Origin of the sequence: Staphylococcus sp. GDX8P54P, assembly GCF_017893165.1 — a bacterium.
Classification (GTDB): Bacteria; Bacillota; Bacilli; order Staphylococcales; family Staphylococcaceae; genus Staphylococcus; species Staphylococcus borealis.
Genome location: NZ_JAESMM010000014.1, coordinates 1 through 50,025 on the forward strand (window position 1 = coordinate 1; position 50,025 = coordinate 50,025).

The 50,025-nt window shown below is 33.6% G+C and carries 50 protein-coding genes, 1 pseudogene and 1 CRISPR repeat array; of the genes and pseudogenes, 14 read left to right on the forward strand and 37 right to left on the reverse strand.

The window, feature by feature from the left end:
• The 6 genes and pseudogenes from KA909_RS07400 to KA909_RS07425 all read right to left on the reverse strand — a co-directional run.
• Nucleotides 1-324 (reverse strand): annotated as a pseudogene (locus tag KA909_RS07400) (transposase); the annotation flags it as partial.
• A 159-nt stretch (nt 325-483) separates the two neighbouring features.
• Nucleotides 484-1,728, reverse strand: coding sequence for a Glu/Leu/Phe/Val family dehydrogenase (locus tag KA909_RS07405; RefSeq protein ID WP_053029774.1), 1,245 nt, complete (start codon nt 1,726-1,728; stop codon nt 484-486).
• A 107-nt stretch (nt 1,729-1,835) separates the two neighbouring features.
• Entirely contained in the window at nt 1,836-3,026 is a 1,191-nt protein-coding gene (locus KA909_RS07410) for an ornithine--oxo-acid transaminase (RefSeq protein WP_075108690.1), read from the reverse strand.
• Between the two features lie 406 nt (nt 3,027-3,432).
• Complete coding sequence (locus tag KA909_RS07415) at nt 3,433-4,560, reverse strand: NADH-dependent flavin oxidoreductase (protein ID WP_193839578.1); 1,128 nt, start codon at nt 4,558-4,560, stop codon at nt 3,433-3,435.
• Between the two features lie 200 nt (nt 4,561-4,760).
• Nucleotides 4,761-5,141, reverse strand: coding sequence for a S1 domain-containing post-transcriptional regulator Ygs (ygs, locus tag KA909_RS07420; protein ID WP_210130079.1), 381 nt, complete (start codon nt 5,139-5,141; stop codon nt 4,761-4,763).
• Nucleotides 5,142-5,416: 275 nt separating this feature from the next.
• Nucleotides 5,417-6,013 carry a peptidylprolyl isomerase gene (locus KA909_RS07425; RefSeq protein ID WP_053029781.1) on the reverse strand — a complete coding sequence of 199 codons (597 nt, stop codon included), beginning with the start codon at nt 6,011-6,013 and terminating at the stop codon, nt 5,417-5,419.
• A gap of 68 nt (nt 6,014-6,081) precedes the next feature.
• Here KA909_RS07425 and KA909_RS07430 point away from each other — a divergent pair, with 68 nt between their 5' ends.
• From KA909_RS07430 to KA909_RS07470, 9 genes are all read left to right on the forward strand, one after another.
• Nucleotides 6,082-6,462: a kinase-associated lipoprotein B gene (locus tag KA909_RS07430; protein ID WP_075108687.1), complete on the forward strand. Its 381-nt coding sequence runs from the start codon at nt 6,082-6,084 to the stop codon at nt 6,460-6,462.
• 133 nt (nt 6,463-6,595) lie between these two features.
• Nucleotides 6,596-9,007 carry a Na+/H+ antiporter subunit A gene (locus tag KA909_RS07435; protein WP_075108686.1) on the forward strand — a complete coding sequence of 804 codons (2,412 nt, stop codon included), beginning with the start codon at nt 6,596-6,598 and terminating at the stop codon, nt 9,005-9,007.
• Nucleotides 8,988-9,416 (forward strand): Na(+)/H(+) antiporter subunit B, encoded by a 429-nt coding sequence (locus tag KA909_RS07440; RefSeq protein ID WP_053029785.1) that lies wholly within the window; start codon nt 8,988-8,990, stop codon nt 9,414-9,416. Before KA909_RS07435 ends, KA909_RS07440 begins: the two co-directional genes overlap by 20 nt.
• Nucleotides 9,416-9,757 (forward strand): Na+/H+ antiporter Mnh1 subunit C, encoded by a 342-nt coding sequence (mnhC1, locus tag KA909_RS07445; RefSeq protein WP_053029787.1) that lies wholly within the window; start codon nt 9,416-9,418, stop codon nt 9,755-9,757. The genes KA909_RS07440 and mnhC1 overlap by 1 nt, the downstream gene beginning before the upstream one ends.
• Entirely contained in the window at nt 9,750-11,249 is a 1,500-nt protein-coding gene (locus KA909_RS07450) for a Na+/H+ antiporter subunit D (protein ID WP_193839579.1), read from the forward strand. Before mnhC1 ends, KA909_RS07450 begins: the two co-directional genes overlap by 8 nt.
• Nucleotides 11,249-11,728 (forward strand): Na+/H+ antiporter subunit E, encoded by a 480-nt coding sequence (locus tag KA909_RS07455; RefSeq protein WP_075108684.1) that lies wholly within the window; start codon nt 11,249-11,251, stop codon nt 11,726-11,728. Before KA909_RS07450 ends, KA909_RS07455 begins: the two co-directional genes overlap by 1 nt.
• Nucleotides 11,728-12,018: a Na(+)/H(+) antiporter subunit F1 gene (locus KA909_RS07460; RefSeq protein ID WP_070855116.1), complete on the forward strand. Its 291-nt coding sequence runs from the start codon at nt 11,728-11,730 to the stop codon at nt 12,016-12,018. Before KA909_RS07455 ends, KA909_RS07460 begins: the two co-directional genes overlap by 1 nt.
• Complete coding sequence (locus KA909_RS07465; RefSeq protein WP_070855117.1) at nt 11,996-12,352, forward strand: Na+/H+ antiporter subunit G1; 357 nt, start codon at nt 11,996-11,998, stop codon at nt 12,350-12,352. Before KA909_RS07460 ends, KA909_RS07465 begins: the two co-directional genes overlap by 23 nt.
• A 169-nt stretch (nt 12,353-12,521) precedes the next feature.
• Nucleotides 12,522-13,688 (forward strand): NAD(P)-binding domain-containing protein, encoded by a 1,167-nt coding sequence (locus tag KA909_RS07470; protein ID WP_210130080.1) that lies wholly within the window; start codon nt 12,522-12,524, stop codon nt 13,686-13,688.
• Nucleotides 13,689-13,897: 209 nt separating this feature from the next.
• Here the strand turns inward: KA909_RS07470 and KA909_RS07475 are convergent, their stop codons facing one another.
• The 6 genes from KA909_RS07475 to KA909_RS07500 all read right to left on the reverse strand — a co-directional run bounded on the left by KA909_RS07475 (nt 13,898) and on the right by KA909_RS07500 (nt 19,582).
• Nucleotides 13,898-14,275, reverse strand: coding sequence for a PaaI family thioesterase (locus tag KA909_RS07475; RefSeq protein ID WP_075108682.1), 378 nt, complete (start codon nt 14,273-14,275; stop codon nt 13,898-13,900).
• A gap of 24 nt (nt 14,276-14,299) precedes the next feature.
• Complete coding sequence (locus KA909_RS07480; RefSeq protein ID WP_075108681.1) at nt 14,300-15,619, reverse strand: Na+/H+ antiporter family protein; 1,320 nt, start codon at nt 15,617-15,619, stop codon at nt 14,300-14,302.
• 191 nt (nt 15,620-15,810) lie between these two features.
• Nucleotides 15,811-17,283, reverse strand: coding sequence for a leucyl aminopeptidase family protein (locus KA909_RS07485; RefSeq protein ID WP_210130081.1), 1,473 nt, complete (start codon nt 17,281-17,283; stop codon nt 15,811-15,813).
• Nucleotides 17,284-17,390: 107 nt separating this feature from the next.
• A complete protein-coding gene (locus KA909_RS07490; protein WP_075108679.1) occupies nt 17,391-18,599 on the reverse strand; it encodes an NAD(P)/FAD-dependent oxidoreductase in 1,209 nt (402 codons plus the stop codon).
• A gap of 365 nt (nt 18,600-18,964) precedes the next feature.
• Complete coding sequence (locus KA909_RS07495) at nt 18,965-19,324, reverse strand: HesB/IscA family protein (RefSeq protein WP_053029805.1); 360 nt, start codon at nt 19,322-19,324, stop codon at nt 18,965-18,967.
• 12 nt (nt 19,325-19,336) lie between these two features.
• Complete coding sequence (locus tag KA909_RS07500; RefSeq protein ID WP_053029806.1) at nt 19,337-19,582, reverse strand: YuzB family protein; 246 nt, start codon at nt 19,580-19,582, stop codon at nt 19,337-19,339.
• Between the two features lie 358 nt (nt 19,583-19,940).
• Here KA909_RS07500 and KA909_RS07505 point away from each other — a divergent pair, with 358 nt between their 5' ends.
• Nucleotides 19,941-21,005: an NAD(P)/FAD-dependent oxidoreductase gene (locus KA909_RS07505; RefSeq protein WP_070855123.1), complete on the forward strand. Its 1,065-nt coding sequence runs from the start codon at nt 19,941-19,943 to the stop codon at nt 21,003-21,005.
• Between the two features lie 75 nt (nt 21,006-21,080).
• On the opposite strand, the gene KA909_RS07510 is transcribed toward KA909_RS07505, so the two are convergent.
• Nucleotides 21,081-21,401 (reverse strand): YuzD family protein, encoded by a 321-nt coding sequence (locus KA909_RS07510; RefSeq protein ID WP_053029810.1) that lies wholly within the window; start codon nt 21,399-21,401, stop codon nt 21,081-21,083.
• A gap of 103 nt (nt 21,402-21,504) precedes the next feature.
• On the opposite strand from KA909_RS07510, the gene KA909_RS07515 reads away from it, so the two are divergent.
• Nucleotides 21,505-21,747 (forward strand): NifU family protein, encoded by a 243-nt coding sequence (locus KA909_RS07515; protein WP_002433501.1) that lies wholly within the window; start codon nt 21,505-21,507, stop codon nt 21,745-21,747.
• 81 nt (nt 21,748-21,828) lie between these two features.
• Here the strand turns inward: KA909_RS07515 and dltD are convergent, their stop codons facing one another.
• The 8 genes from dltD to KA909_RS07555 form a co-directional block, all read right to left on the reverse strand.
• Nucleotides 21,829-23,007 carry a D-alanyl-lipoteichoic acid biosynthesis protein DltD gene (gene dltD, locus KA909_RS07520; RefSeq protein WP_210130082.1) on the reverse strand — a complete coding sequence of 393 codons (1,179 nt, stop codon included), beginning with the start codon at nt 23,005-23,007 and terminating at the stop codon, nt 21,829-21,831.
• The gene (gene dltC / locus KA909_RS07525) at nt 23,004-23,240 is read right to left on the reverse strand and encodes a D-alanine--poly(phosphoribitol) ligase subunit 2 (RefSeq protein WP_011276285.1); all 237 of its coding nucleotides are present in this window, start codon (nt 23,238-23,240) and stop codon (nt 23,004-23,006) included. The genes dltD and dltC overlap by 4 nt, the downstream gene beginning before the upstream one ends.
• Nucleotides 23,241-23,255: 15 nt before the next feature.
• On the reverse strand, nt 23,256-24,470 hold the full coding sequence (gene dltB / locus KA909_RS07530; RefSeq protein WP_193839585.1) for a D-alanyl-lipoteichoic acid biosynthesis protein DltB: 1,215 nt from the start codon (nt 24,468-24,470) through the stop codon (nt 23,256-23,258).
• Nucleotides 24,467-25,924, reverse strand: a complete 1,458-nt coding sequence (gene dltA, locus KA909_RS07535) for a D-alanine--poly(phosphoribitol) ligase subunit DltA (RefSeq protein WP_193839586.1) — start codon at nt 25,922-25,924, stop codon at nt 24,467-24,469. The genes dltB and dltA overlap by 4 nt, the downstream gene beginning before the upstream one ends.
• 14 nt (nt 25,925-25,938) lie before the next feature.
• A complete protein-coding gene (locus KA909_RS07540) occupies nt 25,939-26,064 on the reverse strand; it encodes a teichoic acid D-Ala incorporation-associated protein DltX (RefSeq protein WP_107630223.1) in 126 nt (41 codons plus the stop codon).
• A gap of 439 nt (nt 26,065-26,503) precedes the next feature.
• Nucleotides 26,504-27,469 carry a 2-hydroxyacid dehydrogenase gene (locus KA909_RS07545; RefSeq protein WP_193839587.1) on the reverse strand — a complete coding sequence of 322 codons (966 nt, stop codon included), beginning with the start codon at nt 27,467-27,469 and terminating at the stop codon, nt 26,504-26,506.
• A 19-nt stretch (nt 27,470-27,488) separates the two neighbouring features.
• Complete coding sequence (locus KA909_RS07550) at nt 27,489-28,280, reverse strand: TIGR01457 family HAD-type hydrolase (RefSeq protein ID WP_210130083.1); 792 nt, start codon at nt 28,278-28,280, stop codon at nt 27,489-27,491.
• Nucleotides 28,280-28,714, reverse strand: a complete 435-nt coding sequence (locus KA909_RS07555; RefSeq protein WP_193839588.1) for a DUF86 domain-containing protein — start codon at nt 28,712-28,714, stop codon at nt 28,280-28,282. The genes KA909_RS07550 and KA909_RS07555 overlap by 1 nt, the downstream gene beginning before the upstream one ends.
• Nucleotides 28,715-28,816: 102 nt before the next feature.
• Here KA909_RS07555 and KA909_RS07560 point away from each other — a divergent pair, with 102 nt between their 5' ends.
• On the forward strand, nt 28,817-29,083 hold the full coding sequence (locus KA909_RS07560; RefSeq protein ID WP_037548938.1) for a DUF3055 domain-containing protein: 267 nt from the start codon (nt 28,817-28,819) through the stop codon (nt 29,081-29,083).
• Nucleotides 29,084-29,149: 66 nt separating this feature from the next.
• On the opposite strand, the gene KA909_RS07565 is transcribed toward KA909_RS07560, so the two are convergent.
• The 11 genes from KA909_RS07565 to sufC all read right to left on the reverse strand — a co-directional run bounded on the left by KA909_RS07565 (nt 29,150) and on the right by sufC (nt 40,798).
• Nucleotides 29,150-29,548: a YutD family protein gene (locus KA909_RS07565; RefSeq protein WP_193839589.1), complete on the reverse strand. Its 399-nt coding sequence runs from the start codon at nt 29,546-29,548 to the stop codon at nt 29,150-29,152.
• A gap of 108 nt (nt 29,549-29,656) precedes the next feature.
• The gene (gene lipA, locus KA909_RS07570) at nt 29,657-30,577 is read right to left on the reverse strand and encodes a lipoyl synthase (RefSeq protein ID WP_029376689.1); all 921 of its coding nucleotides are present in this window, start codon (nt 30,575-30,577) and stop codon (nt 29,657-29,659) included.
• A gap of 137 nt (nt 30,578-30,714) precedes the next feature.
• A complete protein-coding gene (locus tag KA909_RS07575) occupies nt 30,715-32,034 on the reverse strand; it encodes a bifunctional metallophosphatase/5'-nucleotidase (RefSeq protein WP_210130084.1) in 1,320 nt (439 codons plus the stop codon).
• Between the two features lie 21 nt (nt 32,035-32,055).
• Nucleotides 32,056-32,883 carry a sulfite exporter TauE/SafE family protein gene (locus tag KA909_RS07580; RefSeq protein WP_075108671.1) on the reverse strand — a complete coding sequence of 276 codons (828 nt, stop codon included), beginning with the start codon at nt 32,881-32,883 and terminating at the stop codon, nt 32,056-32,058.
• Between the two features lie 13 nt (nt 32,884-32,896).
• Entirely contained in the window at nt 32,897-33,745 is an 849-nt protein-coding gene (locus KA909_RS07585) for a DUF72 domain-containing protein (protein ID WP_210130085.1), read from the reverse strand.
• 129 nt (nt 33,746-33,874) lie between these two features.
• Nucleotides 33,875-34,948 (reverse strand): NAD(P)H-dependent flavin oxidoreductase, encoded by a 1,074-nt coding sequence (locus tag KA909_RS07590; RefSeq protein WP_210130087.1) that lies wholly within the window; start codon nt 34,946-34,948, stop codon nt 33,875-33,877.
• Between the two features lie 295 nt (nt 34,949-35,243).
• Nucleotides 35,244-36,641: a Fe-S cluster assembly protein SufB gene (sufB, locus tag KA909_RS07595; RefSeq protein ID WP_053029835.1), complete on the reverse strand. Its 1,398-nt coding sequence runs from the start codon at nt 36,639-36,641 to the stop codon at nt 35,244-35,246.
• A gap of 166 nt (nt 36,642-36,807) precedes the next feature.
• Nucleotides 36,808-37,269, reverse strand: coding sequence for a Fe-S cluster assembly sulfur transfer protein SufU (gene sufU / locus KA909_RS07600; RefSeq protein WP_053029837.1), 462 nt, complete (start codon nt 37,267-37,269; stop codon nt 36,808-36,810).
• Nucleotides 37,259-38,500, reverse strand: a complete 1,242-nt coding sequence (locus KA909_RS07605) for a cysteine desulfurase (RefSeq protein ID WP_193839592.1) — start codon at nt 38,498-38,500, stop codon at nt 37,259-37,261. The genes sufU and KA909_RS07605 overlap by 11 nt, the downstream gene beginning before the upstream one ends.
• Before the next feature lie 50 nt (nt 38,501-38,550).
• The gene (sufD, locus tag KA909_RS07610; RefSeq protein WP_070855137.1) at nt 38,551-39,858 is read right to left on the reverse strand and encodes a Fe-S cluster assembly protein SufD; all 1,308 of its coding nucleotides are present in this window, start codon (nt 39,856-39,858) and stop codon (nt 38,551-38,553) included.
• Between the two features lie 178 nt (nt 39,859-40,036).
• Nucleotides 40,037-40,798, reverse strand: a complete 762-nt coding sequence (gene sufC, locus KA909_RS07615) for a Fe-S cluster assembly ATPase SufC (protein WP_011276304.1) — start codon at nt 40,796-40,798, stop codon at nt 40,037-40,039.
• Nucleotides 40,799-41,157: 359 nt separating this feature from the next.
• Between sufC and popT the strand changes: the two genes are divergently transcribed.
• Nucleotides 41,158-42,009, forward strand: a complete 852-nt coding sequence (gene popT, locus KA909_RS07620) for a polyprenyl-phosphate transporter PopT (RefSeq protein WP_053029843.1) — start codon at nt 41,158-41,160, stop codon at nt 42,007-42,009.
• Between the two features lie 431 nt (nt 42,010-42,440).
• Nucleotides 42,441-43,530: a CRISPR direct-repeat array (repeat unit 36 nt; unit sequence GTTTCACTTATACCTAAAATTACAGAGTACTAAAAC).
• A 119-nt stretch (nt 43,531-43,649) separates the two neighbouring features.
• On the opposite strand, the gene KA909_RS07625 is transcribed toward popT, so the two are convergent.
• From KA909_RS07625 to KA909_RS07645, 5 genes are all read right to left on the reverse strand, one after another.
• Nucleotides 43,650-44,654, reverse strand: coding sequence for a hypothetical protein (locus tag KA909_RS07625; protein WP_193839593.1), 1,005 nt, complete (start codon nt 44,652-44,654; stop codon nt 43,650-43,652).
• 11 nt (nt 44,655-44,665) lie between these two features.
• Entirely contained in the window at nt 44,666-44,974 is a 309-nt protein-coding gene (cas2, locus tag KA909_RS07630; RefSeq protein WP_193839594.1) for a CRISPR-associated endonuclease Cas2, read from the reverse strand.
• A 4-nt stretch (nt 44,975-44,978) separates the two neighbouring features.
• A complete protein-coding gene (gene cas1 / locus KA909_RS07635) occupies nt 44,979-45,881 on the reverse strand; it encodes a type II CRISPR-associated endonuclease Cas1 (RefSeq protein WP_193839595.1) in 903 nt (300 codons plus the stop codon).
• 3 nt (nt 45,882-45,884) lie between these two features.
• Complete coding sequence (cas9, locus tag KA909_RS07640) at nt 45,885-49,052, reverse strand: type II CRISPR RNA-guided endonuclease Cas9 (RefSeq protein WP_210130086.1); 3,168 nt, start codon at nt 49,050-49,052, stop codon at nt 45,885-45,887.
• Between the two features lie 287 nt (nt 49,053-49,339).
• Nucleotides 49,340-49,534 (reverse strand): CsbD family protein, encoded by a 195-nt coding sequence (locus tag KA909_RS07645; RefSeq protein ID WP_053029845.1) that lies wholly within the window; start codon nt 49,532-49,534, stop codon nt 49,340-49,342.
• A gap of 157 nt (nt 49,535-49,691) precedes the next feature.
• Here KA909_RS07645 and KA909_RS07650 point away from each other — a divergent pair, with 157 nt between their 5' ends.
• Complete coding sequence (locus tag KA909_RS07650; protein WP_193839597.1) at nt 49,692-49,856, forward strand: hypothetical protein; 165 nt, start codon at nt 49,692-49,694, stop codon at nt 49,854-49,856.
• Nucleotides 49,857-50,025 lie beyond the last annotated feature (169 nt).

Here is a 50,025-nt window from a genome sequence, read left to right on the forward strand (position 1 = left end):
ATGAAAACGATCAATAATAATCTTCGCGTTAGGAAATAATTGTTTGATTAGTGACATATATGGTTCATACATATCAATCGTTACTGTTTTGACTTTTTGTCTTAGTTTCAAAGAATAGCGATAAAAATGATCTTTTAGTGATTTTAACTTACGATCCGCTACTACATCTACGATGCGGTGCGATACAGCATTTGCATAAATAGTGTAGGTTGATAAGTGAGCTTGGCATAGTAAAACAAGCTCATTCGTCCTTTATGTTTTTTCTCAGTCACTTCATCTGAAAAATATAGGTTTTTATCTTTAATTTTTTAATGTATTTAAAATAGACTTATAGACGCATTTCCTTTCTTTTTTATTTTGTTTGGTAGCTAATAATTATAGAGGTAATTGCGCCATTTTTGTATTCAAAACATAAAAATTGGACTGATGACTAAATTCATCAGTCCAATTTATTATGGCGCCTAATTAAATTGATATTATGGCTTAAGCCCAACCACGATAGCGTGCTGCTTCAGCAGTACGTTTAATACCGACAATATAAGCCGCAAGTCTCATATCGATTTTTCTATTCTGAGCTAATTCATAAATCGTATCAAAAGCATCTACTAATTTCTCACGTAATTTATCGTTTACTTCTTCTTCAGACCAATAATAACCTTGGTTATTTTGTACCCATTCGAAGTAAGATACTGTTACACCACCAGCACTTGCTAATACGTCTGGTACTAATAACACACCGCGTTCAGTTAAAATGCGCGTTGCTTCAGGTGTCGTAGGTCCATTTGCAGCTTCAACAACAATATCCGCTTTAATATCATGCGCGTTATCTTCAGTAATTTGGTTAGAAATAGCAGCTGGTACTAAGATGTCACAGTCTAATTCGAATAATTCTTTATTAGAAATAGTATTATCGAATAAGTTTGTAACTGTACCGAAGCTATCACGACGGTCTAATAAATAGTCGATATCTAAACCTTCAGGATCATGTAATGCACCATAAGCATCAGAGATACCTACAACTTTCGCACCCATGTCATATAAGAATTTAGCTAAGAAACTACCTGCGTTACCAAATCCTTGAATAACTACGCGAGAACCTTTAATTTCTTTACCACGACGTTTAGCTGCTTGTTCAATTGCGATAACTACACCTAATGCAGTAGAACGGTCGCGTCCTTGTGAACCACCTAAGACAATAGGTTTACCTGTGATGAAACCTGGTGAGTTAAATTTATCTAATGCACTGTATTCATCCATCATCCAAGCCATTATTTGAGAGTTCGTAAATACGTCTGGTGCTGGAATATCTTTAGTAGGACCAACGAATTGAGAAATTGCACGTACATATCCACGTGATAAACGTTCAACTTCATGAATACTCATTTGACGTGGGTCACATACGATACCACCTTTACCACCACCATATGGTAGGTTGACGATACCGCATTTTAAAGTCATCCACATAGATAATGCTTTAACTTCTTCTTCATCAACTTCAGGGTGGAAACGTACCCCACCTTTAGTTGGACCGACAGCATCGTTGTGTTGTGCACGATAACCTGTAAATGTCTTAACCGTACCGTCATCCATGCGTACTGGGATACGAACTTGTAAGAATCTCAATGGTTCTTTGATTAAATCATACATACCATCGTCAAATCCCAATTTGTGTAAAGCTTCTTTAATGATACTCTGTGTAGAAGTCACTAAATTATTATTCTCAGTCATGATCACTTTCGCCTCTTTTTAACAAATGATTTCGCTTTCATACATATTGTAACACATGTCTTTGCTTTTTAAAGGGTTTTCAAAATGAATGTTACAACTTTTTGAACTTAGTTAAATACGCTTCTAATTCTGTCTAATGCATCGTCTAATTCTTCCTTAGAAATAACTAAAGGAGGTGCAAAACGAATCACCGTATCATGTGTTTCTTTACATAATAGGCCTTTTTCTTTTAATGCCTCACAGAATGGTCTAGCACTTTCATGTAATTCAACTCCAATAAAGAGGCCACGACCACGTACTTCTTTAATAGCTGGGTGATTAATTTTTTGTAATTCAGATTTAAAGTATTCCCCTAATTCATTTGAACGACCAGGTAAATCTTCATCTAAAATAACATCTAATGCAGCAATTGAAACCGCACAAGCTAATGGATTACCACCAAACGTAGAACCGTGTGAGCCAGGTGTAAAGACGTCTAATACTTCATTGTCAGCTAACACTACTGAAATTGGTAATACACCACCGCCAAGTGCTTTACCTAAAATATAAACATCTGGTTTAACATTATCCCAATCAGTCGCAAATAGTTTACCAGAACGTCCTAAACCAGCTTGGATTTCATCGGCAATAAATAGAATGTTATGTTCGTCACATAATTCTCTGATAGCTTTCAAATAACCTTCAGGTGGAATATTAATACCCGCTTCACCTTGAATTGGTTCGACTAAAATAGCAGCTGTATTTTCATTAATTGCTTCTTTTAATTTATCAACGTCACCGAAATCCACCTTACGGAAACCATCTAATAACGGACCATATCCACGTTGGTATTCAGCTTCTGATGATAAAGACACAGGTGCCATCGTACGACCGTGGAAGTTACCGTTGAACGCAATAATTTCAGCTTTATCTGGTTCAAGACCTTTAACATCATATGCCCAACGACGTGCAGCTTTTAATGCAGTTTCAACTGCTTCTGCGCCCGTATTCATTGGTAATGCTTTATCTTTGCCAGCTAACTTACATACTTTTTCATACCATTCACCTAAATTATCACTGTGAAACGCTCGAGAAACTAAAGTAACTTTATCAGCTTGATCTTTAAGCGCTTGAATAATTTTAGGATGACGGTGACCTTGGTTTACAGCTGAATAAGCTGAAAGCATATCCATGTATTTATTACCTTCTGGATCAGTTACCCATATACCTTCCGCCTCTGCTACAACGATTGGTAGAGGTACATAGTTTTGTGCTCCATAGTGGTTTGTTAATTCAATAATTTGTTCTGACTTAGTCATAATATCTCCCCTTTGCTTAATTTATATTAAAACTAATGGCCATACGTTTGCGGCTTTCGATGCTATATACATTGAGGATATGTGCAAAATTAATAAGAGCATGAAATGACTAAATATTACATCATATATGCCCTTTAAATCTAAATGAAAGCCCTTACAGATATAATGACATATCTCCCAATAAATTTACAAGCAAAATATTAAAAATTTTCCGATAAATAAAATACTTCAATATTTGTCATATTAAAAAAACAGGTTAAAGCAAATGTCATTGCCATAACCTGTTTCAGCTTGTCATATCATTAAATTGAATAACGACACATGACTTAACATATCATGCACGCGCACCATTACAATATAATGCTAAGTCAACATTTCTTTATAAAGACGAACCAATCGTTCATACTTATTTATCTTTACGAGGTAAAGGATAAAAGCCTTCGTTAAATTGATTCCATAAATTAGGTGTTAATCCATGTTTATCTTCGCGATTTGGGTCAAATTCTGATAAAACTTGATCTTCTTTACCTTCTTGAATTTTGCTGATGAAATTATAATCTAATAGTATTTCACGACCTAGCGCTACAAGTTCAACTTCTGTTGACTCAATCGCATCTAATGCATCATCAGCTGTAAATACTGAACCTACACCAATGACAGGCATACGACCATTAACCCATTGATGGATTAATTTCAATCGTTCTTGTCCAGCATACTTACCTTCTCTTGTTTTTGAATGAATATCGCCTAAAGAAATATGAACATAATCAATGGATTTTTCAGTAATTGTATGGATTAGTTGTTCTGTAATTTCCATAGTAATACCTGGTGATTCTGCTTCTTCAGGAGAAAGGCGATAACCGACGATGAAATCATCACTTGCATATTGTTCCTTGGCATTTAATACCTCATCTATAACAGCAGTTGGAAATTTCATGTGGTCAGACCATTCATCATTTCTTCTATTATAATATGGAGACACAAATTGATGGATTAAATAGTGATTGGCACCGTGAATCTCTACACCGTCAAAGCCAGCTTCAATGACACGTCGTGTAGCTTCACCAAAATCTTTGATAGTTTGTTCAATTTCTTCTGGTGTGATTTCTCTAGCGGCATGTTCTTCTGTTTGTCCGAAGCTTTTTAATGTGACTGGACTTGGCGCAACCACATCTCCATTTGGTGTTAAATTAGGTAAAGCTTGGGCACCGCCATGGTGGATTTGAACTAATGCTTTAGCGCCATTTTTCTTCATTGCGTGCGCTAAACGTTTGAGTCCTTCTATATCTGAATCACGTGCAACAGAAGGTTGTCCCGGAAAAGCTTTACCGATATCGTTAACATTACTTGCAGCATTGATTGCTAAACCTACATCTTTAGAACGCTTTTCAATATATGGTATTTCAACATCTGAAATCGTACCGTCATCATTAGATGAAATATGCGTCAATGGTGCTAAAACAAAGCGATTTCTTAATTCAATCCCGTTAGGTAATGTGACTGTTTCAAATAATTTTTCGTATTTATTATTCATAAGTAAGTCCTTTCCATTTTTATTATGACTAGACTATAGCACGAAGAAATCATCTTCCACCAATATTTTGCTTGCATGTGCATGCATACATATACATAGCACCTTACTTAGAAACGAGTTATCACACTTATAAACGAAGATACTAAAAAAGCTAGCGTTATATGTAACATATAACGTTAGCTGAGCGTGTTAACAGTCAATCAATTATTACGAATCGCACGTTTAGACTGTTTAATCCAGACCGGTAGGCGTTCTTCAAGCGTTTGAAACCCATACTTTTCTGTTTCTTTAATTTCATCTAATACTGACTGCTTTTCTTTTTTTCGTTCATAATTCTTAAAGTAATCATTATCTTTAAGAGACAAATTGAGTTTTCTTTCATCATCAATTGATAAAATTTTTGCTTTAACGATTTGTCCTTCTGATAGAAATTTTTTTAAATTGTGGACATAATCATCCATAATTTCTGAAATATGGATAAGTCCTTCAGTATGGTCAGGGGTCTCAACAAAAGCGCCATACGGTTGAATGCCAGTCACACGCACTTTAATATGCTGACCTGCTTTATAGTGATTATTCAACTTGATAACCCCTTACTTCGATTTACTTAACATAATTATAATAGCATAAATCACAAACTTGGACTAACTATAAACCAATAAAAATCCACATTTTTTCAATAATATTATACGCCTACTGACGATTAGGACTTAAACGTTCGCATTTAAATGCGTCCTATGACTATGCTAACTTTTGCTGCGACGTTGACATTAGATTCAAATACGCATCTCATAAAAAAGCGAATCGACATCAACCGCCGACTCGCTAGACAGAACTTTTATTGTATAGCCACTGATTATTTATCTTCTACATCAATAGATTCAATGACTACATCATGTACAGGTTTATCTTGTGCCCCTACTTTCGTATTTGCAATATCTTCTAATGTTGCTTCACCTTCGATAAGTTGACCAAATACTGTGTGTTTTTGGTCTAACCAAGGTGTCCCACCATTCTCAGCATAAGCTTTAGCAATTGGTTCAGGCCAACCACCATCTACTAATTGATTCACCATAGATTCAGGTACTTCTTTCATTTGTACGACAAAGAATTGTGAACCATTTGTGTTTGGTCCTGCATTTGCCATTGAAAGTGCACCGTATAAGTTGAAAGCTTCTAATGAGAACTCATCCTCGAATGAGCCACCATAAATACTTTCACCACCCATACCAGTCGCTGTTGGGTCGCCCCCTTGGATCATAAAGTCATTAATGACACGGTGGAAAGTAATACCATTGTAGTAACCATTTTTCGCATGTGTCACAAAATTTTCAACTGTTTTCGGTGCGATATCTGGGAACAGTTTAAATGTCATATCGCCTTTATTTGTATGCATAACTACTTTAATTTCATTATCTTGTATTTCTTTGTTTAGTTGTGGATAGTTAGTCATTTCAATTCTCCATTCATGTTATGATGATATAGATACATCTTAACACATTTGAAAGGAAGTAATATAGCATGTTATATCGATTCTCACATAAGACGGGTGCTTATGGTGTCACAATTAAAGAAGAGAATGATGATCAAGTTCTCGTCCAAGTCGAACAAGTGATTAAACATCCAAAACAAGGTGACTTACATAACCCAGGTCAAACGGAAGGTGTCTTTTTCCATGAAAGACGTGCTTTAAGTCATTATGAGAAACGTTATGCAACACGTTCGCAATTACGTGAATTTAATGTAGAAGCAATGCCTTATGAAGCGTCATTGCAACAAGCCATTACAAAAATGGAAAATGATTTAAAACAACAGGATACAGAATTTTCAAAATTAGCATTAACTAATCTTGAAAATCTAAAAAATGACTACTCAATTCAATATAAACAAAAATTTTTATAGGAAATTTGAACGTGTTTCTTCTTATTTAACAAGTTCCGAAAAATCGCTACCCGTAAGCGTTATCGTCGTTTTTCAGAACAATATGATTCATGTATAATATATTTCATAAATATTTTTTAAGGAGGATAACATAGTGAGTTTGTTACATATTGCGGTCATACTACCGTTAATATTTGCACTCCTTATTCCAATTCTTTATCGATTCTTTAAGAAGATTCATTTAGGTTGGTTTGTATTACCTATTCCTGTTGTCTTATTTATTTATTTCTTATCTCATATTGCGACTACTCAGTCAGGTAATACAGTAATAAAAACATTAAACTGGATGCCTCATATAGGTATGAATTTTGATTTATACCTTGATGGCTTAAGTATTTTATTTAGTTTACTTATCACAGGTATCGGCTCATTAGTCGTCTTATACTCTGTCGGCTATTTAAGTAAGTCTGAACAACTTGGTAACTTTTATTGTTATTTATTACTTTTTATGGGTGCAATGTTAGGCGTTGTCCTTTCAGACAATTTAATCATTTTATATTTATTTTGGGAATTAACGTCTTTTTCAAGTTTTTTACTTATTTCATTCTGGAGAGAAAAACGCGCATCGATTTATGGTGCACAGAAATCTTTAATCATTACAGTGTTTGGTGGTTTAAGTTTATTAGGGGGATTCATTTTAATTTCTCTAGCTGGCGATTCACTTAGCTTACATGAACTCATTGCTAATGCTTCAGTGATTCAACATAGTCCTTTATTCACATTAGCAATGGTACTCATTATGTTAGGTGCATTCACAAAATCAGCGCAAGTACCGTTTTATATTTGGTTACCAGACGCAATGGAAGCACCTACCCCAGTGAGTGCATACCTACACTCAGCTACGATGGTTAAGGCTGGCTTGTATCTAGTAGCGCGTGTCACACCACTCTTTGCAATTTCTCAAGGGTGGATTTGGACCATTACATTAGTCGGTTTAATCACACTATTCTGGGCATCTTTAAATGCAACAAAACAACAAGATTTAAAAGGTATCCTTGCCTTTTCAACTGTGTCTCAACTTGGCATGATTATGTCAATGTTAGGTATTGGTGCCGTAAGTTATCACTTCGAGGGAAGTCAGAGTCAATTGTATATCGCTGGCTTTACTGCAGCAGTATTCCACTTAGTCAATCATGCTACTTTTAAAGGTGCGCTATTTATGATTACAGGTGCTGTTGATCATGTTACAGGTACAAGAGATGTTAAAAAACTTGGTGGCTTACTAACGATTATGCCTATCTCATTTACCATAACTGTTATTACAGCTTTGAGTATGGCTGGTATTCCACCATTCAATGGCTTCCTTTCTAAAGAGAAATTCCTTGAAGCCATGATTGAGATTTCTCATGCTAATCTGTTTAGCTTAAATACGTTAGGTATTATTTTCCCTATTTTAGCTATAGTGGGAAGTATTTTCACTTTCGTTTATTCAATCAAATTTATTACGTATATTTTCTTTGGTAAACATCAGCCGAATGCCTTACCAAAAAAAGCACACGAAGCTTCAATGCTAATGTTACTATCTCCAATCATTTTAGCTGTGCTCGTTATTGTCTTTGGCTTGTTCCCTGGATTAATAACACAATCTATTGTTGAGCCAGCTACAACTGCAATCAGTGGCATGCAGAATGTGAATGCAGAATTCCATTTATTCCATGGTATTACACCTGCATTTATTTCAACATTAATAATTTGGGTAATCGGTATTCTATTATTACTCACATTTAGTTATTGGATTCGATTATTGCACGCACAACCAACACGTCTTACATTGAATCATTGGTACGATTCAACTGGAAAATATTTACCTAATTATTCAGCGAACATGACGAATAGTTATGTAAATGGTTATGTTAGAGATAGTTTAGTCATAATATTCGGCATGCTTATCGTCGTTACGATTGTGACATTATTAAACGTTCCATTTGATTTTAATTTTAAAGATATTAATAACATTCATATTTATGAAATTGCGATTTTAATATTATTAGTCATCGCAGCATTTATGGTTGTCATAGCGAAATCTCGTTTATTTAGCGTTATTATGCTCGGTGTCGTCGGTTATTCAGTATCCGTGCTATTTGTATTTTTCAAAGCACCAGACCTTGCATTAACACAATTCGTAGTAGAATCTATTTCAACAGCACTATTCTTGTTATGTTTCTATCATTTACCGAATTTAAATCGCTATAATGAAACGCGATCATTTAAATTAACGAATGCACTTATCTCTATAGGTGTAGGTCTAGTAGTTATCATCTTAGGCTTAATTGCATATGGCAACAGACATTTTACGTCTATCGGAGAATACTATAAAGCACATGTTTACGATTTAGCTCATGGTAAGAATATGGTAAATGTCATCCTTGTTGACTTCCGTGGTATGGATACATTATTCGAATCATCTGTATTAGGTATTGCCGGTTTAGGTGTATATACAATGATTAAATTGCGTCGTAAACATCAATCAAGTGAGGTGAAACGTGATGAACAGACAGAACAATAATTTAATGTTTCAATATGCTGCTGTTATTATCGCTTTTCTAATCGCCTTATTTGGTGTCACATTATTCTTCGCAGGACATTACACACCAGGTGGCGGTTTCGTAGGTGGCTTACTATTATCATGTGCACTAACAATCATTGCAATTGCATTTGATATTAAGACGATGCAAAAAGTATTTCCATGGGATTTTAAAATTCTAATTGGTATTGGCTTATTATTTTGTGTTGGCACACCATTAGCGAGTTGGTTCTATGGTCAAAACTTTTTCACGCACACAGAATTTAATATACCGTTGCCCCTACTTCAACCTGTGCATATGAACACGCCTATGTTCTTTGATTTTGGCGTGCTATGTGCAGTAGTTGGAACGATCATGACAATTATTATAACGATTGGAGAGAGCGAATAGTGGAAATAATCATGATATTTGTATGTGGCATCCTCACTTCAATTAGTGTCTATCTCGTTTTATCTAAAAGTTTGATACGTATTGTTATGGGGACAACATTAATTACACATGCATCCAATTTATTTTTAATTACAATGGGTGGATTAAAACATGGCGAAATGCCCATCTATGAAAAGGCGATTAGTCAATATGTTGATCCTATCCCCCATGCATTAATACTTACGGCAATCGTTATCGCGTTTGCGACAACTGCCTTTTTCTTAGTGTTAGCATTTAGAACATATAAAGAGTTAGGTACAGACAACGTAGAAAGAATGAAAGGAGTGTTAGATGATGATTGAAAATAATTTAGTCGTCCTTTCATTAGTCGTACCTATTTTTACAGCAATTATATTGGTCTTTTTAGGACAACGTTATCGTGCAAAACGATATGTCACGATAATCGGTTTGTTGCTTACATTAATCGTTGCGATTATAAATTTATATAATGTTTATGTTCACGGACCACTAAAAGTAGAATTAGGTTCTTGGCCTGCACCTTATGGCATTATCTTTTTACTAGATAGTTTCAGTGCAATGTTAATTGTGACTAGTATTATTATAACTATTTTAATTACTGCCTTTTCGTTTACAACTGCAGGCATCGATAGAGAACGTTATTACTTCCATTTCTCTATCACATTTATGTTAGTCGGTATTATCGGCGCATTTACAACTGGTGACATTTTTAACTTATTTGTATTCTTTGAAGTTTTCTTAATGTCATCATACGCACTACTCGTACTTGGTGGTACGCGAATCCAATTGCGTGAAACAGTTAAATATTTATTGGTCAATATTGTTACTTCAACATTCTTTGTGATGGCGGTTGCGATTTTATATTCTATCGTTGGTACGTTAAATATGGCGGATATTAGTGAGAAGTTATTTACATTATCTAATACTCACGGTGGGCTCTTAAGTATTGTCTTTATTTTATTTATTTTCGTATTTGCAACTAAAGCTGGTGCCTTCCCTATGTATGTATGGTTGCCAGGTTCATACTATGCGCCACCATTTGCAATTATTGCATTTTTCGGTGCTTTATTAACAAAAGTTGGTGTATATGCGATTTTAAGAACATTGAGCTTGTTCTTCCACGATACAATGAGTTTTTCACATTATACGATTTTATTCTTAGCCTTATTAACGATCATATTTGGTTCGGTAGGTGCCATCGCCTATGATGACACTAAAAAGATTATTATTTATAACATCATGATTGCTGTAGGCGTTATCTTAGTTGGTGTAGCTATGATGAATGAAGCGGGTATTATAGGTGCTATTTACTATACAATCCATGATATGTTAGTTAAAACTGCCCTATTCTTACTTATCGGTGTAATGTATCAAATTACGAAATCAACCAGTCTTAAAGACTTTGGTGGTCTTATCAAACACTATCCGGTGCTTGGATGGACTTTCTTCATCGCAGCACTAAGTTTAGCTGGTATACCGCCATTAAGTGGTTTTTATGGTAAATATTACATCGTACAAGCAACCTTTGAAAAAGGCTTTTATGTCAGTGGCCTTATTGTATTACTTTCAAGTTTAGTAGTACTCTATTCTGTTATTCACATTTTCTTGAAAGGCTTTTTCGGAGAACCAAAAGGATATGAAGTTACGCAAAACGTTAATGTTAAACAAGCAACTACAATTTCTATTATAGCTGTCATCATTACCGTTGTATTTGGATTATCTGCTGATCTATTATATCCATTAATATCTGAGGCGGCTCAATCATTTTATGATCCTAGCGTCTATATCAAGAGTGTCTTAGGAGGTAGATCATAATGGCGATTCAAATTATTTTAAACTTCATCTTAGCTTTTATTTGGATTTTCCTAAGTGGTAGCTATACATTAAATAACCTCTTACTCGGATTCATACTAGGACTAGGATTGGTATATTTATTTAGTAGAATATTACCAGGAAGATTTTATTTAATTAAAGTTTATAAGATTTTAAAATTGGCAGTTGTATTTTTCGTAGAATTATTAAAAGCCAATATTGATGTATTAAAGATTGTTCTACAACCTAAACTTAAAAATGAACCAGGTTTCTTTGTATATCACACTGATTTAAAAACAGATTGGCAAATCGTATTATTATCTAATCTAATTACTTTGACACCAGGAACAGTCGTATTAGGTATTAGCGATGATAGAAGAAAAATATACATTCACTCTATAGATTTCAGTACAAAAGAAGAAGAAATTGAAGGTATAAAATCTTCATTAGAGAAAGTAGTTAGAGAGGTGGGCGAAGACTAATGGTAAAAATCATTATGATGATTGCTTTAATTATTGTTGCCCTATCAATGTTAGCGATGTTTACACGTATTATCAAAGGTCCTACATTAGCTGATAGAATTTTAGCACTTGATGCAATTGGTTTACAATTAATGGCATGTATTGCGCTATATAGTATTTTTATGGGGGCGGAATATCTACTCGTTGCCATTTTGTTAATTGGTATCTTGGCCTTTCTAGGTACAGCGGTCTTCTCAAAATATATGGATAAAGGTAAGGTGATTGAACGTGATAACGAACATCGTCACTAGTTTGGCAGTTATCTTTGTTATTTTAGGAGCAATTATTAGTGCTGTTACAGCTATAGGCATTATAAGATTGAAAGATATTTATTCACGAGGCCATGCTGCTGGTAAATCAGCAACTTTAGGTGCTATTTTCCTTCTGTTTGGTACATTCTTATACTTTATTGCTACTGACGGATATATTAATATGCAATTGATTTTTGGTATTCTTTTTATCCTTGTAACTGGCCCACTCTCAAGTCACTTAATTATGAGAGCAGCCTATAATAATAAAACACCTTACACTAAAGATACAAAAATTGATGAACTTAAAAATGAATTTAAAAATAAAAAGATATAACTCAAGGTCCTAACAAAACAAAGGCTTGGTTTACTTCTAATCATAAACGCGGGTACGAGATAGAATTCAAAGTGATTGCTATCTTGTACTCGCTTTTTATTGTCTAATTAAACTAGATATGCTATCATAAATCGTAATTATTACGTTTTATTGAGAAAGAAGTGTTACTATGCATTGGACAATTATCGGTGGTGGCATACAAGGTACAACGATTGCAATTCAACTTAGAGCTTTAGGATTATCTCAAGATGATTTAAGTATTATCGACCCTTATTCATCACTCTGTGAACAATTTAATGATTTTTCACATCGTATCAGTATGCCCTATTTACGCTCTCCTATTGTACATCATATTCATCCTAACCCATTTCATTTAAAGCAATTTGCTAAAATGCAACAATATACTCATGCTACATATGGTCAATATCAACGTCCACAAACTGATATGTTTATGCATCATGTTCATGAGCAAGTACATCACTATGATTTAAATGAAAGTCATATTCAAGGATACGTGAAATCTTTAGCAAGAAATGATGAACAATGGCAAATTCAATTAAATCATAACCAAGTTATTCATTCAGATTGTGTGATATTAGCAAATGGATGTACGCATCAACCTTATATTCCTGATATTTATCAACACGTTGATAATGCATGCCATATTTTTGATACGTCTTTTAATTCAAGTATGTATGAACACAGTTCGCACGTTGTTGGTAGTGGTATTTCTGCTGCACATTTAACTTTGAAACTAATCAATCAATCCCACGATAAAGTAGTTCATTTGTGGATGAATAAAGATATTGACATACAACATTTTGATGCTGATCCAGGTTGGCTTGGCCCTAAAAATATGAGTCGTTTTTTAAATATTGATTCTTCTATAGAACGAATGTCTATCATACAACAAGAACGACATAAAGGATCAATGCCGAGAGAACTCTATCTACGACTAAAAAAACATGTACAGTCTCGACGTCTTATCATTCATAAAGATACAATTGAATCAGTTGATCAACATCATATTCACACACAACATTCAACTGATCCCTATGATTTTATTTTATTAGCAACTGGTTTTAAATCTACACTATTACAGCAACCTATGATTCAATCATTAATTACAAATGAACATGCACCACTAACACGTTGTGGTTTTCCTTCCATTAGCCCTGAATTAGAATGGTTGCCACAGTTATTCGTATCTGGAGGTTTAGCTGATTTAGAGCTAGGGCCATTTGCTAGAAATATTATGGGTGGACGTGAAGCAGCTCAAAGAATTAAACAAGCCTATCAACGTTTATCAGATCAACATATCCAAAAACATGCATAATTTAATTAGACGTAAGTATTAACATACCAACACTAGGGATTGGGAAAATTTTTTAAATTCGTCGTCCCACCCCCAACAAAAACGCAGACGTAGAACAGAATTCATCATGAATTCATCGTCCTACGCCTGCGTTCTTTTCTTAGTCAAAAGCTTTTATAATGAAAGTATTTCAAACGATACTTAATTGAACTTAAGTAGAATATGTGCTTTTATTGCTTTAACGGTTTAATGCCAATCGTTCCTCTCATAATGCTAATCAGCTGTCCTTGTTCACTGTTTATTTCTACATTCCACACTTGAGTCGTACTTCCCTGATGGATAATTGTTGCTGTAGCAATCACACGACCCTCTTTAACTGAATGGATATGATTCGCATTCATTTCCAGCCCCAGCGGTATAAATGACTTAGTATCTACTAAATGAGCAGCACCTAATGAACACGCTGTTTCACCTAAAGCAATTGAGGCACCACCATGCAAGTAACCAAATGGTTGTTTAACTTTATCCGTCACTGGCATAGAAATAACTACACTACCTTCTGACACTTCTTCTATCTTCATTTCAAACGTTTCTAATAAGTTCGTCATTGTCTTATTTCACCTCATATACACTTATAATATCATAGCTGCAATCGTGCCAAATATCATTAAAGGTATATTATAGAACAAGAAGTTAGGTATACATGTATCACGTATGTGATCATGTTGTCCATCCACATCTAAACCAGCTGTTGGTCCTAGTGTAGAATCACTTGCTGGTGAACCTGAATCACCTAACGCACTTGCCGTACCAACTAAGGCGATTAAAGCCATCGTATTTAAACCTAGTGAAGCGCCGAGCGGAATAAATAAAGTGGCAATAATAGGAATCGTTGCGAATGATGATCCAATTCCTAAAGTTACAATTAAGCCAATGATATACATAATAATAATACTTATTAATTTATGACCACTAGAAATATCAGTCAAGCTTGATACTAATTTTTCGATATCACCAGTCGCATTCATTACACCAGCGAACCCATTCGCTGAAAGAATAACGACACCAATAAATGACATAATTTTAATCCCTTCAACAAATTGGCTGTCTAATTCTTTCCATTTATAAACTCCTGAAACAAAGAATACAAGAACACCCGCTAATGCGCCAAAAATCATTGAATCTGTAAATGTTTGTACTAAGAACGTAGCTAAGATAGCAACGATAGTAACGACGAGTACGTATGGTTTAATTTCTGTAGTCGCATTTTCATCTTCTACATACGTTTCAGTTTTATATTCACGTGGTTTACGATAATAAATCATACCTAAGATTAATCCAACGATATAACCAAGTGAAGGAATCAGCATAGCTTTCCAAATCATATTAAATTCGATAGGATGATGTGCTTTTTGGAAACCACTTTGAATGATTTGATGGAAAATTTGACCAAAGCCATAAGGCAATAATACATAAGGCCAACATAAACCAAATCCGATGACTAATCCAATAAGTCGTCTATCCATCTTCAAATCATTAAATAAACTTAACAATGGCGGAATAACAATTGGAATAAAAGCAATGTGAACTGGAATGAGGTTCTGACTCATTATACTCATCGCAAGCAATGCTACGATAATAATAACTTTTACTTTGATTCTTGAAAGTCTACTATTTTCAGAGTGAATTGCACGAATAATCTTAGTTACAAGATAATCTGTAATACCACTATAAGAGATTAATGCAGCAAACCCTCCAAGTAATGCATAACTTAATGCTACCTCAGAACCATCTACAATATTTTTACCAAATACGCTAATGACCTTTTCAATACTCATACCAGAAATGAGACCGCCTACGAGTGCACTAATAAATAAACTTATCACTACATTCAGTCTACATAAACATAGAATAATCATTAATAGCACAGCTATAACAACTGCATTTAACATAACAACACATCCTTTATCTCTCTACCGAACTAAAGTATTTTATATGTTTTTTATCTTACCAAGTAGTTAAGACGATGTCAATGTATGATTACATTCAAATTTAATAAGATCATTGACATAAATAAAGAGTGGAAACGTGTATTAGTAATTGTTTCCACTCTTAAAGACTAAATCATTACTTCATATTTAACTTATCTTAGCCAATTCAATACAGTTGTTATCATACTGCCAGTTGGACCTTTTGGACCTTTATAACTGGCCTTAGTCGTTGTTGCCGGACCAGCTATGTCAAAATGAATATGGGGTGTAGCACCACTAAAATGTGTAATAAAAGTCGCTGCAAAGAGTGCTTTCCCGTGTCCATTTGTATGATTAACTAAATCTGCAACATCTGATTGACGTATTAGTCGCTGCTCAGTTTGTGTCATTGGTAATTCAAATGCATATTCATCCATTGCTTTAGCACTAAGACGTATAGCCTCAATTTCTTTATCGGCATTAGAACTAAAAATAGCTGCCTTATCTTCACCTAATGCTGCAACCGCTGCACCTGTAAGTGTGGCAAAGTCTAAAATGAGTTTCGGTTGAAATTGGTTAGCATAAAATACTGCATCTCCCAATACCAATCGTCCTTCCGCATCACTATTTAACATTTCAACGGTTTCACCACTTAATGCCGTTAATACATCATCCGGTTTCATTGCTTGATTACTAATCATATTTTCAGCGGAAGCGATAACCCCTACAATATTGATAGGAAGTTGTAAACGTGATGCAGCATCAATCATACCAACTACATTTGCTGCGCCACACATATCAAATTTCATGGTTTGCATGCCTATCTTAGATTTAATGCTATAACCACCTGAATCATATGTAATGCCTTTACCTACCAAAGCAATCGGTGCATCATTACTATCCCCACCATTGTAAGTCATCGTTATGACAACTGGAGGATGCTCAGAACCTTTACCTACCGCGTGAATAAGTCCAAATCCTTCATCTAATAGTTGGTTACCATCTTTTATATCAACAGCTACTGATGATTGCGCAAAGTGTTGCGTAATTTGTTCAGCAAAGTAATTAGGCGTTAATATATTTGGCGGCATCTGGCTAAAGTCGCGTGCTAGGTTAATAGACTGACCGATTGTCTTACCATTAATGATATATTGATTCAAATCTTCAGTGGCAGACGTAATATTTAAATCTAATTGATACGGTGCAGTCTTATCAGATTTATAATGATCAAAACTATAAATCGACTGTTCACTTTGAAGTCCCATAACCTCTGCAACTTTACTTTGTTCCACTTGTTTTGAAATCAATGTATCGAATAGCACATCTGCTTCAGTTACTTGTTCTTCTTTTAAAAATTGAAATAAATGGCCAAATACTTTTAATAATGCAGCATAATCAAGCGATTTTAAATTTCCTAATCCAACTGTAATAAGTCGTTTAGATGTATCTGCTAATGGTAATAAAGTTGAAGATACTTTACCTAATTTGCTGCTAACCAAATGATGATGGCGATATGTATCTATTTGATGGGTCAAATCTTGATTGTTGTAATGGATAGTACCGAGTTGATTGATGTGGTCAGGTAAACCTAGAATTAACACTTCTGATTGTAAAGATGCATTGTTACATATTTGGAAATTAACCATAACCTCTCACTCCTAATTGAATGTAATATAAAAAGAGGGCGTGGGACAGAATTCTTTATAAATTCGTCGTCCCACCCCCGCAAGGATGACTAGATTAAAGTAATAACTTAGAATTTACCTTTTTTAAATGCTAAGCCTACGCCACCAATTTTGAATACTGCACGTGTATCGATAACTTTTTTCATGAATGCAGCTTTTTTACCAGTAATATCTCTACCGTAAACAATACCTACACCGTCATGAGAACCTAATGAACATACAGTACCACGGTCAACATATTCGAAGTCTGTTGGTGCTTGACCGTTTAAGATATTTTTAATGCTTTTAGCAACGTGTTCACCTTGTTGCATAGCAATTTGTGCTGTAGTTGGTAATGGACGTTCTTCACCAGCTGGGATGAATGCTGAAACATCACCAATAACGAAGATATCATCATGACCTTCAATTGTTAAATCTTGTTTAGTCACGATACGACCACGTTTAACGCCTTCGAATGATTCTTCCATTAATTTACTACCGCGAACACCCGCAGCCCAGATTGCTGTACCTGCTTCTAATTGTTGTTCTTGATCGTTAATTTTAACGACGAAACCTTTGTCGTTACATGCAACGATTGGTGTAGCAATTTTGAATTCAACACCACGGTCTTCTAAGTAGCTAACTGCATAATTAACTAATTCGTCAGAGAACATTGGTAACATTTTTGGTGCAGCTTCAACACAAGTTACTCTAACTTTGTTTTGATCAACACCATATTTATTACATAATTCAGGAATTCTTTCAGTTAATTCACCTAAGAATTCGATACCTGTAAAGCCTGCGCCACCAACTAAGATAGCTAAGTCTTTATCGTCTTTTTCTTTAGAAGCTGCGTAGTTAGCAAATTTATCTTCGATATGACGAGATAATTTACGTGCAGTTTCAACATTTTCGATTTGGAATGCATAGTCTTTCATACCATCAATGCCAAATGTTTCACTTTCGAAACCTAATGCTACTACTAAAATGTCGTAATCATAGATACCGTGATTAGTTTCTACTTTTTTAGCGTTACGATCGATTTTAGTTACTTCTGCATTGATAAATTTAACTTTATCTTCTTTAATTACACTTTCAATTGGGTAAATTAAATCTTCATAATTTAATGTACCAGCTGAAGCTTCGTGTAACCAAGTTGCTTCATAGTGATATTTATTTTTGTTAATTAATGTAATATCCGCTTCTTCAGCAGAAAGTTCTTTTTGTAATTTAGTTACTGTTTGTAAACCAGCATAACCTGCACCTAAAACAAGTACTTTTTTACGATCTTGTGCCATTTCATTCACCTAAGCTTTCATTATTATTTTCTTAAATGTAGAAAAAGGCTACAAACTTCAGAACATAACAAAGTTCAGACATAACAATATATTTTACTTTAATATATGTTTATCTGATTCTATCCAAAGACTTTGCACTTAACCTAACTGTTCATCCCCATTTATAGTCTTAGTCAACACTTTCATTTTCAGTTCGATTTTATGAACTTACGTTCACAAAAAAGACAAAGTTCAATCCATCTTCAATTTTATAGCTTTTATAGTTCATTTTCAAGCTACAACAAGACGAATATTAAAATAATCATATTATCCATACAATGACGTCTTCGAAAATCAATGATAGAGACAAATGATTCGAACTTATCCTAGCATTCTTCAGGGTTTCCAGCTACTTTAGCAGTTCTGAATGAACTACCACAGCCACATGAAGCGATGGCATTTGGATTATCAATTTGGAAGCCACCACCCATTAAAGATTGTTTAAAATCAATCGTTGTCCCATTTAATACAGGTACATCATATTTATCTACTAATACTTTCAAACCGTAGAATTCGAGTACTTCATCATTCTCGCCAGGTTGTTCTTCGGCTGACATACCATACGTAAGGCCTGTGCAACCACCACCGTTTACTTTAATCTTTAAATAGCCATCTTCCATGTCATTACTCTTCAACATATCTTTAACTTCATACGCTGCCGCTTCAGTTAATGTTACAGTTGGCATAAATTATTCCTCCTATAATAAGTTAGTAAAATCATTCTCTTCTATATGTTTATAAATATTGCTTAATAACTCATCTGGTGTATCACCTTCAACAGTATCACCATCTACTAATGCATACAACCCACATGAACATACGCCACAGTTGTTTAAACATCCATATTCTAATACATCCACATTGGGATCGTTATCAAGTTTATCGTAAACGTAGTCTCCGCCTTTTGCCATATTAGAAATGCAAAATTCGACTAATGGAAACATACTTCACCTTCTTCTTCATTTTTTAATTACATTATTATAACAAATCTTACTTAGAACTGCATTGTCCTGGCTCATCATTTTCCTACTATTTATAACGAATTTCTCCGACTAGAAATCATTAACTTCATTTTCCATATCATACATTTCATTGTAGTCATTTTGAAAAAAAGATATAATACACATATACATATATCGCACACTTTATTGTTAGGGGCAATAAATGTCGGCGATAAATAACTTTATTAATTTAAAGTTTTCAAATTAAAGTATCGTTCATTTACAAAAGTTTGCTTAATTCAAAGGGTATAAGTCAAAATTTATTTCGGAATAACAAATTTTTTATAAAGGGGTATAACAAATGAAAAATTTAGTGTTACTTGGTGGCGGCTATGGTAATATGCGTATCATGTCGCGTATTCTACCAGATGCATTACCAGAAAATTATACTTTAACATTAATTGACCGTATGCCATTTCATGGTTTGAAACCAGAATTTTATGCTTTAGCAGCGGGTACTAAGTCTGATAATGATGTGCGCATGAATTTTCCTGATTCAGAACGCATTAATACGATTTATGGCGAAATTAATGATATTGATTTAGATGCTCAAATCGTATCTGTTGGTCATACGAAGGTGGATTATGATGAATTAGTTATTGGCTTAGGTTGCGAAGATAAATATCATAATGTGCCTGGTGCTGACGCCTATACGCACAGCATTCAAACACTTTCTAAAGCTCGCGAGACATTCCACAGTATTAGTGAATTACCTAGTGGAGCGCGTGTAGGCATTGTTGGCGCTGGATTAAGTGGTATCGAACTAGCAAGTGAGCTGCGTGAAAGTCGTGAAGATTTAGAAGTTATCCTTTATGATCGTGGTGAACGCATTTTAAGAAATTTCCCTGAAAAATTAAGTAACTATATTGCCAAATGGTTCCGCGAAAACAATGTGAAAGTCGTTCCAAATTCTTTAATTGATAAAGTAGAACCAGGTAAAATTTATAATAGTGGATCACCAGAAAATGTTGATTTGGTTGTCTGGACTGCGGGTATTCAACCTGTTGAAGTTGTAAGACACTTACCTATCGATATCAATCGAAGCGGACGTGTCATTATTAATCAATATCATCAAGTCCCAACGTATCGAAATGTATTTATCGTTGGTGATTGTGCTGATTTACCGCATGCACCAAGTGCTCAATTAGCTGAAGTACAAGGTGATCAAATCGCTGATGTACTCAAGAAACAATGGAATAATGAACCACTACCAGATAAAATGCCCGAATTAAAAGTTCAAGGTTTCCTTGGTTCTCTTGGTGAAAAGAAAGGATTTGCCTATATTATGGACCGTACAGTTACCGGACGTCTTGCGCATATACTTAAATCTGGTGTTTTATGGCTATATAAATATCATAACGGTTAAGATGAAACACGGGATTAGGCCTGAGCATGCTCAGACTTAATCCCGTGTTCTATTTTACTATTATAGAGATTGATATTAATTTGCAAAATGTTTATCGACAAAGTTGGTAATTTGCTTCGTTTGAATATATCCATCTGCTACATACTCATCATTCATTGTAATTAATGGATAGAACAACTCATCTTCCTCAAGTTGTTCAATATAGTGTTGGTCGTGATCACTTAAATTTTCTGTTTGTTTTTGAAAATCAATATATGTGTATTCAAATTGAATGTCTGGATACTTTCTTTCTAATAAAGGCTTAATCCACTCAAATGTATTCAATGATGTTGGCGCATTGACACAACTCGCACACACAACATCTGCGCCGTAAACTACCACGCTAACTTTAGTCATACTCAAATCCCCCGTTTTGTTTTATAGATTTTTCTTTCTTTATCTATTATAATAAATAAATAATGAATTTATGAAGTAATTTACTTGAAAGGAGACATATCTCATGCCTACTGAGAATGCAACAATGTTTGATCAAGTAGCTGAAGTCATTGAGCGTTTACGTCCTTTTTTATTACGTGACGGCGGAGACTGTACGTTAGTAGATGTTGAAGATGGCATCGTGAAATTACAATTACACGGAGCTTGCGGTACGTGTCCAAGCTCAACAATCACATTAAAAGCCGGTATTGAACGTGCATTACACGAAGAAGTTCCAGGCGTTATCGAAGTTGAACAAGTATTCTAAACGTCTCATATATCGTTTATATATACAATAAAGCACCAATGAGCAGCGTTTTCACACGCTAATCATTGGTGCTTTTATTTATTAGTTATGGTCATGATGTTTTTCTTGATCTTTATTATCATCATTCATATGTTGAACGATGTGTTGGTTCATATGCGCCCAACCTTTCCAACCTACGTGAACGACATCACTAAGTACATATTTTTCATAGTCTTTATCTGACATGTCATACACTTTACCACCATGTGCTTCAACAGTTTGGTGTATTTTCTTATAGACAGGTTCTCTTGTGGCGCGTTTAATACCTAAATGATCATACCATTTACCATTTACCGGTAAAATGACATATTGTACGTCTGCACCTGCTTGATGCATCGTATCTACTAATAATGATAAATCATTAAATTCTGGAGAGTTCATTTTAAACTCATATTGACGATGATTCATCGGCTTTTGGTGCATCAATTGTTTCCAATATTCATTGCGGATGCCATAGTTATTAGATGATGAGTGTTTCTCACCTAAAGCTATAGCTTTATCTTGCATTTCTTTCCATGACGCATTTGGTTCAGTTATCGTTTTCACGTGTGATAAAGGTGATTTATCAAATGAGAAGTATGTTTTAATTGCTTCAATCTTAAGTAATTGATTCTCTTTAAAGCGTGAAACATAATGACCATCTACCTCGCCATGATTATTAGCAACATCTTTCAAGAATGCTTTATTTGACGCACTTTTAAATTGTAATAAGCGTTTGGCATATCTTTCCTTTAATTCTGAAGGCATATCTTTTTGTTGAAATAACTGATTAATTTGGGTAGGTGTTGTTCGTGCTGCAAAATCACGATTATTCACACCATGCGTACTAAACCATTGTGGCGAAATAATAAACGTCATCTTTTTCCCTTTAAGTTGATCATATTGACCAGCTAATTCAATTGCATTAATTAAATCGGTATTACCACCCGTACCCACTAAAAAGATTGGCTTAGTGTCTTTTCTATTGTGTAATGCAAGTGCAGGGTTAAATGGATCTAACTTATTCAATTCACTAGACCCATAGATAGGATAATAATTGTCATTACTAAATAGTTTATTTTGAATGAGCGTACCTTTAAGAACTTGATCTGTTAAAGATATTCTATTATCAGCGACAGCCTTGTTCGTGACTAATCCAGTAAACCAGCTAGCAGGCATTAACACAAAGGCTAGAAATAATATGCCGCTAATAATAATTGGTAAAAATGGTTTTAATTTCATCGTAATTCTTCTAATGCTTCAACAATTTTGTTAGGAGTTGCCCACTCATCACGATCGAAATCCATGATTGATACTTCAATGCCTAATCTATTTTGAATTTCAAGTAATAATCCTACTGTTTGGAATGAATCGATAATACCCTCTTCAAAGATTTCAACATCAGGGTTTTCTTTTACAACATCATTTTCTGCCACATCAGCTAATAAATCTAATACTTGTTCTTTAAATTCCATAATTTATGACTCCTTTTAAATTAATTTTCCTGAAAAGATTAAAAATCCAAATGCTACAAAATGGAATGTAATGATAATACTTAATGCTATAGTAAAACCATTTTGCCAACGTGGTGGATGTTTCTTTCTCCAACGTTCATAGTAACCATAACCGATAAACATCAGACCGTGATAAATACCATAAACGATATAGAATAACTCTAAACCATGCCACACACCCATGATAAAGAAGTTTAGGAAGAATGCGAAATTAGACATCGCAAATTGACTTTTGAATGTTTTCTTACGTGACATATAGAATAATGTACGCATATAGATACAATCTCTAAACCAGAATGATAATGACATATGCCATCTGTTCCAGAAATCTTTAATATTCTTCGCTTTGAAAGGCTGCTTAAAGTTAGGTGGTGTATTGATACCATATAAATAACTTACCGCTACAGCAAACAAACTATATCCTGCGAAATCAAAGAATAAATAAAAACTGTAAGCATACATATACAACCATTTATGCGTAAAACCATTCAAATCCATCAATAATGGATGAATTGCATAGACATTGATTAAATAAGCGAGTATATATTTGTATAAGAAACCAAGCATAATCATATGTATCGCTTTAGCAACCATTTCTCTATATTGTTCACCTGTAGGAACCTTTTTATCATCTTTGACGAAACGTTTATAGCGATCAATCGGTCCTGAAGACACTGTTGGGAAGAAGGAAATAAATTGGAACAACTTGCCCACTTTAATTTCTTTTATTGAGCCATCGCGTATTTCCATAATTAACTGAATACTTTTAAACGTTACATATGAAATACCTAGGAAACCTACAAATTCAATTAGTTTATGTTCATGGAAGTGAATTTGTTGACCACCTAACCATGAACTTTGTAATACTTTAACAATCGCTAATGGTAAAATGGATAAAATCATCACTATGACAAACTTACTAAATGTATTATTTTTCTGTCTCGATTTATAATATCCCATGATTAATAGCACTTGCCAAATGAGATAAATGATAAAACTAATAAGTTGAATACTTAAATATTTATTACCGAATAAATTATGTTTATCTGATGAAAAAATGACGACAATCATAATTGCAGTACTTATACCGTTATATATATAGCTTCGCTTACCTAAGAATCCGAGTATGATGACTGGTAAAAGTACTATAAATGCAACTAAGAAGAAGGTAAACGTACCATATGGAATCATGCGTTAATATCCTCTGCCACTTGTTTACGATCAAGCTTTCCGTTTGAAGTCAATGGTAATTGTTTCATCCAAACAAATTTTCTCGGAATCATATATTCAGGTAAGCGAGATTTGAGTTCGGATTTAATTTGTCTTGTCATTTCCAAATCATCTTTAACTTCTTCGGTTGGAACAACCGCACCGATTAAGTGTATAACCTTGTTATTTTTATACACTGGTACGACTACGGTTTCTCTTACGAATGCTGACTGTCTAAGTTGCGTTTCAATTTCTTCTAATTCCATGCGGTAACCGTTAAGTTTAATTTGGAAATCAATTCTTCCTTGAATGAACCATTGTCCGTCTTTTTCGATTGCTTTATCACCAGTATGATAAATGCGAAGGCCATCTTCAAAGTTGAATACCGCTTCTGTTTTTTCTTTATTATCTAAATAACCTAAACTAACACTATTACCTTTAATTACAAGTTCACCCTCATCTGTAGTAAATAAGGTTGTATTCGGTCTTGAAACACCAACTGGTAGCGGATTATACGTTTCAATTATTTCAGGCGTCAATTTAACACCTGTAACTGCAACTGTCGCTTCAGTAGGTCCATATGTGTTATAAACTACCGCACTTGGATATCTATCTAGTAAAGCTTTAGCAGTTCTATGCGGCAAGATTTCTCCACAGAAGAAGAAATGATTTAAACTTGGGTAACTTGCTTCATTAAGGTTAGGTAATAATAGGCACATTTCCATAAATGATGGTGTAGACACCCATGAATTTATTGGTGTATTAACTAACATGTCATTCAATAATTTAGGTTTGTTGATCATGTCCTTATCTACTAAATTTAATGTGCCACCAGAAGTTAAACAAGGATAGATTGCCATGACTGATAAGTCGAATGAAAATGGTGCTTGATTTAACCATTCTTGTGCACCTTCAGACTCGTTAAGTGATACCATCCATTCTGCAAACTCAATTAAACTTGCATATTCAATTTGAACCCCTTTAGGTTCGCCTGTTGAGCCAGATGTAAAGATTGTATATACCACGTCTGTTAATCCCATTTGACTATCAAATAGTGTTGGATTATCTGAGTCTTGGATACTTTGGATTGTCAGCTCTTGAATAACAGGCTGATTTAAGCGTGAATCTGTTGTGTTAAATATCATTTCAGGTTGAACCTTATTTATAATCATGTTTACACGTTCACTCGGTACGGATGTGTCAATGGGTACATATCCACACCCTGCTTTAATCGCACCTATCATACCCACTAACATATAAGGAGACATATGTCCGTATACGATTAATGGTTTCTGATTATCTTGTAATAGATGCGCTAATTTACTAGATTCATCCATTAATTGTTGATATGTTAATGTTTCATCTTTATGTCTAACTGCTACACGTTGAGGATGACGTTGACCGAAGTCATTTATTAAATTTATGATATCTGTCATAATTAGACTCCTTATTAAAATTCATTATAAATGAAATTATTATGTGTATCGCCGGAACCATAAATTAGGTACAGCGCAATAAATATAGCTAAATAGAGAAGCGTTACTAAATAGGGTTTAGCTTTCTCATAATATTGCATTATTTTATGATTATTCTCTTTCAATGCACTATTGCACCTCACTATCATGTCAATTATTGGAGCGGATTAATCGTTTTTCTCGCGAAGGATATTTGAAGCTCCGAAAAAGCAAATTCATTAAATATATTTTTTATATATTATACATTCATCTTATTATAATTAAAATTTGTTTTTATAGCAAATTAAATTTTGCACTTCAAGCCGTTGTGATAACGACACTGACATTCATATTTCCAAGTTCATAGAAGTAAGTGAGTCAGTATCCATATTAGCTACGCCTTGTAATGGCATGGATGAATTTAAATGACATTAATTATATTAGTACCAATTAACCTACTTAACAATTACATACGACATAACAAAACTGTTAGATAATATAAAAGAACTTCTATCGTTAAATAGTAAATCATTACCTTAACGTTAGAAGTTCTATATCGCTTTATTTATTTGTTACTGGTGTAAGTGGTGCTTCCCCTTTTAATATCGCAGCAATATTATCCACACATAATTGAATCATGTGATCTCTCGTTGCTACTGAAGCACTGCCAATATGCGGTAATATAATTGCATTAGGCATTTTCAGTAGTGGATGGTCAAGCTGAATAGGTTCTTCGCGTAAAACATCCAAGCCACAACCACCAATATCTTGATTGTTCAATGCATCAATTAATGCTTCCTCATCTACAATAGCGCCACGGCCAATGTTAATAAAGATCGCATCGTTTTTCATTTTTGAAAATGCATCTTTATTAAATTTATTTTCCGTTTCCGGCGTTAACGGTGCAGTACATATGACGAAATCACTTTCTGCTAATAACGTATCAAACGATACATAGGTTGCATTGAGTTGCGTTTCTGCATCTTCATGTCTAGAGCGATTATGATATAAGATATTTGCATTAAACCCTTGCAATCGACGTGCAAAGCTCTTTCCAATATCACCCATACCATAAATACCTATAGTCGATCCATGGACATCTTTGCCTGACAACAAATAAGGTCCCCAACTTTTCCATTCGCCATTTTGAATATAGCGTTCTGCTTCAACAATACGTCGCGCTACAGCTAACATTAATGTGAATCCTAATTCAGCTGTTGTTTCAGTAAGTACTTGTGGGGTATTAGTGATAACAATACCTTTTTGATTTGCTAACTCAACATCAATATTGTCAAAACCAACCGCCATATTTGCAATAATCTTCACGTTTTTCGCGTGTTCCAGACAGGTTGCATCTATCGTTTCACTCAATGTAATAAAGCATGCATCTACGTCTTCTATTTCCTTCAAAAATTGCGCTCTAGGCATAGGTTCAAATGCTTCTTCCCACATTTTAACGTCGCCGAGTTGTTCCAATTGTTCAATGAAACGATTTGGAATCTGACGTGTGACTAGAATTTTCACCATTGTCGTGCCACCCCTTTATCTATTTTTGGGCATTTTTTTCTAATTCTGCAATTGCTACATTTAAATCTTTAAATGAATATGTAGGTTGTTGATCTTTCTCTTGTAGTTCTTCATACGTCGTTACACCTGTTTGAACATGAATCGTATCTACACCGACATTAATCCCTGACATGATATCTGTATCGTACAAATCACCGACCATTGCTACATCAGATTTGTCCAATTGTAAAATATCTAATGCAATGTCCATAATGACTGGTTCAGGTTTACCAATAAATTGAGGGGCTTGACCCGTTGATACACTTACTACACTCGTAATTGCACCATTACCTGGTAAGAAACCACGTTCTTTAGGAATAGATACATCTGGATTTGTTGAAATAAAACGCGCACCCTTACGTACTGCAAGCGTTGCAACGGCTAACTTCTCATAAGTGACATTTTCATCTAAACCTATCGCAACATAATCTACGTTTTCATCATCTTTTACAGTTAATCCAGCTTCAGTTAATGCTGTGCGTAAGCCATTACCACCTAACATATATACTGTAGCATCACTTTTCTCAACGGCAATAAAATTGGCTGTTGCTAACGCAGATGTGACAACCTCTTCAGGTTTCGCATCAATCTTCATCTCTTTTAATTTTTGCGTTACCTCTTCAGGTGTCTTTGTAGAATTGTTTGTAACATATAAATGTGGAATTTGATGATTGTTTAAGTAATCGATAAATTGTGCTGCACCATCAATTTCGTCTGTACCTAAATACATCGTTCCATCTAAATCGATTAAATAACCTTTATAATTCTTCATTAGCTGTTGTCTCCTTTTCCAAAAGCAGTAACCGGCACATTCTCTTTCTCAAGGAATTGCGTTACCTCTTGAATAAACTGTTCATAATACGGCAAAGCATGATCAAATAACGGTTGAATCTTAGTATCAACTAATTCCGTGTAATTGTGTGCGAACTGCTTTCTAACATCAATCGTTTCATTTACACGTTGCTGTGTAGATTTCGAAATAACGCCTTCAAGTTCAAGAATATCAATGACATCTTTATAATTTCCAGGATCTCTCAAGATAAAACCATCAATAATCATATTCCCTATATCCACAGATGATTCAATTAACATTTGCGCGATACGTTCAAATGCATAATGATTTTCTTTATTTGCTTCATAATCTTTAATTAATTGATTTAAGTAAGTTAATTTTAAAGTAAGTTGATCTTTATCTACAAAATACATATCCTTCACCTCTTAATATGTCTATCATATCACAGTTTTGCATCGGTCTTCATTTGTCGTTATACTAAATTAAAATACAAAGATAAAAGGAGTTCTACTCTAATGATAGATATGTACTTATATGACGATGAAGAACAAAGCCAAGTGCAATTTGTAGGCTTTGTAGGTGAACACAGTCGATATGATTTAATGCTTGTTCAAACAGACCGTCATTATGGTAAGACGCTTGTACTAAATATGCAAACAAATAAATTTGGTATCATCGGTACAGATGATATTGAAGAAGAAGGCTACATCGCGCATATTCTAGGTGTAAGCCAAGAAGAAAGTGATGAAATTATTGAATATCTGAATCAAGTTATTCAATAATTTCAATTTAAATAAGCTGTGAAAAAATCTTTTATCATGATTTTTTCACAGCTTATTTGATTATTTCTATTGTTCATCATCATGGTGTTTAACTTCTTGAATCGTAGGTTTAATTTTGACGTCATGCAACTTATCTTCTGTATCCGACAAAATGACTTCATCTTTTTCATGTTCTAATTGTTGCACTTCTTTATTAGATAAATGACGCAATACAAAATAAGGACAACCAAAATTACAATATTCTAATATATAATCTTGAATACTTGAAAAACGTTTAGATATTTCAGCTTTCTTATTGGTATCTTTGTAAAAGCCTTTTAAACGTAACTGGTCATATCCAAAATCTCCTACGACAAAATCATATTTATCTAATATATCTGAATATCTCGATGCAACTAATTCTTCATCAAAACACGATCTATAATCTTCAATGATTTCAAAATATTGTTGACCTATCTTAATCATAATTTGTCACCTTTAACTCGTATAATAAAAACTTAGATTACACAATTCAGTAAAAAGTGTGCAACCTAAGTCTCTAAAAACTTAATCTAAACTATTCACGTGTTTAAATTAATTTTGTTGTAATTTTTCTTCACCTAGACGGTGTTTTTCTTTAGCCGCTTCATTTACTTGTTCATCGGCATGATAAGAACTACGTACCATAGGGCCAGCTTCACAGTGTTTGAATCCTTTGTCCATAGCTACTTTTCTTAATTTACCAAATTCTAATGGCGTATAATATTTTTCAACTTTTAAATGCTTACGTGATGGTTGTAAATATTGACCAATTGTTAGTATGTCTACATCATTTGCACGAAGATCATCCATTGTTTCGTAGATTTCTTCTATCGTTTCACCTAAGCCAACCATTAAACTTGATTTAGTAGGAATATCTGGTTGTAATTCTTTAGAGCGACGTAAGAATTCTAATGTTCGTTCATATGTAGCACGTGCACGAACTCTTGGTGTTAAACGACGTACTGTTTCGATGTTGTGGTTTAAGATATCTGGTTTAGAAGCCATTAAAGTTTCTAGTGCTTCATAGTCACCACCCATATCTGATGGTAAGATTTCGATTGTAGTGAATGGATTACGCTCACGTACTTTACGTACCGTTTCAGCATAAACGTTTGAACCTGCATCTCTTAGGTCATCACGTGCAACAGCAGTGATAACAACGTGTTTCAAGTTCATTAATTCAACTGATTCTGCAACACGTTCTGGTTCATTTAAATCTAATTCATTAGGTAAGCCTGTCTTAACAGCACAGAAACGACATGCTCTTGTACATACCGCACCTAAAATCATAAATGTAGCCGTACGTCTAGCTCCCCAACATTCATGTATATTTGGACACTTTGCTTCTTCGCAAACAGTGTGTAAGTTTTTTTCACGCATCATTTTCTTGAGGCCAATATAGTTTTCGTTCGTGTTAAGCTTAATTTTCAACCAATCTGGTTTACGTAAGATTTCTTCATTTTTAGTAGCCATAACCACGTATACCCTCCTGTATAATCTATCTTTTCCTATTATAACGAACTTTACATTAAATTAAAACGTAATAAGCTATAAATTTCGTGATTCACACAATTTCTATTTAATGAACAAATATATCTTGCACTATTTTATTATAATCTTAATAACTTATCCTTGAAAATATCTCTAAGGAATTGAGGCATTAAATAATCAATTGATTTACCTTTTAATATTGGGAAATATCGACCAAAGGTATACATATCAACTGTTCCTAGCGTATATGTCTTATCATCAATCACTTCTTCACCATTAACAAAAAAGCGATTGTCTGACTGAATATAGCCGCAATTATATAATATATACCCACCAAAAATATCGCCTCTAAAGCCTAAGCCCTGCGCATGTTCATGCATATATTCTTGCTTTTGGCTTTTGATAATGACTTTTTTAAGTTCAGCACCTGTTAGACGTACACGCACTAAATTAATCGGATGTGGCAACATTTTATGAATGTCGTATTCTGTTAGTCGATCTGCTTCAACGCCTTTTACGATAAGCCCTGCATTAATAATTGTACAATCTGTATTCGTGAATTCGAATACACTTTCTGCTAATAAATACGTTGTTTTAGTAATCACATCGGTTTGACTACTTAAATTGATAGGATGATCAATCACTGGCTCACTCATAAGCGCTTTCCCTTCAGACTCATAATCCGTATCAATTAAAGGCAACGTTTCAACTGGATAAATCATGGCTTCTTTATTAACAACCTTTTTATTTTCAATAGTTAAATTAACTTCACCTAAGTAATATCCATATTTTCCGGCAGCAGCCATGAGTACACCATTGTTCATTTCACCATTATCAAAATGATGATGTGTGTGACTACCTAAAATGACATCAATTTCTGGAATCTCTTGGCATAACTTTTCATCAAAAAAGATACCAACATGACTCATCACAATAAGTACATCGTAATTACCTTGTTGATTGGCAATTTCATCTTTAATCGCTTCTAACGGATCTGTAACAATCCAATCAAGTGCGCGATAAAATGGCGTAAACGCTGCTGTAGCCGCCACGAATAAAATACGAACACCTTCAATGTCTTTAATACATGAAGCAGCAATATGTTGTGGTAATTGACCTTCTTCATCAATAACATTGGTGCAAATCACGTCAAACGTCGCATTGTTATATAACTGATTTAACGCTTCATGTGAAATCGTCATTCCTTCATTATTACCAATTGTCGCAATATCGCAATGTGCCTCGTTAAGCAACTCGACATTCTTACGCCCTATCGTTGCTTGAGTCACCGGTGCAGATAAATCTACATGGTCGCCTATATCTAAATAGAGTGAGGGATGTTGAAGTTGAGGTCTATGTTCTGCCATATAAGATGTAATACGTGCATATTCGTTTAAATGACTATGAATATCGTTCGTGTGAAAAATGGTTAACTTCACTTAAATTCCCCCTATTTTTATTTAAAGAAAAGATTTAATAATTAAGTACACACCCATTATCAACATCACCGTACGCAAAAGTGTGACAACCGTTTCAGATTTAATTGAGTGATTGACACGCACACCAATTTGAGCACCAATGTAACTTGAAATAATGAGGACGATAGAATAAGACCACGCAACATGACCTTGTATGATATGCCCTATGGAACTCATTACACTTGAAAAGAAGATCATCATCATACTCGTACCTACTGCAACATGAGGTGGAAATCTAAAGACGATTAACATGAGTGGCGTCATTAATGCGCCACCACCAATACCAAATAAACCAGTTAATATACCGATAAATAGCGTCGCAACAAATGCAAATAAAGGCGGTACACTGTAATGATACGTCTTGCCTTCAGAATCAATATACGTTTTACGATATTTCTCTTTATCAAAGATTTTAAACGGTTTGATTTTATGTCTTACCATTAAAATAATAGAGACAATAATCATGAAAATACCAAAATATAAATTGAATGATTCTAAAGTAAGGTATCTACTTAAAAATGACCCAAGCAAGGAACCTGGTAGTAAACCAAATAAAAAAATAGAGCCATTCTTGATATCCACTTGCTTCGTCTTTAAATAGCCTAGTGATGAAGATAAACCTGTGACGATTAAAATCACAGATGATGTTCCTATTGCTATTTGCGGAGTTATACCATGTAATACATCGTGCGTCACGCCTAAATAAACCAGTGTAGGAACAATGATAATACCTCCACCAATGCCTACTAATGACCCTAAAATGGCAGAGAAAAGACCGATAAGCACTAATAAAATAATTGTCACTAACATTATATTTCGCCTCTTAGAATAATTTTAATTGTTGGGGAGCTAAACCTGTGTATTCAATGTCTAAAATGTCTTGATATGTTTTAGCATTTTGAGCAGCATGGCCACCCGAATTATTATTGAATACGACATAAACTATTTTGGCTTTTTGTTCTAAAATCCTAACTTTATTAGCTAAATCGGTAAGCTCTTCCTTATTGTAATTATATAAATATCGCACATCACGCCACTCTTGATCTGTCATATCTTTTTTAGTCCATCCTTGTCTGTTCCTTCCATGATAACGGACGAACGCTGTTTCAGTAGTAATACGGTTAACGAGTGGTACGGATCCTTCTCTTACTTGTGGTTCATCAACAACTGAATGGATTATATGGTGTTCCATTAAAAATGAGAGCGTTTGCTCTTTAAATTGTTCGTTAAACCATGATTGATGACGAAATTCAACACAAAGCGGTATATCAGATAATTGCTGACGAACGTATAAGATATACTTGATGTTCTGTGCCGTACAATCAAACCAAGGTGGAAATTGAACTAATACCATAGCTAATTTATGATGGTCAATGAGTGGTTGTAACATACGCTTAAATTGCGCAAATAATTCACTTCTTGTTTCTGCATAATCTTTATAATCTGCATGCAATGTGAGCGCTTGATGAATTTTCACAACAAATTCAAAGCGATCAGGTGTTTCTTTAATCCATTTCATGATATTTCGTTCAGGTTGGATGGCATAATATGATGCATCAAGTTCAACAATAGGAAAGTGACTTGCATACGTTTGTAACTTGTCCGACTGTCGTTCCAAATCTTCATATAACGTATCATGATCGCCCCATCCAGTAAGACCTATATTAATCATTTTTATCACCAGGTATATGATACCATATTCAATTTTAAGATATCACTTGTTCTATCCCATCTTTACATTATCTTATTATTTTTTGAAAATGTGGCCCACTCTAGCTCACAACGTTTTTATAAATCCATACTACTGCACAGCCTTCAATAACGCCTCGATTTGTTCGACAAGTTTATCCATGAATTGATCTACATGTTGCGCTGTAGCTAAACGTGGCGATTGACCACTCCATATATGTGTCCATTCACGTTTACCATTGGAAGCCGCAGTCTTTCTAATTGCATTGGTTAATTGATTTTGAACTGGATACGGTGGTAGAACACCTTCATATCGCGACATTTTTTCCACAAATTCATTATGGATGCCACGCGCAAATTTACCACTAAAGACGTCCGTAACAATAGTGTCCGTTTCCTTACTATGTAGTACCGCTTGTTTCACTAAATCATTCGCACCGCTTTCCACTGTAGTTAAAAACGCTGTCCCCATTTGAACGCCTTGCGCCCCTAGTATTTGACTAGCTAATACGCCACGACCATCCATGATACCGCCTGCAGCAACAACTGGTATCGTGACTTGATCAACAATTTGAGGAATTAAACTCATTGTGCCAATTAGTGGTGTTGCTTGCTGTTTACTTGGTAAAAATGACCCCCTATGGCCACCTGCTTCACTACCTTGCGCAACTACTATATCCATGCCTGCCTGTTCGTTTTCAATTGCTTCATCAACAGATGTTGCCGTACCTATTAAAGTGACTTGAGCATCTTTCAGTTGTTTAATGATATCTTGTGATGGTATACCAAAGGTAAAGCAACACACTGGTATTTTCTTTTTAATTATCATGTGAATTGCCTGCTTAAATTGTTGTGTTTCTGAGATATTAATGACAGGTTCTTCAAGATTTAAAGCCTTACGGTAAGGTTTTAGCCAAGCATTCATACGCTCAACTTGTTCATTGGTATACGTATGATGCCCTGGAACAAATAAGTTTACGCCAAAGGGTTGCCTTGTTAACGATCGAACTTGTTCTATTTCTTGTTCTAACTTTTCAATTGTAAAGTAGCCTGCACCAATACATCCTAATCCACCTTTATTACTAACAGCTGCCACAAGTTCTGGTGTTGTACTACCGGCCATACCTGCTTGAATAATAGGATATTGAATGTTTAAAGCCTCTGTGAATTGATTGTCATACCACATGTTAACGCCACCTTCTCTATAATGAGTAGTTACACATACTATACCTGTATTGTTCAACTTATTCCCTACTCTAATTTTCAATAAACTTGCCCATTACTATATAAAAAAGTGGGAGTGGGACAGAATTCTTTTTAAATTCGTTGTCCCACCCCCGTAAGGGTGACTAGAACTAAGAAAAGCTTGAATTAAGCGTCTTCTCAGTTCAGTCAGCTACTGCGAATTCGCAAAATAGCTTCATTATATTATTTTTTCCCGGACTCACTTATGATTAAGCACAATCAGTAATGCTGAATGATTAACCGATAGAGCCTTCCATTTCGAATTTGATTAAACGGTTCATTTCTACTGCATATTCCATTGGTAATTCTTTTGTGAATGGTTCAATGAAGCCCATAACGATCATTTCTGTAGCTTCTTCTTCAGAAATACCACGGCTCATTAAGTAGAATAATTGCTCTTCTGATACTTTAGAAACTTTCGCTTCGTGTTCTAATGAAATATTGTCATTAAATACTTCATTGTATGGAATTGTATCTGAAGTAGATTCATTATCTAAAATTAACGTGTCACATTCAATGTTAGAACGTGCACCTTTCGCTTTACGTCCGAAGTGAACGATACCACGATAGATTACTTTACCACCATTTTTAGAAATAGATTTAGATACGATTGTTGAAGATGTGTTAGGTGCTTTGTGAATCATTTTAGCACCAGCATCTTGTACTTGACCTTTACCAGCAAAGGCGATAGATAATGTACTACCTTTCGCACCTTCACCTAAAAGAACACAGTTTGGATATTTCATAGTTAACTTAGAACCTAAGTTACCATCTACCCATTCCATGTTACCATTCTCATGCACAAATGTACGTTTAGTAACTAAGTTATAAACGTTGTTTGCCCAGTTTTGAATTGTTGTGTAACGTACGTGTGCATCTTTATGCACGATGATTTCTACTACTGCTGAGTGTAATGAACTTGTAGTATAAACTGGTGCAGTACAACCTTCAACGTAGTTCACTGATGCACCTTCATCAGCAATAATTAATGTACGTTCGAATTGACCCATGTTCTCTGAGTTAATTCGGAAGTATGCTTGTAATGGTGTATCTAATTTAACATTCTTAGGTACATAGATGAATGAACCACCTGACCATACAGCTGAGTTTAATGCTGCGAATTTGTTATCAGCTGCTGGAATAACAGAAGCAAAGTATTCTTTGAATAGTTCTTCGTTTTCACGTAAAGCACTATCTGTATCTTTAAAGATGATACCTTTTTCTTCTAATTCTTTTTCCATGTTGTGATATACAACTTCTGATTCATATTGTGCAGAAACACCTGCTAAATATTTTTGTTCAGCTTCTGGAATACCTAATTTATCAAATGTACGTTTAATTTCTTCAGGTACTTCGTCCCATGAACGTTCTGTATGCTCTGAAGGTTTGACGTAGTATGTGATGTCATCAAAATTTAATTCTGATAAATCACCACCCCATTGAGGCATTGGCATTTTATAGAATAATTTTAAAGCTTTTAATCTGAAGTCAAGCATCCATTCAGGCTCTTCCTTCATTTTTGAAATTTCTCTAACGATATTTTCAGTTAAACCACGTTCTGATCTGAAAATGGAAACATCCTCATCGTGGAAACCATATTTGTAATCTCCAACATCAGGTGCTTTTTTAGCCATTTCAATCACTCCTTAAATATATTTAAAACGACGTGTGCGAGATTTTTAATATTCTTTATTGTCTATTGTCATTGTAACAATATGCAACCTTCATAAAAAGTCAAACGTGTAAAAAGTTAAGGTTAAGCTTTAAATAAGATAATAGGTCTTACATAAAACTGGCCGATTACTCTTCAGTCGAACCTTCTGCTTTACCTTCTTTTTCAACTGTTCCTTTTTCAAGTGCTTTCCAGGCTAATGTTGCACACTTGATGCGAGCTGGGAATTGAGATACACCTTGAAGTGCTTCAATGTCTCCCATATCTTCAGTGATTTCATAATCTTCACCAAGCATCATCTTAGTAAATTCTTGACTCATTTGCATCGCTTCACCTAGTGAATGACCTTTCACCGCTTCAGTCATCATAGATGCACTAGACATTGAAATAGAACAACCTTCTCCTTCGAATTTAGCATCGTTAATGATGCCATTTTCAATATCAAACGTTAATCTAATGCGGTCACCACAAGTAGGATTGTTCATGTCTACAGTCATTGAGCCATTATCTAAAACGCCTTTATTTCTAGGATTCTTATAATGATCCATAATTACAGATCGATAAAGTTGATCTAAATTATTAAAATTCATAAGAGAAAAACTCCTTCGTTTGTTTCAATGCTTCAACAAGTTGGTCTACATCTTCTTTAGTATTGTAAACATAGAAGCTTGCACGCGCAGTAGATGATACGTTCAACCATTTCATTAATGGTTGTGCACAATGGTGTCCAGCTCTTACAGCAACACCTTCAGTATCTACTGCAGTAGCAACATCGTGTGGATGAATATCAGCTAAGTTAAATGTGATAACACCCGCACGACGATCTTTAGGCGGACCGTATATTTCAAGTCCTTCAATCGATGACATTTGTTCATAAGCATATTCTGTTAATGCTTTTTCATGTTCATGAATAGCATCGAAGCCTATGTTCTCAATGTAGCGAATTGCTTCTCCTAAGCCAATAGCTTGAGCAATAATTGGTGTACCTGCTTCAAATTTAGTAGGTAAATCTGCCCACGTAGCGTCATATTTGCTTACAAAGTCAATCATATCCCCACCAAATTCAATTGGTTCCATGTCTTTTAATAAGTCACGTTTACCGTATAATACACCAATACCAGTAGGTCCTAACATTTTATGGCCACTGAAACTGAAGAAATCAGCGTCTAAATCTTGAACGTCTATGTTCATGTGTGGCGCAGATTGTGCACCATCGACACTTATAATCGCACCGTGTTCATGCGCGATTTTAGCGATTTCTTTGACGTCATTAATCGTACCTAGAACATTAGATACATGTGCTATGGCTACGATTTTAGTGTTGTCATTGATTGTTGCCTTAACATCCTCAATATTTAATTCACCCTCTTCTGTCATTGGAATGAATTTTAATGAGGCATTTTTGCGTTTAGCTAATTGTTGCCATGGAACAATATTGGCATGATGTTCCATTTCAGTAACAACAATTTCGTCGCCTTCTTCAATGTTGGCATCTCCATAACTACGCGCAACAATATTAATTGCGGCAGTTGTTCCTCTTGTAAAGATGACTTCTTCAAAGTATTTAGCGTTAATGAAACGTCTTACAGTTTCACGAGCACCTTCGTATCCATCAGTAGCTAGTGAGCCAAGTGTATGCACTCCACGGTGTACATTGGAATTGTATCGTTTATAATAATCATCTAATACGTTTAGTACTTGAACTGGCGTTTGGCTTGTAGCTGTTGAATCAAGGTACGCTAATCTTTTTCCATTAACTTTTTGATCTAATATTGGAAAATCTTTAATAATTTTCTCAACATTTAATGAAGTTTCGGCCACTTTATTTCACGACCTTTCTTATATTAAAAATCTCTTTGGGATTGATAAGTTTATTTATTAACTTTAAGTTCGATAACTTCTCTTAATTGACGTTTAACATCTTCAATTGGTAATTCACGCACTACAGGGTCTAAGAAACCATGAATCACTAATCGTTCTGCTTCTTTTTGAGAAATACCACGACTCATTAAATAGTAAAGTTGTTCAGGGTCAACACGACCTACTGAAGCTGCGTGTCCTGCTTCTACATCATCTTCATCAATTAATAAGATTGGGTTAGCGTCACCTCTAGCATTCTCAGAAAGCATTAAGACACGTGACTCTTGGTTAGCGATAGATTTCGTACCACCATGTTTAATGTAACCTATACCATTAAATACAGATGATGCATTCTCACGCATTACACCATGTTTTAAGATATAACCGTTCGTTTCTTTACCATATTGAACAATTTTAGACGTTAAGTTGATTTTTTGGTCGCCTGTACCAACAACAACGGATTTAAGTTCACTTGTTGAACGATCACCAATTAAATTAGTTGTATTATCAATGATTTGACTACCTTCATTCATCAAACCTAATGCCCAATTAATTGATGCATCTGCAGCAGTTGTACCACGGCGAATGATGTGACCAGTAAAGCCTTTGTCTAAATAGTCAACTGAACCATACGTAATATTAGAGTTTGCACCTGCAATGACTTCAGAAATGATGTTGAGTTGGTTACCTTCGCCACTTGCAGTTGATAAATAGTTCTCAACGTATGTCACTTCAGCACTTTCTTCAGTAACAATAATCACATGATTGAAGAAGCTAGCATTCTCATCATCGTGTAACACAACATATTGGATAGGATCTTTAACAACGACATTCTTAGGTACATAAACAAATACGCCACCATTAATTAAAGCCGTATGCAATGCAGTTAAACGATGTTCATCAACAGTAACTGCATCTGTCATTAAATATTTTTGTACTAAATCTCCGTGATTAACTAATGCTTCAGATAAGCCTTCAATAATCACGCCATTATCTTGTGTTTCTTGTGATACTTGCGTATAAGCTAAAGCATTATTATGTTGTACGACTAAATTTTTAGTGTTTTCAACGTCAATAATGTTTTTAATCGCATCTGGAAGCTCTGATAAATCATTGAACGTTTGTCCTTCGACTTTATGTTGTTTAAATGAATCAAAGTCCCATTTTCTTAATTTCGTTTTATCTGGTTTTGGCATTTCTAAAGTTTCTGTTAATTTCAACGCTTTTTGACGTAACTCAGTCATCCAAGAAGGTTCATTGTGCGCTTTAGAATAATCAACAAGTTGTTCTTCAGAAATGTTTAAAGTTTCGGTTGTCATAACTCTCTTTTCCTCCTACTTGATGAAAAATTTTAGCGACTGTAACACCATCGAAATAATAACTTTGTTTATATATTCGATGTCTCAGTCTCACATATTCAATCGTCATTATTAATGCATCAATTTACATTAATAATCTGCATCTAGTTTCATCATTTAAAAACAAACGACTGCTAGATTATTCTTTAGCACCAAATTCTTCTTTAACCCACTCATAGCCTTCTTCTTCAAGACGTTTAGCTAATTCAGGGCCGCCTGATTTAACTACTTTACCACCGTACATAACATGCACTTTGTCAGGTGTGATGTAGTTTAATAAACGTTGATAGTGTGTAATCATTAATGCACCAAATTCTTCACCGCGCATTTCGTTAATACCTTTAGATACAACTTTCAAGGCGTCGATATCTAAACCTGAATCGATTTCATCAAGAATTGCGAATTTAGGTTCTAACATCATTAATTGTAAGATTTCGTTACGTTTTTTCTCACCGCCAGAGAAGCCTTCATTTAAGTAACGTTGAGCCATATCTTTATCGATATCTAAGAAATCCATTTCTTTATCTAATTTCTTGATAAATTGCATTAAGTTAATTTCTTGTCCTTCTTCACGTTTTGCGTTAATCGCTGAACGCATGAAGTCAGCATTCGTTACACCAGTGATTTCTGATGGATATTGCATTGCTAAAAACAGACCAGCTTTAGCTCTTTCATCAACTTCTAATTCTAAAATGTTAACACCGTCAAGTAACACTTCACCTTGCGTTACTTCGTATGATGGATGTCCCATAATCGCTGATGATAACGTTGATTTACCCGTACCATTTGGTCCCATAATTGCATGTATTTCGCCTGTATTAATAGTTAAATTAACACCTTTTAAAATTTCTTTATCTTCAATAGACACATGTAGGTCTTTAATTTCTAATGTTGATGACATTTATATTCCCTCCGTAAATATAAAGTTTTCTTAACTAGTTTATAATAATTTTAATTTGTAGTCAAAAAGACTTTGTGTACTTTAATACACTTCATTATAACGCAAATAGCCCTTAATATAAACTTATTAAAACTCTAAATTATAGTGATTATTTATCTAAAATAATTTTTATCTAAGACTCAATTTTTTCTTGCAACTGATAATCAAAGGCTTACAGTTCTCAATAGAAATAATTCAGACACAAATCCCATTCATTTAGTGCAATATTTATAAAAATTATAATATTACAATCTTAATATTTTATTATTCTTCAAAAGTCTGTTATGATGCTATTTAACCTATTTCGAAAGGAGACGTTCATGCAAAATTTCAAGTGGATTAATATATTAAAAGGGTTCGGTATGGGAACAACCGATTTAGTTCCTGGAATTAGTGGAGGTACTATCGCGTTATTATTAGGCATATATGACGGTTTTATTTCTTCAATAAGCGGTATATTCTCCAAGCGATTTTGGCCTAGCTTAAAGTTTTTACTTCCTATATTAATTGGTATGGCTTTAGCAATTGGCATACTAAGTAACTTAATCAATTATTTATTAGAACATCATCAAGTAGTTACCATGTTCTTCTTTACAGGATTAATCATTGGTATTATCCCTTACTTATTAAGAACTGCAAAATTTAATAAAACATTTACAACAAAACACTATGGCATTATGTTAGTAGGTATCATTATTTTAGTAGTCATAACATTAATGAATTCTGGTAATCAAAGCGCTGATACGTCACTAGATTTATCATTTGGTCTTATTATTAAATATTTCTTAGCTGGTGCATGTGCTTCAAGTGCAATGTTATTACCTGGTATTTCTGGATCATTCATGCTACTTGTATTTGGTACTTATGGAACAATTATGTTAGCCATTGCTGATTTAGTTAAATTAAACTTCGATGGCCTTCCAATATTAATAGTTGTAGGTTTAGGTGTATTAGCAGGATTTTTATTATCTAGTCGTATTATTAAATACTTCTTGCATCATCACTTCTATACCACATTCGCATTAATAACTGGATTCGTTATTGGTTCCGTTTATGCCGTTTTCCCAGGTCTTCCTCAAACTGGTGTTGAGTGGACACTTTCAATCATCACATTAATCGTCGGTTTTGCCGGCAGTTATTGGCTCGGCCAAATTACAGATGAGAATGTATAATCAATAGTATGAAAAAATAATCGCCAACGATAGTCATCATCGTTGGCGATTTGTCTAATTATAAAGAAAAAATCCCATTAATAAATTAATGGGATAAACACGACATAAAGTCTTGTTTTAGTAGATTCTGTAATTTTAGGTATAAGTACAAGTTAGCTAAACTTGTTCCTTACATTTATTATATTTCCACCTTAGCATGTTAGTCAACTACTATTTTAATTAATATTAAATATTTCTACATTCTTCCCCAAATAATTGATCTCAATATTATGGATTATTTGAAAAGAATAATGGATCGGCGTAATTATAGAGATAATCACTTTAATCAAATCATTTGAAAGGAATAGCACTTAATAATCGCTATTTAAAATAGTTGTGACTGAAGTACTAGCGTATTAAAACTTCAATCTTGCGGTGTAGCATCAATGTAACGTTCACTTATACTTAAAATCACAGAGCACTAAAACGTATATCGTCATAGCTTACATTGTCGATTTGTTTCACTTATACCTAAAATTACAGAGTACTAAAACCAAACGCACCAGCTGTTACTTTACCTTTATGTTTCACTTATACCTAAAATTACAGAGTACTAAAACTATGGAGGTGGCTCTAGTGGTAAATCACATGCTTCACTTATACCTAAAATCACAGAGTACTAAAACAAAAACGTTGGTAGCGTTTATGCAGTTCAAGTTTCACTTATACCTAAAATTACAGAGTACTAAAACGACAAGCAGAAGCTATCACTTTGTATAACAGTTTCACTTATACCTAAAATTACAGAGTACTAAAACAATACTTGAGCCTAAAACATGGGCTAAAGGTTTCACTTATACCTAAAATTACAGAGTACTAAAACCTTTTCTATCTGCACCACCTTCAACCCAACGTTTCACTTATACCTAAAATTACAGAGTACTAAAACCGGAAGGTACAGAAAGCAATCTACCACCAGGTTTCACTTATACCTAAAATTACAGAGTACTAAAACCTTTCAATTCGTCACCTTTTAAATCTTCATGTTTCACTTATACCTAAAATTACAGAGTACTAAAACGTTCAAGCAATATTCGATTTGCTGGTGTAGTTTCACTTATACCTAAAATTACAGAGTACTAAAACAGCTGTGCTAACATTGATATTTGTAGATACGTTTCACTTATACCTAAAATTACAGAGTACTAAAACTGGGTACGGTTAGCTATACTTTTGTAACTGGTTTCACTTATACCTAAAATTACAGAGTACTAAAACCATCTTTTCGACCTGCACGAACTGGATATTGTTTCACTTATACCTAAAATTACAGAGTACTAAAACTTAATAACGGTACAGGACACACAGCTGTGGGTTTCACTTATACCTAAAATTACAGAGTACTAAAACTTGATTTGTAACATGGTTTTGGTACTCGTTGTTTCACTTATACCTAAAATTACAGAGTACTAAAACATTACGTGCAACAATGCACATTGGTTACATGTTTCACTTATACCTAAAATTACAGAGTACTAAAACCTCTAGCAATATAAAATCGCTAAAAGAATTAGTTTATAAAAAGGTATCTCAGTGAACAAGTTAGCTAAACTCATTCACTAAGATAATAATAGATTATTATGTTAATTATAGCAAAGTAATTAATTCAACGATTGTTGGTTTAAATATTTATTGATGCTTTTAGGCAGTAATTCATTTTTAATTTTCAATTCAAATTTATGATTACAATGTTGCATATATGAAACGCCAACATATATGTCAATAGCACTAAATAACATAATTTGTGCTATTTGATAATTAGATATTATAGGATTTAATTCTAATTTATCTTGATAAGTTAAAATGAATCGATTCAAACTTTCTTCTAGTTCCCTCTTATCAAAATTAAGTGGCGCATTCCACTCTAATTCTTCCAGAAATTCAGATGTGTTTTTTTGCTCACCATCTCTTATATAGTTATTGTATTTCCACTCTTCGGATAGAAAATGTAATGATCCTGTTAATACAATTATGTTTGCATCGAGCGTTAACAATAATTCTTTCAACTTTATTTGTTCTTTAGGACTTAAATTTGCTTCAGGATATAAGTAAATCAATAATAAATGATTATTGTGTAGCTTGTTTAATTCATCAACGATTAAAGGTAGCACTTGCTCTATTCTGTTTACTAATTTTGTATAATCCTTCTTCATTTCATATTCAAAGCTTAATAACTTAATGAAATATTTAATATCTACAGTCTTTATTTGTAAAGGTAATTCATTGTAATTAATCATCTCTAGTAAATCATTCAGAAGTTGATTAATAGAATTTAAATATCCTGAACTTTCAATATGATTAGCAAAATCTCTTTGGAGTTTCTTATTCAAAATAGATGTGGCGCCTAATGAATGCTCAAGTTCTATTTTGTTATTATCAATAATAAAACTCTCATATTCAAGATTAGAAATTAGTTCATGACTAGTACATTCTATAATAGAAACTTCATTCTTATTTGAGTTTCTTTTTTTAAAATATTGATCCATAAGTTCAAGTATGTCCTCTTCAATGGTTTCAAATTCATTATAGATAGCAGTGTATTGGCCAATATTCAGATTCATTGTAGGTACTGCTTCAGATTTTATTTGCCATATGATATGTTCCATATTTTCTCTTATCAAAAAATAATAGTTCTATTATCACCTAATAGTTCTATATTATGATTTTCTTCTCCTAAAAGTATTTGCATATGTTGATATTGCTTTTCAGTTATCATGAGTGCCCTGACATGACCTTCTTGAGGTAGAAAAGTATTTACTTTTTTTATAGTTTGGTTTGCCGCATCTTTATTTATGACACTCTTGATATAAATTGAGTATTGCATCATTAAAAATCCATCCTCAATGAGTTGCTTTCTAAATTTACTATAAATTCTTCTTTGTTTCTTAGTTTCAACTGGTAGATCAAACATTAATAGTACTCTCATAAATCTATAACTCATAAAATGAATATTTACTCAAACTAGGAAACTTTAATGATTTAATATCACCGTCTTTAAAATACTCAATTATAGATTGCACCATAATATCAATAGCTCGAATAACCGTTTGCATTTTTCCATCAATTTCAACACGAGCATGTAATAGATTGATTATTTTTAATCTATACGTTTTTGTTAAATAGTCTTCAGGAGGATGTTTCAATAAGAACAAATCAACTAGCGCCCTAAATGGTTCAATTAAATCTGATGCTAAGTTAAAATGATTTCTCCCTCCAATATGGTGGATGCCAATTGCTGGTATTAAACCTTTTGCGACTATCGTTCTAGCTATTGCAGCATTCAAAATAGTGTACCCATAATTTAAAACCGCATTCTCTATAAGCGCATCATTATCTCTCGTAAAATCTTTAAAGAAACTATTAAAATAGTATTTTGCAGCTTGACCCTCAATATTATTCCGATCATATATCAATACTGACTGCTTTAACTCTGTCATTTTTTGAATTCGCACAGTATCAATGTGCATGTACTTCATACATTCAATTTGATTTTGAATTTTTTGCTTTACAATTGATTGCCACAATTCACTTTTACGAGCTACATCCCATTTTAATTGTGCTTTCATTTGCGCATATTGATTAAAATGACCTGATATTGGTTGTAAAGTGCATTCTGGCAAATGCTTTTGATTGCAAAAGATAACTAAAATATTATAATCCGAGAGTTCTACTAATAATCTGGATGTTAATGTAACAGTTAAATCTTCAATAACTAACGCAAAAATATCAGCTAAAGGAATCTTAGTTTCTAGATCGCCTTTTTTGATTTTTAAGCTATTTAAATTAAGTGACATGTGATTAACTTCTGTTATATACACAATTCTCCAACTCATAGCTTAGATTCCCTTTTTAAATATTAATTGTGGCTTTTCGGCGCAAGATTGATAATATCTATTTCCTAGAACGTCAGTAGATAATTTTCTAATACTTTCAACTTTTCTTCCAATTGTTTTAAAAATTCTTGGTGTTGATTTAATATTATTCATTTCACAGAATTCCGTATATTTAATGTCAGTAAAATTAAGTTCTATTCTATTACTCTTATCATTATTAACCCCAACAACTGTATATACTTTACCGTCTAGTTCAATCAAATCATTATAATAAAAACTTCCAATAAATTTAGCTTTAGCATCGATACCTTTATTTAACTTTAATTTCTCGTATTTGGCTTCAGGAATATAATAATAATTATCTTTTTTAAGTACATCCAAATATGTAATGCTAACGAATTTATAACCTTTATCAGTCAGATACACATCAAAACGATACGACTTAAATGATAATTTCACAAGTTTGTTTCTCGAATTGCTGTATTGATTTGTAACATCTAAATGATTTCCAACCTTTTTACCAAACATCTTAATCGATTTAACAATTGGTCCATTATTTTTCTTACTGTATTTAGTTAAATAGTCTCCTGTTTCTTCGTGATATTTAGCCAATGGATTTTTCTCATTAGCGTATTGCTTCATGATCACTTCTAGTTTTTCAAACGTTTTTGGATCATTTTGATACATTAAGAATTTTTCAGGATTCTTATTAAAATGTTTTTTTAAATCTGTATTATCTTTACTATAAATATTCTTAATCGGCGAGATGATATATAAGTCATCATCTTTTACTCTTGTTGAATAAAGCGTGTCATTGATTAATTGTCTATTTGGTTTCTTATCCACTCTATGCGAATATTTAAAATCTCTAAATTCTTTAATTTCTTTTACTTGCTGTGGAATGACAAATAAATCTTGGTATTCTTTATCACTATCAACTTCAATTTTAGTTTCTATCTCTTTACGTTCTGGTTGTTCTAAAACCTTATTTGCTGCTTTTAACTTTTTATTTTCTTTAAATAAGAAATCAGCGTTAGCGATAATTAGCGCATCTTCAGCATGATGCTTATAACCATGGTTACGTTCTTTTTTGAATTCCCATACTTTTCTTAAATGATTTGTAAAGCTACCATTGATTGTTTTAACTTTAACATCCAAATCATTAGCGCTGAAATACGCTTTTAAATAATTGGTTAATTCTCTTGTAGCGTATCGCGTATCAACTAAGTTTCGATTAATAAATTCTTTTTGTACCTCAAATTTATTTATATCTCGTTCTTCTAGTAAGTAATCTTTTTTCTTCTTCGAAATTCTATCTTTTGATTTACTAAGATTTAACACATGTTGTTTAAACTGATTATAAGACAGTTTTGCTTCCCCTGAATTCAGGTATTGGTATGGTGTACGGTTACCTTTTTTACTATTTTCTGTTTGCTTAACGAGAACTTTATTTTGATATGAATTATCAAATGATACAGATCTAGGAATAATATGGTCAACTTCATAATGATTAGGATTATTTAATAAGTCTTCCAATGGTATACTCTCAAGAGAATACAGACATTTGCCCTCTTGTTCGTCATGAAGTCTAATCTTTTCAACTAATCGCTTCGCATTTTGATTACCTGTTTTTCCGATAATCTCGTTTATTCTCTGTCTTGTTTTTTCATTTTTCTTTTGTAATTCATTAATAAACTTTTGTTTATCTTTAGTATTATTCTCTCTAGCCAACTCAATAATAATATCTTTAGGAGCACCATATTTTTCTATTACTTTATTGATAACATTGATTGCTTGACCAAACGTTCTTTTAACTACTGGAGATAGTATAAACTCATCAATCATATCTTTAGGTATTTTATTTGCTTTCTTTAAGTTAATTTTTCGAGGTTTAATATTTAAATATGCAAAGATTTCCATTTGATTTCTAGAAGTATGCCATAATTCCTCTAATACTAAGTTTATACATTTTAAAGAAAGTCGGTGTGTACCGTTATAACCAGCTAAGTTAGAAATACTTTCTTTATCTATTTCATTAATTGGTTCAGCTAATTGCTCTAATTCTTTTTTAATGCTCTCTTTATCTTGGTAGATAGTTATAATTTCAGCAATTTGATCTAATAATTGAATATTTTCCAATATACTTTGGTCTTTTAGAGATTTTTTTAAATCGTGATACAGTCTAAATTCAGTAAAGTTTTCTTTACCGGATTTAGTTATTCTATAACCTTTTATATCTTCTGGTTTTACACCTATTTCATTAGCAATTTGTTTTAAAGTAGGTTTTTTCTTTTGTTTAAACACATTTTCAATGATGTGGTATTTTTCATGATATTCTAACTTATTTAGCCCATCTCTTTGAATTACTAAGTTATTTAAATCATTTAATGCATTAAATAAATCCGCAGAGTATGCATACTTAACGCTTCTTAATTCTTCAGGAAAATATGTACAACGGCCCATCAAATGTTCATACCATTTCTTTAAATCAGCACCCCATCCGTAAGGACTACCTTCACCTGGACCTTCATAATATTCTCTTCTTGTCTCCACTAATTCAACATACTTATCAATAAAACTATTATCCAAATGATACGTTTCTTTTTGTGTTTCTAAAATTTGTCTTATTTCTTTAACAATATCTGCCGTCTTAAATCTATTTTTCTCGCCTCTAACTTTACCTTCATTGTATCTTTCAAGTAAAAGTTCACATACGAATTTATCTTTCAATAAATGATTATTTTTTGATAACTGTTCTTTTGTAGAAAGTTCGTTTGATGCATCCTCTTCTTGATCTATAACATCTATATTATGTATACCGCGTCTTTTAGCTAAATGTAATAATGCGATTGCTAATTCATCTCTCGTTAATTTTTCTCGTAACCCTCTCACTCTTATTTCATAAGGGTTTGTTGATTGAGGGATGACATCAATAGAATCGAGTAACTTATAATCTTTTAATAATTGTTTAACCCGCTCTAATCTATGGATTCTTCGTCTTTTTAACCTTCTAGCGCCTCTTTTACTTCTACGTCCTTCATTATTTTCTACATTAGCTTCAGGAAATAACCTCACTCCGGCATCAATAATTGATTTGTCATTGTAATTTATAATGCCATATCCAACTGAAGTTATACCTATGTCTAATCCTAAAATATAATCTGTTTTCACTTTAAATCACCCACCCCTATTTTATAATTTGATTATAATTTAAAACAAAATGCGTTGTAATACTTTTTAACTAGATTTTTAAATATTTTTTTATTTTCTTAAAGTTTTATTACAAAATAATAGTGTCCCTATTCATAAAGTTTCCTATACTAATGACAAAGACAAGTAATGTATTAAATCACAAATGATTCTATAAACTTTCCCTTAAGCATACGTCGCAACACAAGTTGCTTGGATATGAAAAAAAGCGCAAGTGCTTAGCACTTGCGCTTCGTCTTATAAACAAATTATTTATTATCGTTGTTACCTTTTACTTTATCGATAACATCGTTTGCTTTTTCTTTAACGTTTTCAACAACTTCTTTAGCTTTACCAGAAGCTTTGTCGCTTTGACCTTCTTTTTCTAAATCTTTATTGTCAGTAGCATTACCAACAGTTTCTTTTAAATTACCTTTTGCTTGTTCAAATTTATCTTCAGCCATTTGAGATTCCTCCTTGATAGTCTGTATATCTTGTATAGTAATAAATACCACACTATAACATGTTTAAACATTATATTCGTAAAAATTTAATTTTTTCATTCTACAATGAGTTCAATTATAATGATAATGAAATAAATCAATTTAAGGAGTGGTTATAATGAAATTCATTAATTTTACCGCAATGACTAAAAGTGGCCTCACTAAAAAGGTAAATCGTTTCTTAGAAGAAAATCCATACATCGAAGTTATAAAATTTGACTATACAATGGGATCTGGCGGACAAGGTGTCGGCATACTGTATAAAGATAGAAAATCTTTCTAAATTAAAGGAGTGGACAGAATTCTTTTAAAATTCGTCGTCCACTCCTAGCTTGCTTTACTTGAAGCATTTCTTAATGAAATTCTCTTTGGTAGGGCCCCACTCCCAGCTTGCTTTGCTTGTAGAATTTCTTAGTGAAATTCTCTTTGCTTGGGCCCCGCCCACCTCCGCA

Bases quoted from the DNA above. Each gene is read 5' to 3' on its own strand.
- sufD (WP_070855137.1), bottom strand. From the start codon at position 39,858: ATGACAACCGAAACTTTAAACATTTCTGAAGAACAACTTGTTGATTAT.
- dltA (WP_193839586.1), bottom strand. From the start codon at position 25,924: ATGACAGATATCATAAATTTAATAAATGACTTCGGTCAACGTCATCCT.
- KA909_RS07625 (WP_193839593.1), bottom strand. From the start codon at position 44,654: ATGGAACATATCATATGGCAAATAAAATCTGAAGCAGTACCTACAATG.
- sufU (WP_053029837.1), bottom strand. From the start codon at position 37,269: ATGAATTTTAATAATTTAGATCAACTTTATCGATCTGTAATTATGGAT.
- KA909_RS07410 (WP_075108690.1), bottom strand. From the start codon at position 3,026: ATGACTAAGTCAGAACAAATTATTGAATTAACAAACCACTATGGAGCA.
- sufB (WP_053029835.1), bottom strand. From the start codon at position 36,641: ATGGCTAAAAAAGCACCTGATGTTGGAGATTACAAATATGGTTTCCAC.
- KA909_RS07545 (WP_193839587.1), bottom strand. From the start codon at position 27,469: ATGGTGAAAATTCTAGTCACACGTCAGATTCCAAATCGTTTCATTGAA.
- KA909_RS07460 (WP_070855116.1), top strand. From the start codon at position 11,728: ATGGTAAAAATCATTATGATGATTGCTTTAATTATTGTTGCCCTATCA.
- KA909_RS07590 (WP_210130087.1), bottom strand. From the start codon at position 34,948: ATGTGGTATGACAATCAATTCACAGAGGCTTTAAACATTCAATATCCT.
- KA909_RS07450 (WP_193839579.1), top strand. From the start codon at position 9,750: ATGATTGAAAATAATTTAGTCGTCCTTTCATTAGTCGTACCTATTTTT.
- cas2 (WP_193839594.1), bottom strand. From the start codon at position 44,974: ATGAGAGTACTATTAATGTTTGATCTACCAGTTGAAACTAAGAAACAA.
- KA909_RS07495 (WP_053029805.1), bottom strand. From the start codon at position 19,324: ATGCCAACTGTAACATTAACTGAAGCGGCAGCGTATGAAGTTAAAGAT.
- KA909_RS07550 (WP_210130083.1), bottom strand. From the start codon at position 28,280: ATGAAGAATTATAAAGGTTATTTAATCGATTTAGATGGAACGATGTAT.
- KA909_RS07580 (WP_075108671.1), bottom strand. From the start codon at position 32,883: ATGTTAGTGACAATTATTTTATTAGTGCTTATCGGTCTTTTCTCTGCC.
- KA909_RS07415 (WP_193839578.1), bottom strand. From the start codon at position 4,560: ATGAATAATAAATACGAAAAATTATTTGAAACAGTCACATTACCTAAC.
- popT (WP_053029843.1), top strand. From the start codon at position 41,158: ATGCAAAATTTCAAGTGGATTAATATATTAAAAGGGTTCGGTATGGGA.
- KA909_RS07475 (WP_075108682.1), bottom strand. From the start codon at position 14,275: ATGACGAACTTATTAGAAACGTTTGAAATGAAGATAGAAGAAGTGTCA.
- KA909_RS07555 (WP_193839588.1), bottom strand. From the start codon at position 28,714: ATGTATTTTGTAGATAAAGATCAACTTACTTTAAAATTAACTTACTTA.
- KA909_RS07470 (WP_210130080.1), top strand. From the start codon at position 12,522: ATGCATTGGACAATTATCGGTGGTGGCATACAAGGTACAACGATTGCA.
- KA909_RS07560 (WP_037548938.1), top strand. From the start codon at position 28,817: ATGATAGATATGTACTTATATGACGATGAAGAACAAAGCCAAGTGCAA.
- KA909_RS07505 (WP_070855123.1), top strand. From the start codon at position 19,941: ATGAAAAATTTAGTGTTACTTGGTGGCGGCTATGGTAATATGCGTATC.
- cas1 (WP_193839595.1), bottom strand. From the start codon at position 45,881: ATGAGTTGGAGAATTGTGTATATAACAGAAGTTAATCACATGTCACTT.
- KA909_RS07645 (WP_053029845.1), bottom strand. From the start codon at position 49,534: ATGGCTGAAGATAAATTTGAACAAGCAAAAGGTAATTTAAAAGAAACT.
- KA909_RS07650 (WP_193839597.1), top strand. From the start codon at position 49,692: ATGAAATTCATTAATTTTACCGCAATGACTAAAAGTGGCCTCACTAAA.
- KA909_RS07455 (WP_075108684.1), top strand. From the start codon at position 11,249: ATGGCGATTCAAATTATTTTAAACTTCATCTTAGCTTTTATTTGGATT.
- KA909_RS07540 (WP_107630223.1), bottom strand. From the start codon at position 26,064: ATGCAATATTATGAGAAAGCTAAACCCTATTTAGTAACGCTTCTCTAT.
- dltB (WP_193839585.1), bottom strand. From the start codon at position 24,470: ATGATTCCATATGGTACGTTTACCTTCTTCTTAGTTGCATTTATAGTA.
- KA909_RS07510 (WP_053029810.1), bottom strand. From the start codon at position 21,401: ATGACTAAAGTTAGCGTGGTAGTTTACGGCGCAGATGTTGTGTGTGCG.
- dltD (WP_210130082.1), bottom strand. From the start codon at position 23,007: ATGAAATTAAAACCATTTTTACCAATTATTATTAGCGGCATATTATTT.
- sufC (WP_011276304.1), bottom strand. From the start codon at position 40,798: ATGTCATCAACATTAGAAATTAAAGACCTACATGTGTCTATTGAAGAT.
- KA909_RS07480 (WP_075108681.1), bottom strand. From the start codon at position 15,619: ATGTTAAATGCAGTTGTTATAGCTGTGCTATTAATGATTATTCTATGT.
- KA909_RS07515 (WP_002433501.1), top strand. From the start codon at position 21,505: ATGCCTACTGAGAATGCAACAATGTTTGATCAAGTAGCTGAAGTCATT.
- KA909_RS07430 (WP_075108687.1), top strand. From the start codon at position 6,082: ATGTTATATCGATTCTCACATAAGACGGGTGCTTATGGTGTCACAATT.
- KA909_RS07440 (WP_053029785.1), top strand. From the start codon at position 8,988: ATGAACAGACAGAACAATAATTTAATGTTTCAATATGCTGCTGTTATT.
- dltC (WP_011276285.1), bottom strand. From the start codon at position 23,240: ATGGAATTTAAAGAACAAGTATTAGATTTATTAGCTGATGTGGCAGAA.
- lipA (WP_029376689.1), bottom strand. From the start codon at position 30,577: ATGGCTACTAAAAATGAAGAAATCTTACGTAAACCAGATTGGTTGAAA.
- KA909_RS07425 (WP_053029781.1), bottom strand. From the start codon at position 6,013: ATGACTAACTATCCACAACTAAACAAAGAAATACAAGATAATGAAATT.
- KA909_RS07500 (WP_053029806.1), bottom strand. From the start codon at position 19,582: ATGTTTCCATTAGTCGAATTTTGCATTTCTAATATGGCAAAAGGCGGA.
- KA909_RS07405 (WP_053029774.1), bottom strand. From the start codon at position 1,728: ATGACTGAGAATAATAATTTAGTGACTTCTACACAGAGTATCATTAAA.
- KA909_RS07565 (WP_193839589.1), bottom strand. From the start codon at position 29,548: ATGATTAAGATAGGTCAACAATATTTTGAAATCATTGAAGATTATAGA.
- KA909_RS07485 (WP_210130081.1), bottom strand. From the start codon at position 17,283: ATGGTTAATTTCCAAATATGTAACAATGCATCTTTACAATCAGAAGTG.
- KA909_RS07490 (WP_075108679.1), bottom strand. From the start codon at position 18,599: ATGGCACAAGATCGTAAAAAAGTACTTGTTTTAGGTGCAGGTTATGCT.
- KA909_RS07585 (WP_210130085.1), bottom strand. From the start codon at position 33,745: ATGATTAATATAGGTCTTACTGGATGGGGCGATCATGATACGTTATAT.